Origin of the sequence: Kribbella sp. NPDC026596, from assembly GCF_040638415.1 — a bacterium.
Taxonomy (GTDB): Bacteria; Actinomycetota; Actinomycetes; order Propionibacteriales; family Kribbellaceae; genus Kribbella.
In genome coordinates, this window is record NZ_JBEZYF010000045.1 from 1 (window position 1) to 54,468 (window position 54,468).

64 protein-coding genes and 1 pseudogene (1 of these 65 only partly in view) are annotated in these 54,468 nt (G+C 68.2%); 33 read left to right on the forward strand and 32 right to left on the reverse strand.

The annotated features are described in order from the left end of the window. Positions 1-202 (forward strand): hypothetical protein (locus AB0E63_RS30295; RefSeq protein WP_360373810.1); only part of this gene is annotated, 202 nt, incomplete at its 5' end. Positions 203-215: 13 nt separating this feature from the next. Continuing rightward, positions 216-644, forward strand: a complete 429-nt coding sequence (locus tag AB0E63_RS30300) for a hypothetical protein (RefSeq protein ID WP_360373813.1) — start codon at positions 216-218, stop codon at positions 642-644. Between the two features lie 221 nt (positions 645-865). Here AB0E63_RS30300 and AB0E63_RS30305 read toward each other — a convergent pair whose 3' ends face one another. From AB0E63_RS30305 to AB0E63_RS30355, 11 genes are all read right to left on the reverse strand, one after another. Next, positions 866-1,633, reverse strand: a complete 768-nt coding sequence (locus AB0E63_RS30305; protein WP_360373816.1) for a PIG-L family deacetylase — start codon at positions 1,631-1,633, stop codon at positions 866-868. A gap of 10 nt (positions 1,634-1,643) precedes the next feature. After that, a complete protein-coding gene (locus AB0E63_RS30310) occupies positions 1,644-2,519 on the reverse strand; it encodes a carbohydrate ABC transporter permease (protein ID WP_360373819.1) in 876 nt (291 codons plus the stop codon). Continuing rightward, positions 2,516-3,454, reverse strand: coding sequence for a sugar ABC transporter permease (locus AB0E63_RS30315; protein ID WP_360373822.1), 939 nt, complete (start codon positions 3,452-3,454; stop codon positions 2,516-2,518). The genes AB0E63_RS30310 and AB0E63_RS30315 overlap by 4 nt, the downstream gene beginning before the upstream one ends. Beyond that, a complete protein-coding gene (locus AB0E63_RS30320) occupies positions 3,451-4,731 on the reverse strand; it encodes an extracellular solute-binding protein (RefSeq protein ID WP_360373825.1) in 1,281 nt (426 codons plus the stop codon). Before AB0E63_RS30320 ends, AB0E63_RS30315 begins: the two co-directional genes overlap by 4 nt. A gap of 1 nt (position 4,732) precedes the next feature. After that, positions 4,733-5,698 (reverse strand): GNAT family N-acetyltransferase, encoded by a 966-nt coding sequence (locus AB0E63_RS30325; RefSeq protein WP_360373828.1) that lies wholly within the window; start codon positions 5,696-5,698, stop codon positions 4,733-4,735. Further along, the gene (locus AB0E63_RS30330; protein WP_360373831.1) at positions 5,695-6,801 is read right to left on the reverse strand and encodes a DUF1343 domain-containing protein; all 1,107 of its coding nucleotides are present in this window, start codon (positions 6,799-6,801) and stop codon (positions 5,695-5,697) included. The genes AB0E63_RS30325 and AB0E63_RS30330 overlap by 4 nt, the downstream gene beginning before the upstream one ends. 99 nt (positions 6,802-6,900) lie before the next feature. Then, entirely contained in the window at positions 6,901-7,665 is a 765-nt protein-coding gene (locus AB0E63_RS30335) for an alpha/beta fold hydrolase (RefSeq protein ID WP_360373833.1), read from the reverse strand. A gap of 11 nt (positions 7,666-7,676) precedes the next feature. Then, a complete protein-coding gene (locus AB0E63_RS30340; RefSeq protein WP_360373836.1) occupies positions 7,677-7,970 on the reverse strand; it encodes a hypothetical protein in 294 nt (97 codons plus the stop codon). A gap of 30 nt (positions 7,971-8,000) precedes the next feature. Further along, entirely contained in the window at positions 8,001-8,720 is a 720-nt protein-coding gene (locus AB0E63_RS30345) for a M20/M25/M40 family metallo-hydrolase (protein ID WP_360373839.1), read from the reverse strand. Next, on the reverse strand, positions 8,602-9,195 hold the full coding sequence (locus tag AB0E63_RS30350) for a hypothetical protein (RefSeq protein WP_360373842.1): 594 nt from the start codon (positions 9,193-9,195) through the stop codon (positions 8,602-8,604). Before AB0E63_RS30350 ends, AB0E63_RS30345 begins: the two co-directional genes overlap by 119 nt. A gap of 75 nt (positions 9,196-9,270) precedes the next feature. Beyond that, complete coding sequence (locus AB0E63_RS30355) at positions 9,271-10,299, reverse strand: acyl-CoA desaturase (RefSeq protein ID WP_360373844.1); 1,029 nt, start codon at positions 10,297-10,299, stop codon at positions 9,271-9,273. A 189-nt stretch (positions 10,300-10,488) separates the two neighbouring features. Here AB0E63_RS30355 and AB0E63_RS30360 point away from each other — a divergent pair, with 189 nt between their 5' ends. Together AB0E63_RS30360 and AB0E63_RS30365 are read left to right on the forward strand one after the other, a co-directional pair. After that, positions 10,489-11,784 carry a sensor histidine kinase gene (locus tag AB0E63_RS30360; protein ID WP_360373847.1) on the forward strand — a complete coding sequence of 432 codons (1,296 nt, stop codon included), beginning with the start codon at positions 10,489-10,491 and terminating at the stop codon, positions 11,782-11,784. Next, entirely contained in the window at positions 11,736-12,383 is a 648-nt protein-coding gene (locus AB0E63_RS30365; RefSeq protein WP_360373850.1) for a response regulator transcription factor, read from the forward strand. The genes AB0E63_RS30360 and AB0E63_RS30365 overlap by 49 nt, the downstream gene beginning before the upstream one ends. Here the strand turns inward: AB0E63_RS30365 and AB0E63_RS30370 are convergent. Further along, positions 12,361-13,170 carry a helix-turn-helix domain-containing protein gene (locus AB0E63_RS30370; protein WP_360373853.1) on the reverse strand — a complete coding sequence of 270 codons (810 nt, stop codon included), beginning with the start codon at positions 13,168-13,170 and terminating at the stop codon, positions 12,361-12,363. The two genes, AB0E63_RS30365 and AB0E63_RS30370, sit on opposite strands and share 23 nt — an antisense overlap. 50 nt (positions 13,171-13,220) lie before the next feature. On the opposite strand from AB0E63_RS30370, the gene AB0E63_RS30375 reads away from it, so the two are divergent. The 4 genes and pseudogenes from AB0E63_RS30375 to AB0E63_RS30390 all read left to right on the forward strand — a co-directional run bounded on the left by AB0E63_RS30375 (position 13,221) and on the right by AB0E63_RS30390 (position 15,554). Continuing rightward, positions 13,221-14,009 (forward strand): phytanoyl-CoA dioxygenase family protein, encoded by a 789-nt coding sequence (locus AB0E63_RS30375; protein ID WP_360373856.1) that lies wholly within the window; start codon positions 13,221-13,223, stop codon positions 14,007-14,009. Between the two features lie 84 nt (positions 14,010-14,093). Further along, positions 14,094-14,342: pseudogene (locus AB0E63_RS30380) on the forward strand (FAD-dependent oxidoreductase); the annotation flags it as partial. Positions 14,343-14,422: 80 nt separating this feature from the next. Continuing rightward, positions 14,423-14,644 (forward strand): hypothetical protein, encoded by a 222-nt coding sequence (locus AB0E63_RS30385; protein WP_360374017.1) that lies wholly within the window; start codon positions 14,423-14,425, stop codon positions 14,642-14,644. A 13-nt stretch (positions 14,645-14,657) separates the two neighbouring features. Continuing rightward, complete coding sequence (locus AB0E63_RS30390) at positions 14,658-15,554, forward strand: RNA polymerase sigma-70 factor (protein WP_360374013.1); 897 nt, start codon at positions 14,658-14,660, stop codon at positions 15,552-15,554. Positions 15,555-15,562: 8 nt separating this feature from the next. Here the strand turns inward: AB0E63_RS30390 and AB0E63_RS30395 are convergent, their stop codons facing one another. From AB0E63_RS30395 to AB0E63_RS30410, 4 genes are all read right to left on the reverse strand, one after another. Beyond that, positions 15,563-17,341: a 3-hydroxybutyryl-CoA dehydrogenase gene (locus AB0E63_RS30395; RefSeq protein ID WP_360373859.1), complete on the reverse strand. Its 1,779-nt coding sequence runs from the start codon at positions 17,339-17,341 to the stop codon at positions 15,563-15,565. A gap of 92 nt (positions 17,342-17,433) precedes the next feature. Beyond that, complete coding sequence (locus AB0E63_RS30400) at positions 17,434-17,889, reverse strand: NUDIX domain-containing protein (RefSeq protein ID WP_360373862.1); 456 nt, start codon at positions 17,887-17,889, stop codon at positions 17,434-17,436. Beyond that, positions 17,886-18,767, reverse strand: a complete 882-nt coding sequence (locus tag AB0E63_RS30405; RefSeq protein ID WP_360373865.1) for a class I SAM-dependent methyltransferase — start codon at positions 18,765-18,767, stop codon at positions 17,886-17,888. Before AB0E63_RS30405 ends, AB0E63_RS30400 begins: the two co-directional genes overlap by 4 nt. Continuing rightward, positions 18,764-19,087 (reverse strand): hypothetical protein, encoded by a 324-nt coding sequence (locus tag AB0E63_RS30410; protein ID WP_360373868.1) that lies wholly within the window; start codon positions 19,085-19,087, stop codon positions 18,764-18,766. Before AB0E63_RS30410 ends, AB0E63_RS30405 begins: the two co-directional genes overlap by 4 nt. 74 nt (positions 19,088-19,161) lie before the next feature. On the opposite strand from AB0E63_RS30410, the gene nucS reads away from it, so the two are divergent. From nucS to AB0E63_RS30425, 3 genes are read left to right on the forward strand one after another with little or no spacing between them, the layout of a single operon-like run. After that, on the forward strand, positions 19,162-19,821 hold the full coding sequence (gene nucS / locus AB0E63_RS30415) for an endonuclease NucS (protein ID WP_360373871.1): 660 nt from the start codon (positions 19,162-19,164) through the stop codon (positions 19,819-19,821). 40 nt (positions 19,822-19,861) lie between these two features. Beyond that, positions 19,862-20,179 (forward strand): hypothetical protein, encoded by a 318-nt coding sequence (locus AB0E63_RS30420; protein WP_360373874.1) that lies wholly within the window; start codon positions 19,862-19,864, stop codon positions 20,177-20,179. Beyond that, the gene (locus AB0E63_RS30425; protein WP_360373877.1) at positions 20,176-20,490 is read left to right on the forward strand and encodes a metalloregulator ArsR/SmtB family transcription factor; all 315 of its coding nucleotides are present in this window, start codon (positions 20,176-20,178) and stop codon (positions 20,488-20,490) included. Before AB0E63_RS30420 ends, AB0E63_RS30425 begins: the two co-directional genes overlap by 4 nt. Here the strand turns inward: AB0E63_RS30425 and AB0E63_RS30430 are convergent. After that, positions 20,462-20,773, reverse strand: coding sequence for a hypothetical protein (locus AB0E63_RS30430; protein ID WP_360373880.1), 312 nt, complete (start codon positions 20,771-20,773; stop codon positions 20,462-20,464). The two genes, AB0E63_RS30425 and AB0E63_RS30430, sit on opposite strands and share 29 nt — an antisense overlap. A gap of 157 nt (positions 20,774-20,930) precedes the next feature. Between AB0E63_RS30430 and AB0E63_RS30435 the strand changes: the two genes are divergently transcribed. Both AB0E63_RS30435 and glmS read left to right on the forward strand, forming a co-directional pair. Continuing rightward, the gene (locus tag AB0E63_RS30435; RefSeq protein WP_360374015.1) at positions 20,931-21,209 is read left to right on the forward strand and encodes a hypothetical protein; all 279 of its coding nucleotides are present in this window, start codon (positions 20,931-20,933) and stop codon (positions 21,207-21,209) included. Between the two features lie 51 nt (positions 21,210-21,260). Next, a complete protein-coding gene (gene glmS, locus AB0E63_RS30440) occupies positions 21,261-23,081 on the forward strand; it encodes a glutamine--fructose-6-phosphate transaminase (isomerizing) (protein ID WP_360373883.1) in 1,821 nt (606 codons plus the stop codon). Positions 23,082-23,100: 19 nt separating this feature from the next. On the opposite strand, the gene glsA is transcribed toward glmS, so the two are convergent. Beyond that, the gene (glsA, locus tag AB0E63_RS30445; protein ID WP_360373886.1) at positions 23,101-24,453 is read right to left on the reverse strand and encodes a glutaminase A; all 1,353 of its coding nucleotides are present in this window, start codon (positions 24,451-24,453) and stop codon (positions 23,101-23,103) included. A 104-nt stretch (positions 24,454-24,557) separates the two neighbouring features. On the opposite strand from glsA, the gene AB0E63_RS30450 reads away from it, so the two are divergent. From AB0E63_RS30450 to mmuM, 8 genes are all read left to right on the forward strand, one after another. Then, a complete protein-coding gene (locus AB0E63_RS30450; RefSeq protein WP_360373888.1) occupies positions 24,558-25,679 on the forward strand; it encodes a mandelate racemase/muconate lactonizing enzyme family protein in 1,122 nt (373 codons plus the stop codon). Beyond that, positions 25,676-26,350 (forward strand): FadR/GntR family transcriptional regulator, encoded by a 675-nt coding sequence (locus AB0E63_RS30455; RefSeq protein ID WP_360373891.1) that lies wholly within the window; start codon positions 25,676-25,678, stop codon positions 26,348-26,350. The genes AB0E63_RS30450 and AB0E63_RS30455 overlap by 4 nt, the downstream gene beginning before the upstream one ends. Before the next feature lie 17 nt (positions 26,351-26,367). Beyond that, positions 26,368-27,249: a LysR family transcriptional regulator gene (locus AB0E63_RS30460; RefSeq protein WP_360373894.1), complete on the forward strand. Its 882-nt coding sequence runs from the start codon at positions 26,368-26,370 to the stop codon at positions 27,247-27,249. Positions 27,250-27,321: 72 nt separating this feature from the next. Beyond that, positions 27,322-28,236, forward strand: a complete 915-nt coding sequence (gene kdgD, locus AB0E63_RS30465; protein WP_360373897.1) for a 5-dehydro-4-deoxyglucarate dehydratase — start codon at positions 27,322-27,324, stop codon at positions 28,234-28,236. A 5-nt stretch (positions 28,237-28,241) separates the two neighbouring features. Next, positions 28,242-29,555: an enolase C-terminal domain-like protein gene (locus AB0E63_RS30470; RefSeq protein ID WP_360373900.1), complete on the forward strand. Its 1,314-nt coding sequence runs from the start codon at positions 28,242-28,244 to the stop codon at positions 29,553-29,555. 70 nt (positions 29,556-29,625) lie between these two features. Then, positions 29,626-29,910: an esterase-like activity of phytase family protein gene (locus AB0E63_RS30475; RefSeq protein ID WP_360373903.1), complete on the forward strand. Its 285-nt coding sequence runs from the start codon at positions 29,626-29,628 to the stop codon at positions 29,908-29,910. A gap of 89 nt (positions 29,911-29,999) precedes the next feature. Next, positions 30,000-30,926, forward strand: a complete 927-nt coding sequence (locus AB0E63_RS30480; protein ID WP_360373906.1) for an FAD-dependent oxidoreductase — start codon at positions 30,000-30,002, stop codon at positions 30,924-30,926. Then, positions 30,919-31,788 (forward strand): homocysteine S-methyltransferase, encoded by an 870-nt coding sequence (gene mmuM / locus AB0E63_RS30485; RefSeq protein WP_360373909.1) that lies wholly within the window; start codon positions 30,919-30,921, stop codon positions 31,786-31,788. The genes AB0E63_RS30480 and mmuM overlap by 8 nt, the downstream gene beginning before the upstream one ends. Here the strand turns inward: mmuM and AB0E63_RS30490 are convergent. Both AB0E63_RS30490 and AB0E63_RS30495 read right to left on the reverse strand, forming a co-directional pair. Further along, entirely contained in the window at positions 31,777-33,156 is a 1,380-nt protein-coding gene (locus AB0E63_RS30490) for a PLP-dependent aminotransferase family protein (RefSeq protein WP_360373911.1), read from the reverse strand. The genes mmuM and AB0E63_RS30490 overlap by 12 nt on opposite strands. 22 nt (positions 33,157-33,178) lie before the next feature. Continuing rightward, complete coding sequence (locus AB0E63_RS30495) at positions 33,179-34,150, reverse strand: NAD(P)-dependent alcohol dehydrogenase (protein ID WP_360373914.1); 972 nt, start codon at positions 34,148-34,150, stop codon at positions 33,179-33,181. A gap of 68 nt (positions 34,151-34,218) precedes the next feature. On the opposite strand from AB0E63_RS30495, the gene AB0E63_RS30500 reads away from it, so the two are divergent. Further along, positions 34,219-34,884 (forward strand): TetR/AcrR family transcriptional regulator C-terminal domain-containing protein, encoded by a 666-nt coding sequence (locus AB0E63_RS30500; protein ID WP_360373916.1) that lies wholly within the window; start codon positions 34,219-34,221, stop codon positions 34,882-34,884. A 38-nt stretch (positions 34,885-34,922) separates the two neighbouring features. Next, positions 34,923-35,720, forward strand: a complete 798-nt coding sequence (locus AB0E63_RS30505; protein ID WP_360373919.1) for a hypothetical protein — start codon at positions 34,923-34,925, stop codon at positions 35,718-35,720. Positions 35,721-35,839: 119 nt separating this feature from the next. On the opposite strand, the gene AB0E63_RS30510 is transcribed toward AB0E63_RS30505, so the two are convergent. After that, positions 35,840-36,646: an ABC transporter permease gene (locus AB0E63_RS30510; protein WP_360373922.1), complete on the reverse strand. Its 807-nt coding sequence runs from the start codon at positions 36,644-36,646 to the stop codon at positions 35,840-35,842. Beyond that, positions 36,643-37,542: an ABC transporter ATP-binding protein gene (locus tag AB0E63_RS30515; protein ID WP_360373925.1), complete on the reverse strand. Its 900-nt coding sequence runs from the start codon at positions 37,540-37,542 to the stop codon at positions 36,643-36,645. Before AB0E63_RS30515 ends, AB0E63_RS30510 begins: the two co-directional genes overlap by 4 nt. A gap of 151 nt (positions 37,543-37,693) precedes the next feature. Between AB0E63_RS30515 and AB0E63_RS30520 the strand changes: the two genes are divergently transcribed. Genes AB0E63_RS30520 through AB0E63_RS30530 form a run of 3 tightly spaced genes read left to right on the forward strand, consistent with a single transcriptional unit; the run spans position 37,694 to position 40,545 of the window. Beyond that, positions 37,694-38,860: a histidine kinase gene (locus AB0E63_RS30520; protein ID WP_360373928.1), complete on the forward strand. Its 1,167-nt coding sequence runs from the start codon at positions 37,694-37,696 to the stop codon at positions 38,858-38,860. Then, positions 38,857-39,531, forward strand: coding sequence for a response regulator transcription factor (locus AB0E63_RS30525; protein ID WP_360373930.1), 675 nt, complete (start codon positions 38,857-38,859; stop codon positions 39,529-39,531). The genes AB0E63_RS30520 and AB0E63_RS30525 overlap by 4 nt, the downstream gene beginning before the upstream one ends. A gap of 51 nt (positions 39,532-39,582) precedes the next feature. Next, on the forward strand, positions 39,583-40,545 hold the full coding sequence (locus AB0E63_RS30530; protein ID WP_360373933.1) for a GNAT family N-acetyltransferase: 963 nt from the start codon (positions 39,583-39,585) through the stop codon (positions 40,543-40,545). A 6-nt stretch (positions 40,546-40,551) separates the two neighbouring features. Here the strand turns inward: AB0E63_RS30530 and AB0E63_RS30535 are convergent, their stop codons facing one another. After that, entirely contained in the window at positions 40,552-40,956 is a 405-nt protein-coding gene (locus tag AB0E63_RS30535) for a hypothetical protein (protein ID WP_360373936.1), read from the reverse strand. Here AB0E63_RS30535 and AB0E63_RS30540 point away from each other — a divergent pair. Further along, complete coding sequence (locus AB0E63_RS30540) at positions 40,955-41,128, forward strand: hypothetical protein (protein WP_360373939.1); 174 nt, start codon at positions 40,955-40,957, stop codon at positions 41,126-41,128. The genes AB0E63_RS30535 and AB0E63_RS30540 overlap by 2 nt on opposite strands. Positions 41,129-41,200: 72 nt before the next feature. On the opposite strand, the gene AB0E63_RS30545 is transcribed toward AB0E63_RS30540, so the two are convergent. Further along, on the reverse strand, positions 41,201-41,620 hold the full coding sequence (locus AB0E63_RS30545; RefSeq protein WP_360373942.1) for a hypothetical protein: 420 nt from the start codon (positions 41,618-41,620) through the stop codon (positions 41,201-41,203). Between the two features lie 223 nt (positions 41,621-41,843). Between AB0E63_RS30545 and AB0E63_RS30550 the strand changes: the two genes are divergently transcribed. Both AB0E63_RS30550 and AB0E63_RS30555 read left to right on the forward strand, forming a co-directional pair. Further along, complete coding sequence (locus tag AB0E63_RS30550) at positions 41,844-42,311, forward strand: carboxymuconolactone decarboxylase family protein (protein ID WP_360373945.1); 468 nt, start codon at positions 41,844-41,846, stop codon at positions 42,309-42,311. A 7-nt stretch (positions 42,312-42,318) separates the two neighbouring features. After that, complete coding sequence (locus AB0E63_RS30555; protein WP_360373948.1) at positions 42,319-43,041, forward strand: isocitrate lyase/phosphoenolpyruvate mutase family protein; 723 nt, start codon at positions 42,319-42,321, stop codon at positions 43,039-43,041. A gap of 12 nt (positions 43,042-43,053) precedes the next feature. Here AB0E63_RS30555 and AB0E63_RS30560 read toward each other — a convergent pair whose 3' ends face one another. Then, positions 43,054-44,928, reverse strand: coding sequence for a hypothetical protein (locus AB0E63_RS30560; RefSeq protein ID WP_360373951.1), 1,875 nt, complete (start codon positions 44,926-44,928; stop codon positions 43,054-43,056). A gap of 85 nt (positions 44,929-45,013) precedes the next feature. Here AB0E63_RS30560 and AB0E63_RS30565 point away from each other — a divergent pair, with 85 nt between their 5' ends. Continuing rightward, entirely contained in the window at positions 45,014-45,502 is a 489-nt protein-coding gene (locus tag AB0E63_RS30565; RefSeq protein ID WP_360373954.1) for a pyridoxamine 5'-phosphate oxidase family protein, read from the forward strand. Here the strand turns inward: AB0E63_RS30565 and AB0E63_RS30570 are convergent. Continuing rightward, a complete protein-coding gene (locus AB0E63_RS30570; protein WP_360373957.1) occupies positions 45,480-46,829 on the reverse strand; it encodes a cation:proton antiporter in 1,350 nt (449 codons plus the stop codon). The genes AB0E63_RS30565 and AB0E63_RS30570 overlap by 23 nt on opposite strands. 171 nt (positions 46,830-47,000) lie before the next feature. On the opposite strand from AB0E63_RS30570, the gene AB0E63_RS30575 reads away from it, so the two are divergent. Further along, entirely contained in the window at positions 47,001-47,714 is a 714-nt protein-coding gene (locus AB0E63_RS30575; protein WP_360373960.1) for a hypothetical protein, read from the forward strand. A gap of 16 nt (positions 47,715-47,730) precedes the next feature. Here AB0E63_RS30575 and AB0E63_RS30580 read toward each other — a convergent pair whose 3' ends face one another. The 6 genes from AB0E63_RS30580 to AB0E63_RS30605 form a co-directional block, all read right to left on the reverse strand. Further along, on the reverse strand, positions 47,731-48,168 hold the full coding sequence (locus AB0E63_RS30580; protein ID WP_360373963.1) for a hypothetical protein: 438 nt from the start codon (positions 48,166-48,168) through the stop codon (positions 47,731-47,733). 128 nt (positions 48,169-48,296) lie between these two features. Beyond that, the gene (locus AB0E63_RS30585; RefSeq protein WP_360373966.1) at positions 48,297-48,947 is read right to left on the reverse strand and encodes a hypothetical protein; all 651 of its coding nucleotides are present in this window, start codon (positions 48,945-48,947) and stop codon (positions 48,297-48,299) included. Next, positions 48,931-49,755, reverse strand: coding sequence for a hypothetical protein (locus AB0E63_RS30590; protein WP_360373969.1), 825 nt, complete (start codon positions 49,753-49,755; stop codon positions 48,931-48,933). Before AB0E63_RS30590 ends, AB0E63_RS30585 begins: the two co-directional genes overlap by 17 nt. A gap of 123 nt (positions 49,756-49,878) precedes the next feature. Further along, positions 49,879-50,652, reverse strand: coding sequence for an aldo/keto reductase (locus tag AB0E63_RS30595; protein ID WP_360373972.1), 774 nt, complete (start codon positions 50,650-50,652; stop codon positions 49,879-49,881). Then, positions 50,606-51,619 carry a hypothetical protein gene (locus AB0E63_RS30600; RefSeq protein WP_360373975.1) on the reverse strand — a complete coding sequence of 338 codons (1,014 nt, stop codon included), beginning with the start codon at positions 51,617-51,619 and terminating at the stop codon, positions 50,606-50,608. Before AB0E63_RS30600 ends, AB0E63_RS30595 begins: the two co-directional genes overlap by 47 nt. Positions 51,620-51,675: 56 nt before the next feature. Next, positions 51,676-52,314: a GntR family transcriptional regulator gene (locus AB0E63_RS30605; RefSeq protein WP_360373978.1), complete on the reverse strand. Its 639-nt coding sequence runs from the start codon at positions 52,312-52,314 to the stop codon at positions 51,676-51,678. A 96-nt stretch (positions 52,315-52,410) separates the two neighbouring features. On the opposite strand from AB0E63_RS30605, the gene AB0E63_RS30610 reads away from it, so the two are divergent. Both AB0E63_RS30610 and AB0E63_RS30615 read left to right on the forward strand, forming a co-directional pair. Further along, positions 52,411-53,598, forward strand: a complete 1,188-nt coding sequence (locus AB0E63_RS30610) for an amidohydrolase (RefSeq protein WP_360373981.1) — start codon at positions 52,411-52,413, stop codon at positions 53,596-53,598. Further along, a protein-coding gene (locus AB0E63_RS30615; protein WP_360373983.1) for an MFS transporter crosses the window boundary here: on the forward strand, positions 53,595-54,468 show its 5' portion. Its footprint extends 422 nt past the window's final position; the window shows 874 of its 1,296 coding nt (coding positions 1-874); the start codon lies at positions 53,595-53,597; its stop codon lies beyond the right edge, outside the window. The genes AB0E63_RS30610 and AB0E63_RS30615 overlap by 4 nt, the downstream gene beginning before the upstream one ends.

The following is a 54,468-nucleotide window of genomic DNA, read 5'->3' on the forward strand; positions in this document are numbered from 1 at the left end:
CCACGGCTGGAACGTACGCCGCCTCGACCACAAGACCCTGGAATGGACCACACCCCACGGCTTCACCTTCCACGTCAACCCCACCGGCACCCACCAAAGTCGACCCCCCTCACCCCGAATGCCCGACCTGATGGTCGACTCAGACCTCATAACCGACCGGACTGAGACGACGCTGGAGGTGTACCTGAATCTGGCGGTGTAGTTACGCTCGGCGGATGGCGAACACCGCGGCGTTGCAAGATGCGATTGAGTGGGTTCGGGGAGAACTCGCGCGGGAGTACTCGGTGCCGTTCGGTAAGAGCACGGTGCGCCTCCGCACGGGCGGGAAGAGATCGTTCAATGCGGTCTCCTCCGACGGCCGCATCATCGCCACGGTGCTGAACAGCTCTGGAGCAACGTCAGGCGGCAAGAAGCCATCCGGCAAGATCCGCTATGCAATCGCGGAGTTGTACTTCCTCTCGCTCGCGGATGCACCTCAGCGCTTGCTCGTTGCGACCAATGCGGAGTTCCTTAAGTACCTCGAGAATGAGACTGCCGGTGCGCTGGTCGAGGGGGTCCGGCTCGCACACATCCCGCTACCGGCGGACCTCGCGGCCCGAGTGGCGGAGGTGACGACAGCAGCCAGCAGAGAAATGGGACGGTAACCCGGACTCTTTCGTCACACCTGCTCGTGGACGCTGACCAAACGAGTGTGGGGGCGGCGCCACAGAAAACAAGCCTCACTCCCTCGAACGGATCGCGGATCGGCGGGATCGCGGAGTTGTTGGTACGGGGCGATAGCACGCGCGCATTGGTGGGTAAGCGGTGCGCAGCACGCGATGGAGGAGCGGCGTAGTACCGGGAGGGATGGACTTCCCCAAGGTTTCTATGGGCCGGCGAGTTTGGTTATTTCGGGGGTCGGGTTGGAGTGGAAGGCGGTGGCTCGGGGGTAGCCGGCCAGGCAGCCTCGGGTGGTCATGAGGGCTGTGTAGTAGTCGATGTAGCGGAAGCCGTAGGTTTCGCCGCGGGCGAAGGCTTGGTGGCGGATGGCGGAGATCCAGCGGTAGAAGGCTTCGTCGGGGATCGGGACGTATTGGGTGGGGTGGAAGCCTTCCATGTCTTCCCAGTTCTCGGCGTGCAGGAAGCTGCGGACGCCGTGGCGGGGCAGGGCGGCGAGCTTGCGAACCAGCTCAGGGTGCTGCGAGGGATCCTGCGAGGAGTGCTGGGAAGGGTCCGGCGAAGTGGAGGGGTCCATTGGGAGGCCGGCGAGGAAGCGGGCGCGTTCGGACAGGCTCGCGGCGTGTTCGTGGTCGCGGTGGATGGAGTGTTTCCAGTGGGTGATGATCGTGTCGGGTTGCTTCTCGCGGATCACCCTGGCCAGTTCGAGGGCGACGTCGTCGGTGTCGGGGAGGAAGCCGTCGCTCTGGTCGAAGACCATGAAATCGGCACCGATCGCCTCAGCGAACGCCGAGCCCTCGGCGATCTTCTGCTTCTTGTACTCGGCGGGCGTCAGCCGGGGGTGACCGCGCTCCCCCGGCGTCAGCGCGACGATCGTCACTCCAGCCCCCTCCAGAGCCAGCTTGGCCAAGGTGGGACCCGCGGTCAGGTCCATGTCGCCGATGTGCGCCCCGATGGCGAGCACTGTTCTGGTCACAAGGGTCTCCTCATTTCAGGCCACTCAGTACGACGCCGCGGACGTAGTACTTCTGGAACAGCAGGAACACGATCAGCACCGGCAGCGTGCTGATCACCAGGCCGGCCATCACGATCGGCATGGTGCGGTCGGGGTCGAGGAAGCTCTGCAGCAACTGGATGCCGACCGGGAGGGTTTGCAGAGACGGGTCGGAGGACGAGATGAGCAACGTCCAGATGTACTCGTTCCAGGTGCCGATGAACGTGATCAGGCCGAGCGTGATCGCCACCGGCTTGGTCTGCGGGAGCACGATCAGGCGCCAGGTCTGCCACTGGTTGGCACCGTCGATCTTGGCCGCCTCGAGCATCTCGTCCGGCAGCGACACCATGAACTGCCGCATCAGGAAGATCCCGAAACCTGAAACAGCGAACGGCAGGATCAGCGCGACCAGGCTCGTCGTCAGCCCACCGTCACCACCACGCCCGAGGATGTCGTTGCCGCCGGCCAACGGCCAGTTCAGCATGATCAGGAACGTCGGGATCAGCAGCAGGAACGGCGGCAGCATCATTGTCGCCAGAATGAACCGGAAGATCACCGCCCGCCCGCGGAACCGCAGCTTGGCGAGCGCGTAGCCGGCCATCGACGACGTGATCAGCACCGACACGGTCACGCTGATCGTGACGATCACACTGTTGCGGAACAACCGGAGCAGCTCCAGCTGGGAGAACGCCTCCCGGTAGTTCGACAAATCAAAAGAAGAAGGCAGGAGCTTGTACGGGATGACGCCGTACTCCCCTGGTCCCTTGAACGAGCTCATCACCATGTCGAGGAACGGCATCACCATCGCGACACCACCGACGATGACGACCAGGTACGCGAACCAGGGGAAACCACCACGACGTTTCACGACGTCTCCTCTCCCCGCCGACGGGCGATCCACAGCTGCAGCAGGGTGATCACGAGGATGATCACGAACAGCACCGTCGCCATCGCGCTCGCGGTCCCCCAGGCGCCGAACTTGAACGCCCGCTGGTACATCTCGAACGCCGCCACGTTGGTCGCGTTGACCGGTCCACCGTCACCGGTCATGACGATGATCAGCGCGAACGACTGCAGTCCGCCGATGAACTGGGTGATCAGCACGAACAGCAACGCCGGCCGCAGCAACGGCAACGTGATCGACCAGAACCGGTGCCACGACCCGGCCCCGTCCACCTCGGCGGCCTCGTAGTACATCTCCGGGATCGCCTTGAGACCGGCGGTCAGGATCAGTACGGCGCCGCCGATCGAAGCCCAGGCGTGGACGACGGTCACCGACGGGAGCGCGTACGACGCGTCCGACAGGAAGCCTACGCTGTTGACGCCGAACTTGTTCAGCACACCGTTGATCAACCCGGCCGGCTGGTACATCATCTTCCACACGTTGCCGATGGCCACCACCGTGGCGACCACCGGGAGGAAGTACAGCACCCGCCAGAAGCCCTGGAACGACAGCCGGTCGATGCAGTAGGCAACCAGCACCGAGCCGAACGTTGCCAGCAGCACCGACCCGAACGCGAACAGCAGTGTGTTCACCAGGATCGGCTTCACGAAGGTCCCGTTGAAGCTCAGGACATCACGGAAGTTCGAGACCCCGGTCCACCGCAGAGTGCCCAGGTCGAACCCGCCCCAGTCCGAGAACGCGAGCACGATCGCGAAGATGAACGGCAGGATCAGGAACACGCAGAAGAACAGCAGGACCGGCGCGAGGAACAGGTAGGCCGCCCGACCCTCACGATGCAGCCGGCCGACCCGCTGGGCCGGCGCCGCGACGGCGCCGACCCTGCTGACCGCGGTCGTCATTGCGGCTTGACGGCCTTGGCCGCTTGCGCCAGCGCGTCGTCAGGACTCTTGCCATCAGCAAGCACAGTCATGATCGCGTTGTGCAGCGCGGTCTTCGCCTCGTACGCACCCGGCTGGTTCGGCTCGGCCATCGCGTACGTCGCCGCGTCGTAGATCGGGGCCAGGTTGGGATCCGAGAGCGACTTCTTGTACGTCGCCTGGTCCGCGGTCCGCGGCGGGATCAGGCCCTGGTCGGCCAGCCACTTGCCGACCTCGGTGACACCACCATCGGTCTGGTGCTCGTTGAGCCAGGTGAGGAACTTCCAGGCCTCATCCGCGTGCTTGCTGCGCTGGTTCACTCCCATGAAGAACCCGTACGCCAGCGAGCCCTTGTCGCCCGCGTTCGGTCCGGGGATGGCCGCGACGCCGACATCGGAGTACTTGTCCTTCATCTGCGTCCGCAGGCTTCCGATCCACCAGCCGGCCTGGATCGCCATCGCGACACCGCCGCTGCGGAACTGCTTGGTCGGCGAGATCGACGGGTTCGTCGCCTTGGCCGCGGCGAGGTCGGCCTCGAGCTTCAGCGCGGCCTTGCCCTGCTCGTTGTCGAACTGCGCCGTCCCGTCGGTACCGAGGAACTTTCCGCCCGCGGAGTCGAGCAGCGACAGGAACGGGTGTACCGACTTGTTGTCGCCGTCCTGGATCAGGCTCAGACCCTCGACCTGGATGTTGCCCTTGCCGTCCCGCTTGACGGTCTTCTTCGCCGCGTCCTCGAGCTCGGCCCAGGTGCTCGGCGGCTTGGTGATACCGGCCGCGGCGAGGATCTTCTTGTTGTAGAACAGCACGTAGGTGTTCAGCTCGGTCGGGTACCCGAGCAGCGTGTCACCGGTGGTGACCGCGCCGAGCGCCGCCGGGCTGTACTCGGCCTTGATCTTCGAGGCGATGTCGTCCGGCACCTTGGCCACCACGTTCGCCTTCTGCAGCTGCCCGCCCCACAGGCCGTACGCGCTGACGATGTCGGCGCCGCGGCCGCCGGTCTGCCGGACCGTCATGGTGGTCAGCAGATCGTCGAACTTGACGACCTCCGCCTTCACCTGGATGTTCGGGTTGTCCTTGTTCCACTGCGCGATCATCTTGTCCAGCCCGTCCTTCGACGGGCCGTCGCTGTAGTGGCTCAGCAGCGTGAGCTGGACCTTGCCGTCGCTGCCGCCCGAGCCGCTGCCGCCGCCACAGGCCGCGCCGGTGGCCAGCAGTCCCATGACCACCGCCAGCCGGAGTCCCTTGGAGAACCTTCGCATGTCAGTCAGTCCCTTCGGCCGGGGCCAGCGGCGCCCGGAGGATGGTGAACGTGCGGGTGATGCTGAACCCCGTCTTCAGGTAGAGCTGCCCGGCCGGCGACTTCTCGCCGGTCCACAGGAACCAGGCGCTGTGCGCGCCGAGGGCAACCATCCGCTCGAGCGTCAGATGCAGCAGCACCTTGCCGAGGCCGGTCCCCCGCGACGCCGGCAGTACGCCGAACGGCCCGAAGCGATCGATCACGCCTTCGTAGGTACCGTGCATCGCCCAGCCGAGGATTCCGCGGCCCGGGTCACGGGCCACCACGATGCGATCCAGGGGCATCCCGGCGACGACGGCCTCGCGGATCGCGCGGGCCCAGTCCGGGTTGAAGTCGTCACCGGCGATGGTGATCAGCGACGTCAGCTCGTCGCCCGTCGGTATGCCGAAGGTGTACCCCTCGGTCTTCAGTGTCTCGAGCTGTTTCCCGACCTCGGCCGGGATCTCGTACCCGACCAGGCTCCGGTCCATCGCGACAGCGTCGTACTGGCGCTCGAAGCCCAGGCTCGACAGCAGCCGGGCCGCGGCCGGGTAGCGCGCGGTGTCCAGGCCCGGGAGGAAGTAGTTCGGCGTGTACGACGAGAAGAAGACCTCGGAGCGCCCGACATCGCGGAGCCAGTCCGTTGCCGCGGTCAACAACTCCCGGCCGAGGCCGCGACCACGAAACGAGGGGTGCACGAAGAAGAACGGGATCCACCCACTCGACGGCTCGAGGTCATCACCGGAGGCCGCGATCAGACGGCGTACGGCGTAGGCCGCGCCGACAATCTGATTGTCGACAACGGCGACCATGAGGCCGGCGGCGTCGAAGTTGCGGTCGAGCAGGAAGAGGTCACGCAAGCGTGGGTAGCCGATCGGGTCGGCCGGGGCCGCCGCGGTCCAGGCTTCCGCGAGCGCCGAGCCATCTCCGACCTCGAACGAGCGAATCATCCGGCCGTCCCTTCGTAGAGCAGTACGCCGGGCTTCGCCCAGCCGGCCGGCGTGGTTGCCGCAGGCAAGAGCTCCAGCGGGTCGTCGCCCGCCTCGAGCGCCTTGCGGAGCGAGTCCGATCCCCACAGCCTGTCCAGCGACGGCAGCAGGCTGAAGTCGTCCGGATAGAGCTCGTTCAGCACCCGGAGCATCACCAGCGCGGTCCGCACCGGCTCGTACGCCGACCGGTCGACCACATGCAGCTGTACGCCGGACACCGCCTGGCCGGCGTACTTGCTGAAAACCGGCTCGAACCAGGTACGGCGGAAGATCACTCCAGGCAACTCGCACGCCTGCAACGCCGGGACGAACCGATCATCCAGATAGGGCGCACCGATCGTCTCGAACGGTCGCGTCGTACCTCGGCCCTCACTGAGATTGGTGCCCTCGAAGAGACCGGTGCCGGGATAGACGAGCGCGGTGTCAGGCGTCGGCATGTTCGGCGACGGCGGCACCCACGGCAGGCCGGTCTCCACAGAGCTCCGCGTCCAGCCCTCCATCGCGACGACCGTTGCCTCACCCAACTGAAGGGCGAGCTCGCCGACGGTCAGGCCGTGCCGGAGCGGGATCGGGGCACGGCCCACGAAGCTCTCGAAGCCCGGCTGCAGCAGCGGACCTTCGACCCGGACGCCGCCGAGCGGGTTCGGCCGGTCGAGCACGATGAACGGCTTGCCGAGCCGCGCGGCGGCCTGCTGGCAGTCGTACATCGTCCAGACGTAGGTGTAGAACCGCGTCCCGATGTCCTGGATGTCGAACAGCAGCGCATCCATGCCGGAGAACAGATCATCGAGTGCGCGACCCTGCCGGAGGTAGGTGTCGAAGACCGGCAACCCTGTATCTGGGTCGACACCCTCGGATTCGCTTGCTCCGGCTTGCGCCGTACCGCGTAGGCCGTGCTCTGGCCCGAACAGAGCGGTCAGGTGCATGCCGGCGTCCAGCAACGCCACCGAGGTCGGACGCAGGTCCGGCAGAACGCCGGTGAAGTTAGTGATCAGTCCGAGGCGCCCGTCAACCACCAGCCCCGGCTCTCCGGTCAGACGCTCCGCGCCGGTCCGGACTGCCATCGCCACCACCCCAGATCGTGGATCGTGCAGGAACTGGGTTGAAAACTTACCGATGAATTCAGGCGAAGGTCAATGGATTACCGGCGAACGTTTACCAGATCAGGGCAGGAACGGCGTGAGGGCCGCGAGGAAGTCGTCGAGGCGCTCGGCGTGGACCCAGTGACCGGCCTCGGGGACCTCGGCGTACTGGACGTGCGGGAAGTACGACGCGATGGTGGCGCGATGGTCCTGCTCGACGTAGTCGGACTTGCCGCCGTAGATGAAGAGCGTCGGGCCGTCGTACGACAGGCCCTCGACAGCAGGCCAGCCGGAGATGGCCGGCAGGGCGGCCTCGATGACCGGGAGGTTCGGGCGCCACCGAGCGCCGTCGGAGTCGAGGATGAGGTTCTGCAGCAGGAAGGCGCGGGTCCCGGCAGTGGGGACGGCGGCGACCAGTTGGGCGTCGACCTCGGCGCGACGGGTGATCGAGGACAGGTCGGCGTTGCGCATCGCCTGGGCGTACTCGACGAAGGCGGGCGGGTACGCGACAGGGGCCGCGTCGACCACGACCAGGCGTTCGACGACCTGCGGGTACTGGAGCGCGGTGAGCATCGCCGTCTTGCCGCCCATCGAGTGGCCGACGAGCGCGACCGGTCCGACCCCGAGCGACTCGATCGTCTCGCGGACGTCTTCGGCCATCTCCGGGTAGCTCATCGTGTCGGTGTGCGGCGACGTCCCGTGGTTGCGCAGGTCGAACGCGAACACCCGATGCCGATCGGCGAGCCGCCGGGCCGCGGTCATCCAGTTCCGGCCGGACCCGAACAGTCCGTGCATCACGACCACGGGCGTGCCCGACGAGCCGTATGACGTGACCGGGAGCTTCATCCACACACCTTTCAGCGCCGGCGTTGCCAGCAGGCCGAGTGCCAGTGGCGTCGCTCGTCGAGGGACTGGGCGCCACCGATCGCGGCGAGCAGGCTGGGGTTCTCCGGCCAGACCACGACGTGTGGCGTGGCCGGCGGGATCTGCTGGTCGCAGCCGGGGCAGCGGTAAGACTTCGCCGACGCGGAGCCGGACACGCGGCGGACGATCCACTCGCCGTCGGACCGCGCCTCGCGAGCCTGGGTACCACCGAGCAGCGGCCGGTCGCCGACCGGCCGCTGCCACTTGGAAGGCCTTCTGCGCGACATAGCCCTTCAAGGCTAGCCGTATGAGCTAGGTCACCCCCGGGCGACCGCGTACGCCGCGGTGCCGATCAGCTCCATCGACACCTGGAGGCGCTCCAGGCTGACGTTCTTCGCGATGGTGTCCTCGGGCGAGTGGTACGGCGGCTCGAGGAACGCCGGCGAGATCTCACCACGCCAGGAGAAGTTGGCCGCCGCGATCCCGGCCTCCTGGAACGACTGGTGGTCCGACGCACCACGCAGTACCGGACCGACCAGTTGCGGGTCGTACCCGAGCCGCTGACCGGCCGCCCGAACCGCGTCGGTCGCCGTGTTGGCCAGCCCGGTGAAGGACAACAGCCAGTACGTGATCGCCGGGTCCCAGCTGGTGGCGACCATGTCGTTCTGGAAGACCGCGAGGTGCCGGTCGCGCTGATCCTGCGCCAACTGCGCGACGTGGTACCGCGACCCGATCAGGCCCTGTTCCTCCGAACCCCAGAGCGCGAACCGCAGTGTCGCGTTGGTGGGGAGGCGGCTGAACACCCGGGCCAGTTCCAGCGTCAGCACGGTGCCCGAGCCGTCGTCGTTTGCTCCCGGTGCGCCGATCACCGAGTCGTAGTGGCCGCTGATCACCACGATCGGTCCGTTGGCGCCGGACTTACCCCGCCGCTCGCCGATCACGTTGTTCGACATCAGTCCGCGGTGCGCCGCCGTACTGATCCGCAAGGGCAGTGAGTTCACCACTGCGAGGGCCTCGCGGATCAGACGCTTCTGCACCTGGGCAACGCCGATCACTGGGATCGGTGCGTCGGTCAGGCCGCTCGGCGAGAATGCCGACGCCCGGCGTGGAAACACCAGGTCGGCCGGCAGCAGGACGACTCCGACAGCACCCCGCGCCGCGGCCTCCGCGACTAAGGAACTTGTCTGCCACCGGGAACGGCTCCAGCCGGGTCCCGTAGCCGAACTTGTCGAGCTGGCCGGCGATGTAGTCGGCCGCTCGCTTCTCACTCGTGGTCCCGCCGATCCGCGGGCCGATCGTCTCGGACAGCACCTGCAGGTGGCGCAGCGCGCGGTCCGAGGACAGACCGGACACGATCTGGCGGTCGTACTTGTCCAACTTCGGGCGATTCACCGCACCGGGCCGCTGGTCGTCGACGCCCCAGGCAGGGGCGGCGGGAAGAGCAGTGGCGGCGGTGACCCCGGCAACAGCGCCGAGCAGGCCTCGGCGACTCAAACCGGATCTTTCGGTCATCAGGTCTCCTCAAAGGTGGGCGGCCCCGAGACCTGAGAACCTAACCGACCTGCGACTGAGTCGCCTAGAGGTGAACTAGCGGTGATCGCGAAGTTCGGCGCCGACCTCGTGCATGTGGCGCAGACCCATTCGGTACGCATCGATCAGGGTGGTGCTGAGGTACGGCATGCCGATGCGTTCGCAGTACGACTGCACGATCGGCTGGGCGAAGCGGAGGTTGGCTCGCGGCATGCTCGGGAAGAGGTGGTGCTCGATCTGGTAGTTGAGGCCGCCCATCATCCAGTCGGTCACCAGACCGCCGTTGACGTTGCGCGACGTGAGCACCTGCTTCTCCAGGTGACCCCAGCAGGTCTGGTCGTCGGGCATCTCCATGCCCTTGTGGTTGGGAGCGAAGACGCTGCCCAGATGCAGACCGAAGACCATGTGGTGGATCAAGGCGAACAGCACCGCCTGCCCCGGCGACAGGATCACGAACAGCGCACCGAGGTAGAGCCCGAGGTGAGCGGCCATCAGGCCGAGCTCGAGGCGGGCCTCGCGGCGCGGGCGGCCGAGCAGGAAGCGGATGCTGGAGACCTTGAGGTTGAAGCCCTCGAGCGTCAGCAGCGGGAAGAAGATGCGGGCCTGGTTGCGGCTCAGCCAGCCGTTCAGGCCCTCGCGGCCCTCGGCCTGCTCCATCGTCCAGACCAGAATGCCCTCGCCGACGTCCGGGTCCTTGTCGGTGTGGTTCGGGTTCGCGTGGTGGCGGTTGTGCTTGTCGTTCCACCAGCCGTAGCTCATCCCGCACAGCAGGTTCCCGTGCAGGATTCCGACCCAGTCGTGCAGCTTGCGGGAGCCGGCGATCTGCTGGTGGCCCGCGTCGTGCCCGAAGAACGCGGCCCGAGTGGTGAGGATCCCCAGCGGGATCGCGAGCAGCAGCGCCCACCACGAGGCGCCGATCACGGCGATCCCGGCCCAGGTCATCGCCATCAGGGCGACGTTGATGCCGATCGCCATCGCGTAGGCCGCCGTACGCCGTTCCAGCAGGCCGGCGGCCTTGATCTCGCGCAGCAACGGCGAGAAATCAGAGCCGCGGGTAGCAGCAGGGGATACCACAGGCTGGGCCATCAGGTCCTCGTCTCATGAGCGGTGAAGGCCTGGGCTTACAGCCGCGGCCAGAGTACGGCATCAACCCTGGTCGGCCTAACGACCGCAAACATGAGTGCTACTACCCGAATCGATGGGGAGACAGTGCCCACGAACAGAGTGGACCTAACACCACTGAGTCAGGTCTCACGCTGCGTCATGATGGAGGACATGACCACGATTGCCACCCAGGCGCCGCCGATGCGGTACCCCAAACTCGCCCAGCCGTGGATCGCGCTGTTCCTGGCCGTCCTCGCCGAGCTCGGGATCGCCTTCTTCGTGCTCAACGTGGTGGCCGTTCCGCTGATCGCGGTCTGGGTCGGGATCCCGATGCTGCTGGTGTTCGTCCCGGCCACCCGCTGGTTCGCGAACTGCCACCGGACCATGCTGGCCGGCTTCACCGGCGAGGCGATCCCGCGCCCGTACAAGAAGCCGCCGATGCCCGGCGTACTGATGTGGCTGCGGACGACGCTGACCGACCCGGCTACCTGGCGTGACATCATCTGGCTGCTGGTGAACGCCGTCCTCGGCTTCACCCTGTGCCTGCTGAGCGCCGTACTGTTCCTGGCCTCGCTGTTCTACCTGGTCTACCCGCTGCTCGTCGGCGTCACCCCGGAGGGTGTCTTCACCGAGCCGTTCGGCGGGCTGTTCACGGTCAACTTCTGGACCAGCTTCCTGGTGATGCCGGTCGCGCTGATCGCGTTCATGATCTGGATGGCGGCCGGCGAGCGGCTGCTGAAGGCGAACGCCTTCATGGCCCGCTCGCTGCTCGGCCCGACCGAGAGCGCCAAGCTGGCGATGCGGGTCCGTGAGCTGGCCGAGTCCCGCGCCGAGACCGTCGACACCCAGGCGGCCGAGCTGCGCCGGATCGAGCGGGACCTGCACGACGGCGCCCAGGCCCGGCTGGCCGCTCTGAGCATGAACCTGGGCATGGCCGAGGAGATGGTCGCCCGCGACCCGGCCCAGGCGGCGGCCCTGCTCACCGAGGCACGCCTGTCGGCCAGTACGGCGCTGTCCGAGCTGCGCGACCTGGTCCGCGGCATCCACCCGCCGGTGCTCGCCGACCGCGGTCTCGAAGGTGCGGTCAAGGCGCTCGCGCTGTCCTGCCCGTTCAAGGTCGACGTCACCTTCGACGTCCCCGGCCGTCCGGCCGCGCCGGTCGAGTCGGCGGCGTACTTCGCGGTGGCCGAATGCCTGGCCAACGCGGTCAAGTACTCGGCGGCCACGAACGCCTGGATCCAGATCACCCACGAGCAAGAGAAACTGCACATGATCGTCGGCGACGACGGCGTGGGCGGTGCGGTGATCCGGCCCGGCGGCGGTCTGTACGGTATCGAGCGGCGGCTGGCCGCCTTCGACGGTACGTTGACCGTGGTGAGCCCGAGCGCCGGGCCGACCACCGTGATCATGGAGCTGCCTTGCGAGTCCTCATCGCTGAAGACCACGCCCTCCTCCGGGACGGACTGATCCGCCTTCTGGAGGCGCACGACTTCGAGGTCGTCGAGGCAGTCGACAACGGTCCCCGGCTGGTGCCCGCCCTGGTGGAACACCGGCCGGATGTCGCCGTCGTCGACGTTCGGCTGCCACCGACGTTCACCGACGAGGGCCTGAAGGCCGCGATCGAGGCCCGCCGCCAGGTTCCCGGCCTGCCGATCCTGGTGCTCTCGCAGTACGTCGAGCAGTTGTACGCGCGGGAGCTCCTCACCGGCGGTGGTGGCGCAGTCGGCTACCTGCTCAAGGACCGGGTCTCCAACGTGGCCGATTTCCTCGATTCGGTACGCCGGGTGGCCGCCGGAGGCACCGCGATGGACCCGGACGTGATCGGCCAACTATTGGCCCGCAACACCCGGGACGAACCGATCAGCCGGCTCACCCCGCGCGAGTCCGAGGTGCTCGGCCTGATGGCCGAAGGCCGCTCGAACGCCGCCATCGCCGGCGCCCTCTTCGTCACCGAGAAGGCCGTCAGCAAACACACCAACAACATCTTCGCCAAGCTCGACCTGCCGCCGTCCGAGGACGACAACCGCCGCGTGATGGCAGTCCTCACCTATCTGTCGTCCCGCTAGCCCGGTACGTCGTCGGGCTCAGGCCGGTGTGGAGGCGGAAGCGGGTGGAGAAGTACAGCGGGTCCGGGTAACCCACCTCGGCGGCGACCGAGGCGATCGGACGGGTGGTGAGCTCGAGCAGCCGGCAGGCCGCGTCGAGGCGGCGGCGTTCGACGAACTGCTGCGGGCTGACCCCGAGCTGCTCGCGGAACAGATGGGCGAACCTCGACACCGAGAGGTTGACCGCACGGGATAGCCCAGCCAGGTCGAGCCGGGCCTTCAGGTCCTGGTCGATCAGCTCGATCACCCGGAGCAGGCGATCGTCGATCCGGACCGCCTTCGGGTTCTGGGTGTCGCACCACAGCAGCGCGGCCTCGAGGGCGTTCGCGCTGAGCTGCTCGCCTTGGGTGAGCACGCTGCGCTGGTGCCGGACGGCGTCGTGGAGATGGGCCGCGATGCGTTCCGCCGCACCGGCGGCCGGCCGGAGCTGAAGGATGCCGGGGGCAACCTCCGGCCAGTCGAGCAGCGGGAGCCAGTCGGACTTGGGGTGCATGTGCGCGTAGAGGAAATGCCAGCGGTGCCCGACGGTGCCGTAGTCGTGCCTGGTTCGGGGCCGGACCAGGACGACCGTGCCGGGATCAGCGGAGATGTCGCCGAACCTGCCGGCGCCGTCGAGGGTCTGCACCAGCAGCCAGTCGGTGGTCCCGCGGCGGCGATAGGTCGCGTACTCCGGTCCCTCGTCGAACTCACCGGTCTCCAGCCGGCGGACCTCCGGGTGCGGAGACTCAGCAGGATCTCGAAGGTTCACAGCTCGATAGGCTATCGCCCGTCCAACCCGGGGGCACGGATCCTGGAACCATGACGATCACAGTCGCCGATATCTACCGGCGGGACGGCATCGTGCAGGTTCCGCAGCTGCTCGACGTCGCCGAAGTCGAGCAGCTCAGGTCGGTCTTCATGGAGCAGGTGGCCGTGGACCACTCGCTGGCCATCGACGACGGCGTACCCGAGGACGACCCGCTGGCGCGGTTCCCGCGGTTCGTGCACCCACATCGGCGTACCGATGTGGCAGCCGGCCGGCTCGCGCTGGAGCTGATGCTGGACAGCCGGATCCTCGATGTCGTCACCGCATTGATCGGCCCGGGCCTCGGTGCCCAGTCGATGTTCTACTTCAAGCCTCCCGGCGCCCGCGGCCAGGCGCTGCACCAGGACAACACGTTCCTGCGCGCGGATCCCGAGACCTGCCTGGCCGCCTGGATCGCGGTCGACGATGTGGACGCGGACAACGGTGGCCTGGCGGTCGTCCCCGGCTCGCACCAGACCGAGCTCGTCTGCCCGGAGCCGGCCGACCTGACCGAGTCCTTCACGAACGCCGAGGTCCCGGTGCCAAACGGGCTGCACAGGGTTCAGACGAAGATGCGGGCCGGCGACGTGCTGTTCTTCCACGGCAGCGTCGTACACGGATCGCGACCCAACACCACCGCCGACCGCTTCCGCCGTTCGCTGATCTTCCACTACATCCCGGAGGACAGCGTCGAGATCGCCGCCTTCTACAACCCGCTCGTCCGGCCGGACCGCCGTACGGCGATCCTCCCCGAGGCGATCGGTGGCGGCCCCTGCGGCGATTACGCCGACGCCGAGCCCTGAGTTCGGCAAGTGATCTGAACCACTGCTGTCACAAACCACCGGGCATCCGGTGTCTTTAAGGCCACCTCAGACGAAGGAGTGGCCATGACCGAGAAAACCGATGTCATCGTGGTCGGCGGCGGATATGCCGGCGTGATGGCTGCGAACCGCTTGACGCGGCGTGCCGACGTGAACGTCACCCTGATCAACCCGCGTCCGGCCTTTGTCGAACGGATCCGCCTGCACCAGCTCGTCGGCGGGTCGGACGACGCGCTGGTGGACTACCAGAGCATTCTGGCGGGCGGCGTCGAACTCGTGGTCGACGCTGTCGTCCGGATCGACGCGGCCGGACGTCGCGTGATCCTGGCGAGCGGCCTGCCAACTTCGATGTCGGGTTCTTCGGTGAGTGCATCAGCCTGGGACGCCGCGCCGGAGTGGTCCAGTACGCGAAGCGGGATGACACACCGACCGGGGTGTTCTACCTGGGCAGCCGCTCGATGGCGATGCTCAAGGAAGGCGTGTGCAAGAGCACCGTCTGGCAAATGCGGCAGGAGGCGCGCAGACCCGGCATGCTCGATCTCTGGTTCAAGGATCGCCAACGCCGGAAGATGCTGGACACCAAGGCCGGCAAGGCGACCGTTGGCCGGCCGGCTTGAGGAGAGGGGCGAGATGAGCGACGAGTCCAGTGACCCGGCGACCGAGAGCTTCGTCGCGCATCGGAACCTGCTGTTCACCGTTGCCTACGAGATCCTCGGATCGGCGGTCGACGCGGAGGATGTGCTGCAGGAGACCTGGCTGCGGTGGAGCAAGGTCGATCTGGATCAGGTCCGCGACCAGCGCGCGTACCTGATCCGGATCACCACCCGCCAATCGCTCAACCGCCTGCGCACCCTGCAGCGGCGCCGGGAGGCGTACGTCGGTCCCTGGCTGCCCGAACCGCTGCTCACCACACCGGACATGGCCGAGGACGTCGAGCTGGCCGAGAGCGTGTCGATGGCGATGATGCTCGTCCTCGAGACGCTCACCCCGACCGAGCGGGCGGTCTTCGTGCTGCGCGAGGCGTTCGGGATCAGCTACGACGACATCGCCGCGGCCGTCGACAAGAACCCGGCGGCCGTCCGCCAGATCGCGCACCGCGCCCGGCAGCACGTCGACGCCCGCCGCCCCCGCACGGTGGTCTCCGCCGGCGAGGGACGGGCGGCCTTCGAGGCCTTCCAGCGCGCGGTCGAGGCCAGCGACCTGAAGGCCCTGCTCGACGTGCTCGCGCCGGACGTGGTCCTGGTCAGCGACGGCGGCGGCCTCAGACTCACCGCACTGCGTCCGATCGTCGGCGCGGAGAAGGCGATCCGGATGTTCGTCGGCAGCATGCAGAAGGTCGGCGGCACGCTCACCACCGAGCCGACCGTGATCAACGGCAACCCGGCATTGCTGTTCCGCTTCGACGGGGAGCTCGACGGCGTCGTCGCGCTGCGGATCGAGGACGACCACGTCACCGGCATCTACTACGTCCGCAACCCGGAGAAGCTGTCCCGCGTCGAGTCAGAAACCGCACTCACCCTGCGCTGAGGGCGACCTCAGCTGCTGTAGTCGCGGAAGCCTCGGCCGGTCTTGCGACCGAGGTACCCGGCGGTGACGAGGTGCTCGAGCAGCGGGGCCGGCGCGAAGCCGGGCTCGCGGAACTCCAAGTAGAGGGTGCGCTGGACCGCGAGCGACACGTCCAGGCCGACCACGTCGAGCAGCTCGAACGGGCCCATCGGGAGGCGGCAGCCGAGCTTCATGGCGGCGTCGATGTCGTCGACGTTGGAGTAGTGCGCCTCGAGCATCCGGACCGCGTCGTTCAGGTACGGGAACAGCAGCGCGTTGACGATGAAGCCGGCCCGGTCACCGCACCGGACCGGGTGCTTGCCGGCGGCAACGGCCAGGGCCGCGACCGAGTCGGTGACCTCGGGGGCCGTGCTCACTGTGCTGACTACTTCGACCAGCTTCATCACCGGCGCCGGGTTGAAGAAGTGCAGCCCGACCACGTCGGCCGGCCGCTTGGTCGCCATCGCCAGGTCGATCACCGGGAGGCTGCTGGTCGTCGTGGCCAGGATCGCGCCCGGCTTGCAGATCTCGTCGAAGGTCTCGAACAGGGCCTGCTTGACACTCAGCTCCTCGACCACGGCCTCGACCACCAGGTCGACCTTCGCCAGATCGTCGAGCTTCGCCGTACCGGTGATCCGGCGCAGGGCCGCGTCGCGCTCGTCCGACGACAGCTTGCCGCGCTGGACGCCCTTCTCCAGCGAGCGTTCCAGGCCGGCGCGGACCCGGTCCACCTTCTCGGTGCCGCGGGCGACGTAGAGAACGTCGTACCCGGCCTTGGCGCAGACCTCGATGATGCCGACGGCCATCGTGCCGGAGCCGACCACGCCGACCTGCTTGATCGGGCGGACCGCGGTCTGGTCGCCGTTCGGCCGCGGGGTGTGCTCGTCATCCACGACGACCGGCGAGTCCGGGGCCTCGTAGGTGTAGAAGCCGCGGCCGGTCTTGCGGCCGAGCAGGCCGGCGGTGACCATCTGCTTCAGGATCGGGGCCGGCGCGTGCAGCCGGTTGCGGCCCTGCTTGTACATCGTGTCGAGGATCTCGTACGCCGTGTCGAGGCCGATCAGGTCGAGCAGCGCCAGCGGGCCCATCGGGTAACCGCAACCGAGCCGCATCGCCGCATCCACGTCCTCACGGGTGGCGTAGCGGGACTCGACCATCGAGACAGCGTGGTTCAGGTAGCCGAACAGCAGGGCGTTCGCGATGAAGCCGGCCCGGTCGGCCGCGACCACCGGAACCTTGTCGAGGCGGCGGGCCAGCGCGAGCACGTCCTCGACGACATCCGGCTCGGTGACGACGGTCTTGATCACCTCGACGAACTCCTGCACCGGCGCCGGGTTGAAGAAGTGCATGCCGACGACGCGGCGCGGACGCTGGGTGGCGACCGAAATCTCGGTCACCGACAGACTCGAGGTGTTCGTCGCGAGGATGGCGTCCTCACGGACGACCTTGTCCAGCTCGGCGAAAATCTCCCGCTTCAGCTCGAGCCGCTCGATCACCGCCTCGATCACCAGGTCGCAGTCGGCGAGCGCGTCCATCGAGGTGGCGAACGTAACCCGGTCGAACAGCGCCTGCTGCTCCTCGACCGAGAGCTTGCCACGCTTCACCGCCCGGTCGGTCGAGTGCTGGATGTGCCCGCGGCCGCGCTCGGCGGCCTGCTCGTCGCGCTCGACGCCGACCACCGTCAGCCCGTTGCGCGCGAACACCTCGGCGATCCCGGCGCCCATCGTGCCGAGACCCACCACACCCACTGTCATCAGTTCCCGAGCCATGGAGCGAACTATGCCAGTCCGGCTACTGGTCCGCCCATGAGCTGAGTCACCCGCGAGGTTGCTCACATTGGGACAGCTCATCGCGTCCGAGCTCACACGCCCTCGTCGAACGCCGTCGGCGTCTCCAGCCATCCGTCCATCAACCACTCCGGATCCGGCGCCGCCTCCAGCGCGGCCGCGATCGGCTCCGGCTTCAGTCGTCGTACGACGAGGTCGCGCACAGGCAGCCACACCGCGCGATAACTGCCTTGCTCGGATTCCGCCGGGCTCTCCATCTCCGGCCCGGCCCCGGTCCCGAACTCGCCGCCGATCAGCTCGGCCAAGAAGTAGTGCTGGGTGCTGTTGCCGAAATGCACGACCGCAACGGGTCCGCGGATCTTGACCAGCACACCCAGCTCCTCGTGTGCCTCCCGCCGCGCAGCCTCCGCCAAGCTCTCGCCATCCTCGACCTGTCCACCGGGCAACACGTGGTAGGTCAAGCCGTCCCGGACGCGCTCGATCGCCGCGACACCCTCACGGGACAGCAGCACGATCCCGGCCCGGATCATGCGCGCGCCGCCAGGACGGAGAACCAGCCGCCGCCCTTGAGCTGGACCCGGCGCAGGTCCTGGATCGCCCAGCCGGTGCTGGTGAGGAGCTCACGCAGCGGATCTTCCTGCCAGAGAACGAAATGCCGGGGCAGATCGAGATGCCGGTTCGACCACTCCTCGCACTTGCCTTCCTTCGTGCTGAAGGCCAGCACCTTCGACGCGCGGGCCGCCTTCCGCAGGACGTCGGCGAGCTGGGCCCGATCGAAGTGCAGGAACACGGCGTCGGCGAAGACCGCGTCATACGGTCCGCCGAAGTCGTCGTGGAGGGCGTCGAGCCGGTCGGCGGCGTACCCGTCGGCTCGCATCATGTCGATGAACGCCTGCGTCGCGTCGGTCCGGCGTACGACGAAGCCGCGACGCTCGAGCTCGACCGCGTCCCGGCCGGTCCCGCTGCCGAGCTCCAGCACGCGCGCGCCTGGCGCGATCCGCTCGGCGAGCTGGCCGATCAGGTCGGTGTTGGGTTCCGTGGGGATCGACTCGCGGAACTTGTCCGCCGCCTGCTCGTACGTCGCCAGCGTGACCTCGTTGTCGCTGGGCACCCGGGACCACCCGTCCCCCGTGTGCTCGACGATCGCGGGGAGCCTGAGTCCGAGATCCAGCCCGAGGACGACCACGGTCTCCCCTCGATGCGAGTCCGCGATCGTCTGCAGTTCGTCGTCGGGACGGCGTACCAGCTCCGGTACGACGGTCAGCCGCACGCCGAGGTGATCCGCCAGCCGGGCCCCGGCCGCGGCCTCGAACGGGCCGGCGTACACCTGGGCGATCCGCTCCGCGACCGCCGGATCCTGCACATCCCCAGGCAACAGCAGAATCCGCGCCGGACACATGAGATTCATCCGCGGACGTACTCCAGCGCCTCCGCGGCGTAGTCCGGCCAGACCGCCGACTGGGCCAGCGGGATCACCACCCACTCCTTCATCGGACGGCCCATGCCGGGGTCGAACGGCTCGACGCCGGGCAGCGCGAGCGCCTTCTCCCGGGGCTCGGGCGGGAGCTTGAACGTCATCGCGTCGCCGAACATCCCGGCGAGCACCTTCTTGCCGACCTTGAGACAGGGCATGCCGAACATGCTGCCCCGAATCACCCCGGCCGACTCCAGTCCGGCGGCGACCGCGTCGTACGCGGCGACCGCCTGGTCACTGACCTTCGGCATCATGCACACCACCCTCCCACTCCGACCCGGCCAGGCGACATAGGTTCCGGGCCGGTTGTGGACTACGGTGCTTTCTCGTGCGCTTGGTGATTGCAACGTGTTCTGTGGATTACTCCGGCCGGCTCACGGCTCATCTGCCGATGGCCCCGCGGTTGCTGATGGTGAAGGCGGACGGCTCGGTGCTGATCCACGCCGACGGCGGGTCGTACAAACCGCTCAACTGGATGTCGCCGCCGTGCAAGCTGACCGAGGACGACGGCGTCTGGAGCGTCACGAACAAGGCCGGCGAGGAGCTGCGGATCACCCTCGAGGAGGTGCACAGCGACACCGCCTACGAGCTCGGCACGGACCCCGGCCTGATCAAGGACGGCGTCGAGGCGCACCTGCAGGAACTGCTGGCCGAGCACGTCCACACGTTCGGCGACGGCTGGACCCTGGTCCGCCGCGAGTACCCGACCGCGATCGGCCCGGTCGACCTGCTCTGCCGCGACGCCGACGGCAAGCACGTCGCGGTCGAGATCAAGCGCCGCGGCGAGATCGACGGCGTCGAGCAGCTCACCCGCTACGTCGAACTCCTGAACCGCGACCCCCTGCTCGCCCCGGTCCGCGGCATCTTCGCCGCCCAGCTCATCAAGCCCCAGGCCCAGTTCCTGGCCACCGACCGTGGCCTGGAATGCATCACCGTCGACTACGACGCCCTCCGGGGCATGGAATCCGACGTCCTCCGCCTGTTCTGACCTCTTGACCCGGCGCGGCGCCGGAGAGTTACTTAGCAACATGGCTAAGGAAACGGTGATCTGCACCTACCGCGTCCGGGTGGACGCGGAGAACCAGTTCCGCGAATTGCTGGCGGAGCACTGGTCGACGCTCCGGGAGCTCGGCTTCGTCACCGAGGAGCGGTCTGTGGTGTTGCGGGACGTCGACGAGACGACGTACGTCGAGATCTTCACCTGGGTCGACGGTGGATTCACCCGGGCGCACGAACACCCGGATGTGCTGACGTTGTGGGAGCGGATGGATCCGCTGCTCGAGGAGCGGGACGGACGGCCGAAGTGGGAGTTTCCGCACTATCTGCCGCAGGATCTGTCGGCTTGACCGCTCGCGGCGGGCGGGAGCTGGATGAGCTCGACCGGGTGTTCACCGCGCTCGCGCACCACTCCCGCCGGACGATCCTGCTGGTCCTGCACCTGCGCGGCGGCGAGATGACCTCAGGCGAGATCGCCGCCCGGTTCGACCACTCCTGGCCGACCATCACCCGGCATCTCGGCATCCTCGAACAGGCCGGGCTGGTGCACGTCAGCACCCGCGGTCGCGAGCGGGTATACCAATTGGACTCCGACCCCCTGTTCGGAGTCGGAGTCCAATGGCTCAATAGGTTCAGCAGGCGACCACCGCATCCACGGTGAAGCCCTGGGCCGTCACGGCGGGATCGGTCAGGAGGCGGTCCGAGCCGGTCGGCGTGGTGATGCACGGCGAGGTGGCACCGTTGCGGTCGGTGCCTGTGTAGCGGGCGAGTTCGTTCCCGTTGCCGTCGGACACGATCACGAAGTCGAAGTTCTTCTCCGTGTCGAGCAGGCTGAAGTGGAACGCGGACCCGCCGCTGCCGTTGTCGTACACCCCCGTGCAGTCGCCGTTGTTGCCGTACGGGTGCGGTGAGCCGAACGGGATCGTCGCATTCGGGTCGCTCACGCACGGCGGAGGCGGCGGGGTGGCCGGCGTACGCTCGCTCGCGTGGCCCAGCAAGATCGGGACGCAGGTCACCTGAGCCTGACCAGGAAACCATATTTGCCCGATTTCGGGCAAAACGTTGGCTTTGACCCGCCAGACACTGCAGAGTTGACGGGTGATCAGTGAGGCGACGGTGGGACCGGTGGACGAGCTGGCCGAGCAGGTCAGCCGGACGACGGGACTGTCCGCGGACGACGCGCGGCGCGTAGTCGCCGACGTACTGGCCTATTTCACCGAGACGACCGAGGAGTACGTCCGGCGCCGGCACCGGGAACTGCAGACCTACGGTGCCCGCAACGACGAGATCTTCGCCCGGCTCGGCACCGAGCTCCGGCAGTGGCCGGTCCGCTCACCCGAACTCTCCGCCCGGCAGCTGCGACGGATCGTCTACGGCTGACCGGCACCCCTTGTCCGAATTTCTGGCCAAACCTTCGAAAGGCACCACTACATGTGCGGAATCGTCGGGTACGTCGGCACCAAGCCGGCCGCGCCCATCCTGGTGGACGGACTGGCTCGACTCGAGTACCGCGGCTACGACTCGGCTGGTGTCGCCGTCCTCGGCTCGAGTGAGCTGAAGGTGCACAAGGACGCCGGCCGGGTGCGTGAGCTGGAGGCGTCGCTGCCCAAGCGGTTCGGCGGCAAGCTGGGCATCGGCCACACCCGGTGGGCGACCCACGGCGGCCCGAGCAAGGACAACGCCCACCCGCACGCCAGTGCCAACGAGCGGATCGCCGTCGTCCACAACGGTATCTTCGACAACGCCGGCGTGCTGCGCGCCCAGCTCGAGGACGCGGGCGTCAAGCTCCGCTCGGAGACCGACACCGAGGTTCTCGCGCACCTGATCGAGCAGTCCGAAGGCGCCACCCTCGAGGAGAAGGTGATGGCCGCCCTGCGACGGATCGAGGGCACCTACGGCATCGCCGTGATCGACCTGGACTTCCCCGACCGGATCGTGGTCGCCCGCAACGGCAGCCCGCTGATCCTCGGCATCGGCGACGGCGAGATGCACGTCGCCTCCGACGCGGCCGCGCTGATCCGCTACACCCGCCAGGTCGTGTACCTGGACGACGGCGAGATGGCCACCGTCCGCGCCGACGGCTACCGCACCTTCACCCAGGACGCCGCGCCCACCACCAAGACCGCCAAGACGGTCGAGTGGGAGGCCGACGAGTACGAGCGCGGCCTGCACGAGCACTTCATGATGAAGGAGATCCACGAGCAGCCGGACGCGGTCGGCCGGGCCATCCGCGGCCGCCTCGACGAGCGCTTCCACACCGTCCACCTCGGCGGCCTGAACATGGACGCCCGCGAGGCCCGGGAGATCAAGCGGGTCAAGATCCTCGGCTGCGGTTCGGCGTACTACGCCGGCCAGATGGGCGCCCAGTTCATCGAGGAGGTCGCCCGGATCCCCGCCGACGCCGAGCCGGCCTCGGAGTTCCGCTACCGCAACCCGGTGGTCGAGCGGGACACGCTGTACATCGCCGTCAGCCAGTCCGGCGAAACCCTCGACACCCTGGTCGCGGTGCAGGAGCTCAAGCGCAAGGGCGGCCGGGTGATCGGCCTGGTCAACGCGGTCGGTTCGAGCATCGCCCGTGAGGTCGACGGCGGCGTCTACCTGCACGCCGGTCCGGAGGTCTCGGTGGCCTCGACCAAGGCGCTGACCAACATGGCGGTCGCGTTCGCGATGCTCGGCATCCACCTGGGCCGGATTCGCGACGTCTCCCCCGCCGATGGCCGCCGGCTGATCGAGGGCCTGAAGAAGCTCCCCGAGCACATCCAGTCGATCGTCGCGCAGGAGGAGGAGCTGGCCAAGATCGCCGGCCGCCTCGCCCAGCACGAGAGCCTGTTCTTCGTCGGCCGGACCCGCGGCTACCCGGTGGCCCGCGAGGGTGCGCAGAAGCTGAAGGAGATCTCCTACCGGCACGCCGAGGCGTACCAGACCTCCGAGCTCAAGCACGGCCCGCTGGCGCTGATCTCGCCGGACGTGCCGAGTGTCGCGATCGTCCCCGACGACGAGCTGCTCGATCGCAACATCGGCGCGCTGCACGAGATCGGCGCCCGTTCCGGTCCGCTGTACGTCGTCACGCACCCGGGCGTCGACGTCCCGGACGGTGTCGCGGCGAAGATCGTCGTACCGAAGAACGAGCCGGAGCTGGACCCGATCCTGCTCACGATCCCGCTGCAGATCATCGCGTACTACGCGGCCGTTGCCCTCGGCCACGACGTCGACAAGCCGCGGAACCTGGCCAAGTCCGTCACGGTCGAGTAGGACCCGGACCGCCAGGCCATCACATCTGCAGTCCGCCGGCCCTCGTCACGCTCGTCGTGGCGGGGGCCGCGGCTTTGTGATGGCCTGCAGGTCCGCCCACCCTCGCCACTCCCCCCAACGCCAGCCGTGCCACTTCACGGTCGGCACCCAGCCCCTTGTACGGATGCAGGCCGTACTCGTTGACCAGCCGCTTGCACACCTCGACGCCGCGGACCGAGTTCCCCGCCGCATCCAGCCGCGGTGAGAACACCACGACGGCCAGGCGCTTCTCGGGAACGACCATCATGACGTTGCCGGAGACGCCGGACTTGGCCGGCAACCCGACCTGGTCGGCGAACTGGCCGGAGTCGTTGTACATCCCGCTGTGCCCCATCACGGCCAGCACGCGCCCGGCGGTCTCCTGGGAGAACACCCGCTCACCCGAGTACGGCGCTACGCCGCCGTTCGCCAGCGTCGCACCGGCTGCCGCGAGACGCTGGGCATCCAGCTCGAGCGAGCAGACGGCGAAGTAGAACTCGGCCGCCTTCCGCGGACCGTCCGGGTCCTTCGGGTCCACGTTCAGCATGTCCTGGGCTGCCATCAGGCTGGCCAGACCCCGGTTGCCGTGGCCGGTGTCGCGTTCGGCCAGGAAGGTCCGGTGATCGAAGCCGGGAGGTGTGCCCATCATCTTGGCCCAGGTCTGCTCGACCTTGGCGAACCGCTCGGACACGTCCTGGTCGGACTCGACCAACGCGAGGGTCGCCATCGCGCCGGCGTTGATCATCGGGTTCTGTGGCTTGCCGCCCGCGTCCAGCGACAGCCGCGGGTCGTTGAACGTCCCGCCGCTCTGCTCCTGGCCGACCCACTGATGGACGTCGGCCGCGCCCCGCTCTTCGAGTGCCATCGCGTAGCTGAACGGCTTCGACGTCGACTGCACACTGAAACCGACATTCGCGTCGCCGATCTGGAACACCTGGCCGTCGGCAGTGCAGACCGCGATGCCGAACCGGTCCGGGTCCGCGTTGCGCAACGTCGGGATGTACTGCGCGACCTCACCGGACCGCTCGTCCTGGAGGTCGGCGTAGATCCGCTCGATGCCCTGCGTGAACTCGGCGAACTCACTCGGCGGCATCGACAACTGCCCTTGCAGCGCCCGCCAGATCACCGGCTCCCGGACGACTGAGCGGAACTGCTCGAGGTCGAGCCATTCGGGCTGGCCGGGTTCGAAGGGAGCACTCGACTTCACCGACCAGTCCACCGCACGCTCTACGCGCGGGTCGTCGGCCCGCAGCCCGGCCTGCTTCAGCTCCTCGAGCAGCTTCCACTTCCAGACCACGTTCGCCCGGTCGGTGTCGAGCGAGCGGAACAGAGTCTCCACGTCGAATTCGGCCATGCGGGCGAGCCTGTCCGGTCCCTGTTTCCGGGCCGGTTCTCCGGTGTTACGACAGCGTCAAACAGCCACTCGTCGTACAAGTTGACGACTTGTATGATCACTGGATGGATCGCATCCGGCACGTCAGGCTCTCGTCCGTCGTCCTTCCGCTCGACCAGCCGATCAGTGACGCCAAGGTGCTGACCGGCCGGCAGCGGCCGATGACCGAGATCGTGTTCCTGTTCGCGGAGATCGCGACCGAGCAGGATCAGCACGGGATCGGGTTCAGCTACTCGAAACGGGCCGGCGGGCCGGCGCAGTACGCGCATGCCAAGGAGGTCGCGGCAGGGCTGATCGGCGAGGATCCGTCGGACATCGCGAAGGTGTACGACAAGCTGCTGTGGGCGGGCGCGTCGGTCGGGCGGTCCGGAGTAGCGACGCAGGCGATCGCTGCGATCGACATCGCGCTGTGGGATCTGAAGGCGAAGCGGGCGTCGCTGCCGCTGGCCAAGCTGCTCGGGGCGCACCGGGACTCGGTGCGGGCGTACAACACGTCCGGCGGGTTCCTGCACGCGCCGATCGAGGACGTGAAGGAGCGCGCGTCGAAGTCGCTGGCGGACGGGATCGGCGGGATCAAGATCAAGGTCGGGCAGCCGGACACGCGGGTCGACCTCGACCGGGTCCGTGCGGTGCGCGAGCACCTCGGCGACGGCGTACCCCTGATGGTGGATGCGAACCAGCAGTGGGACCGGCCGACGGCACTGCGGCTCGGGCGGGTGCTGGAGCAGTTCGACCTGGTGTGGATCGAGGAGCCGCTCGACGCGTACGACGCTCTCGGGCACGCGGAACTCGCGGCTGCGCTGGACACCCCGATCGCGACCGGGGAGATGCTGTCGAGTGTCGGCGAACACGTCCGGCTGATCGAGGCCCGGGCCGCCGACATCATTCAGCCGGACGCGCCGCGGATCGGTGGGATCACGCCGTTCCTTCGTCTCGCTACTCTCGCCGACCACGCGGGGCTTCAGTTGGCGCCGCACTTCGCGATGGAGATCCACCTGCATCTGGCCGCCGCGTATCCGCGCGAGCCGTGGGTGGAGCATTTCGAGTGGCTGAATCCCTTGTTCAACGAGCGTCTGGAGACGCTGGACGGCCGCATGCTCGTTCCCGACCGCCCGGGACTTGGCTTCACCACGAGCGAGCAGTGCGCGGCTTGGACGGTCGACACCTGCGAGTTCGGCACCCGATGAACGGACGCGGGTTGGCGTACGACCTGGTCGAGGAACTGAAGCAGCGAATTCTCAGCGGACAGATCTCACCCGGGGACAAGCTGCCGGCCGAGAACAGCCTGGTCGAGGAGTTCGGGGTCAGTCGGACGGTGGTACGGGAGGCTGTTTCGCGACTGCAGGCCGCCGGGCTGGTGGAGACATTCCAGGGGCGTGGGTCTTTTGTGTTGCAGGTACCTGAGCGGACCTCCGGGCTGCGGGAGGTGCGGTCGCATCAGGACGTGCTGGAGTTGATGGACTTCCGGATCGGAGTGGAGAGCGAGGCCGCGGGATTGGCGGCTGGGCGGCGGAGTGCGCATCAGTTGAAGGGGATCGAGCGGGCGCTGGACGAGTTCCGGCGGATCGGGGACGACCCGAGCCGATCCGTGGAGGCGGACTTCGCGTTCCACCTCAAGGTTGCGGTTGCCTCGGGCAACCGGTTCTACTCCGACCTGATCGCCTCGCTCGGGCCGATGATGATCATGCTGCCGCGGACCCGGCTCGATCCGGCGTACGAGATGTCCGACCCGGACCACCTCACCCGCGTCGTGCACGAGCACGAGAACATCTACACCGCGGTCGCCCGTTCCGACCCCGAGGCGGCCCGGGCTGCGGCGCGGGTGCACCTGGCGAACACGCGCGAACGGCTCTCGTGATGTTCTCACTCGATCAGTTGAGCGCCTTCGTGGCCGTCGCCGAGGAACTTCACTTCGGCCGTGCCGCCGAGCGACTGAACATGACCCAGCCGCCGTTGAGCCGGCAGGTGCAGAAGCTCGAACGCGCCGTGGGCGTCCAGTTGCTCGAGCGGGACAACCGCCGGGTGGCGCTCACCGAAGCGGGCCAGGCGTTCCTGACCGAGGCGCGCCGCCTGCTCGCGCTGGTCGAGACCGCGGGCGATCTGGCCCGCCGGGTCGACCAGGGCGCGGCCGGGACGCTGCGCCTGGGTTTCACCGCCACCTCGGCGATCCGTACTCTCGGGCCCTTGCTCCGGCGGATGTCCGAGGAGTTGCCCGGTGTCGACGTGATCCTGCATGAACGGGTGACGCCCGGACAGATCGACGGTCTGCTCCGCGGTGAGCTGGATCTCGGGCTGGGCCGGCCGCCGTTCGATACCCGGGTGCTCGACTCGCGCATCGTGTTCCGCGAGCCGCTGTGTGCCGTTGTCCCGGGCAACCATCGGCTCGCGCTGCTCGGCCGGCCGCTCACCCCGGCCGACTTCGCCGGCGAACAGGTGATCAGCTACTCCCCGACCCAGGCGCGCTACTTCCACGAACTGACGGTCCGGTTCCTGGCCGACGCCCATCCCCGGATCGAGCAGCGGGTCCAGCAGATCCTCACCGTGATCCTGCTGGTCGCGGCCGGTCGCGGGGTCGCCCTCGTCCCCGCCTCGGCGCGCAGCCTCGGCGTTGAGGGAGTGACGTACTGCGACGTCGGCGTACCGGGTGAGCCCGTAGAACTCCACGCAATCTGGAACCGCGACACCACCAACCCAGTCGTGCACCGGGTGCTCGCGATGCTCCCGCCCCTTCCCCCGCCGGAGGCGGGTGATGTTTGATGCTCTCCGAGCATCACTAGATCCAAAAATGCTCTTGGACAGGTATCCACAATGGTTCCTACGCTGCTGCACGTGACCCACTACTCCCCCGCCGAACTGGCCGCTCAGCTCAAGACCGGACTGCTGTCCTTCCCGGTCACGCACTTCAACCCTGACCTGAGCTTCCACGAGGCCGGCTACCGCGAGCACCTGTCCTGGCTGAGCCAGTACGACGTCGCCGGCCTGTTCGCCGCGGGTGGCACCGGCGAGGGCTTCTCACTCACCTCGGCGGAGATCGACACCGTCGTGCGGACGGCGGTGTCCGAGGTGAACGGCAAGGTTCCGGTGATCGCGCCCGCCACCGGCGGTACGGCGACCGCGATCGCCCAGGCCCAGGCCGCGGAGTCAGCCGGCGCGGACGGTGTGCTCCTGTTGCCGCCGTACCTGACCGAGGCGGGTCAGCGTGGTTTGATCGAGCACGTGTCGGCCGTCTGCCGCAGTACCAGCCTCGGAGTCACCGTCTACAGTCGCGCGAACGCGATCCTGACCGACGTCACCGTCGCCGCGCTCGCCGACCGCAACCCGAACCTGGTCTGCCTGAAGGACGGCGTCGGCAACATCGAGATGATGACCCGCACGTACGCGCGGGTCGGCGATCGGCTCACGTACATCGGCGGCCTGCCGACGGCCGAGACGTTCGCGCTGCCGTTGCTGCAGCTCGGCGTGAGCACGTACTCGTCGGCGATCTTCAACTTCGTGCCGGAGTTCGCGCTCGGCTTCTACGCCGACGTGCTCACCCAGGACCGTGACGCCGTCTACCGCAAGCTGAACGAGTTCGTCCTGCCCTACCTGGACATCCGCGACCGGACGAAGGGGTACGCCGTCTCGATCGTGAAGGCCGGCGTGACCGCGATCGGCCGCTCCGCCGGTCCGGTCCGTCCGCCACTCCAGGACCTGAGCACGGAAGAGCTGGCTCAGCTGACCGACCTGATCGGCAAGATCAAGTGACCCCGATGATCGCGTCCGTCGAGGTCGTGCCCGTCGCCGGGTACGACAGCATGCTGCTCAACCTGAGCGGCGCGCACGGACCGTTCTTCACCCGCAACGTGGTGATCGTGACCGACAACTCCGGCAACACCGGTCTCGGCGAGGTCCCTGGCGGCGAGAAGATCGCGTCCACCATCCGCGAGGCCGCAGCGCACCTGCAAGGCCAGGAGATCGCCCGCCATCGCCAACTGCTGCGGCAGGTCAGTCAGGACTTTGCGGACCGCGACTCCGGTGGCCGGGGCCTACAGACCTTCGACTTGCGTACGACGGTTCACGCGGTGACCGGGCTTGAGTCGGCACTCCTCGACCTGTTGGGCCAACACCTCGGCGTACCGGTCGCTGAGCTGTTGGGCGAGGGACAGCAGCGCTCGGCCGTGCCGGTGCTCGGTTACCTCTTCTACGTCGGCGATCCGGCGCGCACCGACCTGCCGTATCCGACGGACGACAACGGTCCGGATCGGTGGTCGCAGTTGCGGCGGCAGCCGGCGTTGACCCCCGACGCGGTCGTCGCGCTCGCGGAGGCGGCTCAGGAGCGGTACGGGTTCGCGGACTTCAAGCTGAAGGGCGGCGTCTTCGACGCTCACGTCGAGATCGACGCCGTACGCGCGCTGTCCAGACGGTTCCCATCCGCACGGATCACCGTTGATCCGAACGGCGCCTGGCTGGTCCGCGAGGCGATCGCGGTGTGCTCGGGGCTGGACGACGTACTCGCGTACGTCGAGGATCCGTGCGGCGCCGAGCCCGGATTCTCCGGTCGGGAGACGATGGCCGAGTTCAAGCGGGCGACCGGGCTGCGGACGGCGACGAACATGATCGCGACCGACTGGCGCGAACTGGCGCACGCCATCCGGATCGACGCGGTCGACATCCCGCTGGCGGATCCGCACTTCTGGACGATGGCCGGATCGGTCCGGGTCGCGCAGTTGTGCAACGACTTCGGGCTGACCTGGGGTTCGCACTCGAACAATCACTTCGACATCTCGCTCGCGATGTTCACCCAGGTCGGCGCGGCCGCGCCCGGCGACATCACCGCCCTCGACACGCACTGGATCTGGCAGGACGGCCAGGCGCTGACCAAGGAGCCACTGCAGATCGTCGGCGGCGAGATCGCCGTACCCACTCGTCCGGGTCTCGGCGTCGAACTGAACCACGAAGCTCTGGCCGCAGCCCACGAGCTCTATCTACGCCACGGCCTCGGGGCCCGCGACGACGCGATCGCCATGCAATACCTGATCGACGGCTGGAGTTTCGACCCGAAACGGCCCTGTTTGGTGCGTTGATGTTCACCTGGCGTTGCGCGGGATAGGTTTCGATCGGGTTGTCGTCTCGATCTAGGAGTCCGGAACACCGGTGGCTGGACTGTCCGCGATCAACGTGACCGGTCGGCACAGTGCGGTCGCGCTGGTGGACAACGTCGCGACCACGCCGGCCCGGGTGTTCGATCTCAAGATCAACAGCAAGCCGACGTCGGTGAGTGTCGACGGGATGACGATCCTGCGCCGACCGGACGGTACGCCGTACAACGGTGCCGACTTCGACGGTGAAGGGCTGGTCGTCGAGCGAGGCGACCGGACCATCCTCGCGACTTCCGAGCGGGTGGACTGCTTCCGGGTGGGCGGCGGCAGCTGTATCTGATGTCGGACGACAACAACGGCGCGACCCAGATCACCCGGTTCTACTCGCTGGCGGTCGACCTGCACTGACCGACGCGTCACAATGTGTGAATGCGCGTGATCGTGGTGGGTGCCGGCGTGATCGGGCTCAGTTGTGCGGTCCGGCTCGCCGAGGGTGGGTACGAGGTGGCGGTGTTCGCGCGCGATCTGCCGCTGGAGACGACGTCGGCGGTGGCGGCCGCGCTGTGGTACCCGTACCTGTCGGCGCCCGAGGACCGCGTCACCGCCTGGTCCAGGACGACGTACGAGGAGTTCGCGAAGCTGGCGGAGCTCGAGCCGTCGGTGCGGATGCAGCACGGGCGCGAGTTCCTGGTCGAACGGACGCCGGATCCGCGCTGGGCCGAGGTACTGCCTGATCTGGCCCGGGTGCCGTCGCCGCCCACCGGGTTCGCCGACGGGTGGTCGTTCACCTCGCCGGTGGTCGATATGCCGGTCTACCTGCAGGCGCTGGTCAAGCGGCTCGAGTCGGCCGGCGGGACGCTGACCCGCTCGGCGCTGTCCGCCCTGCCGACCGCGGCCGACCTCGTGATCAACTGCACCGGCCTCGGCGCCCGGCTGACCGCCGGCGACCCGACCGTGACGCCGGTCCGCGGCCAGGTGATGACGGTCGAGCAGTGCGGTCTGAGCGAGTGGCTGATCGCGGACCGCGCCCCGCACGAACTGACGTACGTCGTCCCGCGCGAGAAGGACGTCGTCGTCGGAGGCACGAGCCAGCCCGGCGACTGGAATCTGGCCGTCGACCCCGAGATCAGCGACCAGATCCTCACGCGCGCCGCCGAGCTCGTTCCCCAACTCCGTAAGGCGAAGATCCTGCACCAGCGCGTCGGCCTTCGTCCCGCGCGTCCCACGATCCGCTGCGAACTCGTCCGTACTCGCGCCGGCGAACCCATCATCCATTGCTACGGCCACGGCGGCTCCGGCGTCACCCTGTCGTGGGGCTGCGCAGATGAGGTCTTCGAGCTTGTCCAAGGTGTCTGACCGGCCGATCATCCTCGACGGCGGTCTGTCGAACGCCCTCGAGGATCGGGGGCACGACCTCTCGGATGCGTTGTGGTCGGCGCGGTTGCTGAGGGACGCACCGGCGGAGATTGCAGCGGTGCATCGCGCGTACTACGAGGCCGGGGCGATGGTGGCTACGACGGCCAGCTATCAGGCGAGTGTGGTCGGCTTCGAGCGCGCCGGGGTGTCGCGGGCTGAGGCGGAACGGCTGATCGGTGACAGCGTGCGGATCGCGCGCGGGGTGCGCGACGAGTTCGGCGGCGACAGGCTGGTGGCCGCTTCGGTGGGACCGTACGGCGCGATGCTCGCGGACGGGTCGGAGTATCGCGGCCGGTACGGCGTGAGCCCTGCTGTGCTGCGTGATTTCCACGGACCGCGACTGGAGTTGCTGATCGACGCCGGCCCCGATCTGCTCGCGATCGAGACAATCCCTGATGTGGACGAAGCCGAAGTGCTGGTCGAGCTTGTGCGCGAGTTGAACTTCCCGGCGTGGTTCTCGTACTCGATCGCGGGCTCGCACACCCGAGCCGGACAACCCTTGCCCGACGCGTTCGCCACCGCCGCCATCTCTCAAGTGGTTGCTGTAGGCATCAACTGCTGCACCCCGGACGACGTCCAGGCCGCCGTCGAGACGGCCGTCGCGGTCACCGGCAAACCCGCGATCGCCTACCCCAACAGCGGGGAGTCGTGGGATGCGGGCGGGCGCCGCTGGACGGGCGACCCCGCCGACCCCACGACTCTCGCATCCGGGTGGCTCGCGGCGGGAGCGACGTACGTCGGCGGCTGCTGCCGGGTCGGCCCGGCCGACATCCGCGCCCTGGCGAACGCGCTAGACGCCTAGGACCTGGCAGAGGAGATCGAGGGCGCCGGGGTAGGCGTGGTCGGGCGGGGTGCCGTAGCCGACGATGACTGCCTGGCGGGTGGATCGGGTGGGGTTGACGTGGTAGTTGCTGAGGGTGGCGAGGCCGAGGCCCTGGCGGGCGGCGCGGGTGACGATGTCGTCGGCGTCGGCGGGTACGTCGAGGAGGACGTGCAGGCCGGCCGAGATACCGGCGACCTTGACGTCGGGGGCCCGGACGGCGAGCAGTTCGACCAAACGATCGCGACGTCGGCGGTAGTGCAGGCGGGAGCGCCGTACGTGCCGGTCGTAGTGGCCGGAGGCAATGAATTCCGCGAGCGTCAGCTGGTCGAGCGTCGCGGTCTGGAAGTCCGCGGTCCGCTTGGCTGCGATCACCGGCTCGATCAGTCGCTGCGGCAACACCATCCAAGCGAGTCGGAGGCCCGGCGCGAGACTCTTGCTCGCCGTCCCCGTGTACACGACCCGCTCGGGGTCCAAGGCCTGCAGCGCACCCACCGCCTGCCGGTCGTACCGGAACTCACCGTCGTAGTCGTCCTCGATCAGCACCGCTCCCGCATCGCGAGCCCATTCGACTGCCGCCGTACGACGCTCTGGCGCGAGCGGCACGCCCGTCGGCATCTGGTGGGCCGGTGTGAGCAAGACACCTTGACCTGTGAGCTGTGATGGCTGTGCACCCAGCTCATCGACCGGCACGGCGGCGACCTCCAAGCCACGCGCCTGGATCACGTCCCGGTGCAGGCTGTAGCCGAACTCCTCCACCGCTATCGTCGTACCGCCGAGCGCCTTGACCACTTCACTCAGCAGACTCACTGCCTGCACGTACCCGGAGCAGATCAGGATCCGCTCGGGATCGGCCCGGACCCCCCGCGCCCGGGCGAGGTAGTCGGCAAGCATCCGCCGCAGCTCGATCCGGCCGCGCGGATCCCCCAGCCCGAATGCCTCGTTGGGCGCAACGGTCAACGCCCTCCGCGCCGCGGTCAGCCACTCCCCGCGCGGAAAGGTCGCCACATCCGGTGAGCCGGGCGTCAGGTCGTAGCGGAAGTTCTTTGCCTGCGGCAACGACATGATCGGCGCCGGTGGGGTGCTGGCGCGGTTGGCGACGACGGTGCCGGACCCTTGGCGGGCGGTGAGCCAGCCCTCGGCGACAAGCTGTCCGTACGCGTCGGCCACCGTGTTGCGGGCGATGCCGAGATCCTTGGCCAGCGACCGCGACGACGGCAGCCGGGTCCCGGCGGGCAGGCGTCCGGTCCGGATCGACTCGTGCAACGCCCGGACCAGCTCGTTGCGTCCCCGGGCCGCGGCCAGATCCAGGTGAAGGTCCGCCCCGGCGGCATCCCCCGAACTCTCCATGGCACGGGACTTTATCCCGGGGTCAGATCGCTATGGCGACCTTTCCCCGGACCTTGCCTTCGGCGAGGTGGCGGAGCGCGTCCGCGGCCTGGTCGAGTGGGTACGTACGGTCGACGCTCGGCGTCACCTTGCCGGCCTCGATCAGCTCCGTCAGCCGGACCAGGTCGCTGCCGCTCTCCTTGTTGACGAACATGGTGATCCGCTGCCGCACGAACAGCGACAGGATCAGGCCGCGCAACTGCCGGTTCATGCCACCGGTCAGGCCGCCGCCGTCCTCACCACCGGTGATGACGGCCGTCCCGGTGGCGGTGAGGGCGCGCCGCAGCCGGGACAGCGTCGGGTTGCCGGCGATGTCGATGATCAGGTCGTAGCGGTTGCCTGTCGCGGCGAAGTCATCCTGGGTGTAGTCGATGACATGATCGGCGCCGAGCGATCGCACCAGGTCCAGCTTCTGCGTGCTGGCCACGCCGGTGACCTCCGCACCGAAGGCCTTCGCCAGTTGGACGGCGTAGCTGCCGACGCCGCCGGATGCCCCGGTGATCAGTACGTGCTGACCGGCCTTGATCCGGCCGATGGTGAGTGCGTCCAGGGCGGTGAGCGCTGAGATCGGGACCACGGCGGCCTGTTCGAAGGAGAGGTTGGCCGGCTTCCGGGCGAGCTTGTCCTCGCGGGCGACGGCGTACTCGGCGAAGGAGCCGGGCGCGACGCCGTACACCTCGTCGCCGGCCTTGAACGCGGTCACTGTCGGGCCGACGGCCTCGACCACGCCGGCGACATCCCGGCCCAGGACCGGGTTCCTCGGTCCGCGCAGTCCGAACGCGAGGCGGAGGAGGTACGGCGTACCCGTCATCAGGTGCCAGGTCCCGCGGTCGACACCGGCCGCGTGCACCCGGACGAGGACCTCGTTGCCGGTGATCCGCGGAATGGCGATCTGGTCCTGGCGCAGGACGCCGGCATCGCCGTACCGGTCCTGGACGATCGCTCGCATGGTCATGACCCTCCCCTTTCGTACTTAGTACGGCAACTGTACCGTACTTTGTACGAAACTGCTATGGTCCGGGGATGGAATCGCCTGACAAGCCACGGGAACGGCTCCGGCTCAGCCGGGAGCGGGTGCTGCGGGCCGCCGTCGAGGTCGCCGACGCGGGCGGGATCGGGGCGCTCACGATCCGCTCGCTGGCCCTCGAGCTCGGCGCCAAGCCGATGTCGGTCTACTACCACGTGGCCAACAAGGAGGAGATCCTCGACGGCATCGTCGACGTGGTCTTCAGCGAGATCGAGCTCCCGGCGGCCGACGGCGACTGGCAGGCGGAGCTGCGCCGGCGCGCCGCGTCGGCCCGTCAGGTGCTGCGGCGGCATCGGTGGGCGATCGGGCTCCTGGAGTCCCGGACCACCCCCGGCCCGGCGACGCTGCGCCACCACGACGCGGTCATCGCCACCCTGCGCGCGGCGGGCTTCTCACTGGAGATGACCGCGCACGCGTACGCCCTGATCGACAGCTACACGTACGGCTTCGCACTCCAGGAGGCCGGCCTGCCGTTCGAGGGCCCCGACACCGTGGCCCCCGTCGCCGACTCGATCATGAAGCACTTCACCGCCGGCGACTATCCGCACCTCGTCGAAATGGCCACCGGCTATTACTTCAAGACCACCTACGACTTCGCCGACGAATTCGACTTCGGCCTCACCCTCATCCTCGAAGGCCTGGCCAAGTCACTCCCCCACTGACTATCCGGCGGTGGTGGATTCGGGCGTATTGTCGGTGGATGGAGTGGCTTTTGCTTGTGGCCCTGGGTGGGGTAATTGCGGTTGGCGGGCGCCGCCTGTGGGACCGGCGGGCGGCGCGGCGGGCGGATGCGGCCGATGTGCTGCAGATCAGGAAAGTCGCCGAAGAGGACATCACCCTGCTCGGCGAGGAATTGTCGCGGCTGGGGGTGGATGTCGAAGGGCATGAACTCGACGCTGCGACGCGACGTGATTACCAAACGGCGCTGGATGCCTACGAATCCGCGCAATCGGCCGTCAAGGAACTGAAGACGGCCGATGCGATCAGCACGATTACCGACACGCTGGCCACCGGGCGTTACGCCATGACATGTGTTCGTGCCCGGGTGGCCGGCGTCGACGTACCCGAGCGACGAGTTCCGTGTTTCTTCAATCCGCAGCACGGGCCGTCGACCACCGATGTCGTGTGGACGCAACCGCGGCGCGGGACTCGCACGGTGCCGGCGTGTGCGCAGGACGCGGCTCGTGTGGGCGCCGGTGCGCAACCTGAGATCCGCTACGTGAAACTCGACTCCCGCCAGGTCCCGTACTGGGAGGCCGGCCGGGCGTTCGCGCCGTACGGCCTGGGCTACTTCGCCGGAGCGGGAGGAGGCGCGACGTACATCGCCTTGGCGGGCTTCGCCGGCCCAACCGACGCCCACAGCGGCTGGGGCGAGAGCTGGGGCGGGGGCGGCGGGCACGGCATGGGCGGGCACGACGGCGGCGGTCACGGCGGTCACGACGGAGGTGCTCACGACGGCGGCTTCGACGGGGGCGGATACGGCGGCGGCGACAATTAGCGTGCCGTTTGACAGCAGCGGCGCTCCAGAGGATGGTGACCAGCCTGGGGCGCATGCGGCGCGCCCCGCCCACTGGAGGGGAGTGCGCGGGGCGGACCCGCAACCAGGGGCGTCCGGGTTCAGGCGGATTTCACCTCGCGGTGGAGTAGCCGTAGGAGACCGAGGGCGAGGGGCAGGAGCACCCAGATCGTCCCGGCGACCGCGAGGTGCGCCCAGTCGTCACCGTGGAACGTCTGCTGTTCGAAGGCCGGTGCCATGGCGGTGTTGAGGTCGAGCCAGGGCGCGGCGTTCTCGAGAGCGCCCACCATCGAGAAGAGCACACTCCACGCGATCGGGATCACGTAGTACAACACGATGGCGGCCGCGGTGTTCATCAGCAGCATTCCGAAGGCGAAGCCCTGCAGGATGCCGATCAGCTGCACGGCGAAGAAGTCGCGGACGTTGGCTGCTCCGACGTTCCAGGTGCCCGCGCCGTCCATGAACGCCATGCCGGCCAGGTTGCTGAGGGCTGCGACGCCGAGTGCCACAACCACGGCGAGCAGACCGACCAGGGTCACGGCGACCAGTTTGGCGACGGCGACGCGGATCCTGCTCGGCTCGAGGGTGAAGGTGACCAGGCCGGTGCGCTGGCTCCACTCCGCGGTGACCGCGAGGATGCCGAGCACCGGGAGCAGGATGCTCTGCGGGGTTGCCGTCGCGCCGATGAAGTTCAGGAACGTCAGTTGGTCCGGATCGGCGACGAACAGGAACACGACGATGACGGCGACCGTGATGAGACCGATGGCGGTGAGCAGCCAGAAGCCGGCCCGGGTGTCGACGAGCTTGCGCAGTTCGACGCGCAGCAGACGGCTGAAGGGTACGGGCGTGACGCCGGGATCTGGTGACACTTCGAGGTGGAACGGTGCTGGGTGGGTCGCGGTACTCATGCGGTGACCTTCTCTCGTGCGTCGTCAGCGGTGAGCTGCAGGAACATGTCCTCGAGTCCGGCGCCGTCCGCGCCACGCAACTCGGTGACGACGACGCCGTGGTGTGCGGTGGCCGTGGCGATCTGCTCGCGGGTGGCCTCCACGACGTACGCGCCGTCCGGGGTGGTTCGGTAGGTGTAACCGGCGATGTCGAGGCAGCGTGCCAAGGCGTCCGGTTCCAGGCCGCGGACAAGGGTGCCAGCGGCGTTCAAGAGTTCCGCCTTGCTGCCATCGGCGACGATGACACCGCGACCGATGACGACGAGGTGGTCGGCGATGACCTCGATCTCGTGCAGGAGGTGCGAGGACAGCAGGACCGTTCCGCCTCGGTCGGCGAAACTCTTGAGCAGCCCGCGCATCCAGTGGATGCCGGCCGGGTCGAGTCCGTTGGCGGGCTCGTCGAGGATCAGCACCTGCGGGTCGCCGAGCAGGGCGTGTGCGATGCCGAGCCGTTGGCGCATGCCGAGGGAGTAGTTGCCGACCCGGCGGTCGCCCTCGTCGCCGGACAGGCCGACGAGTCCGAGCATCTCGTCCACCCGTTGGCGGCGAAGGCCCATGACGGTGGCGCCGAGGCGAAGGATCTCGCGCCCGGTCCGCCCGGTGTGCTGCGCGGAGGCGTCGAGGAGGACCCCGACGTGCCTGCCCGGGTTGGGGAGGTCGGCGTACGGGACGCCGAGGATGGTGCTGCGACCGGCGGACGGCGGGGTCAGGCCGGTCATCATGCGCATCGTGGTCGACTTGCCGGCCCCGTTGGGACCGAGGAAGCCGGTCACGGATCCGGGCCGCGCCCGGAAGGACACGCGGTCGACGGATTGGTGTGCGCCGTAGCGCTTGCTGAGTTCTTCGACTGTGATCATGAGGTCGAGCCTGGGCCTGAGCACCGGACCGGCACATCGGCCGCAGTGCCATGACCGCAAACCACGGGATAGACCTGTGCAGTCCGCGGTAGGGGTCGGGCCGGACCGCGGTCCCTGCCCTGAACCACGCACCTCCCGTACCGTGGGCCAGGTGGACGCCATCCAAGCCGCGCCACCACCTCCGCTGAGCCGCTGGCAGTCGACGTGGCGCTACAGCTTCGCCATCATCACCGGCGCCGGCTTCTGGATCGCGAGCTACTACACCACGTACGTCGGGGAGGTCCGTGCGCTCTGGGCCATCGATCTGCTGCTCGGAGCCGTCAGCGTGGTTCTGATGCGCTGGAGACGGCGCAGTCCGCTGATCGTTGCCCTGATCGTCAATGTCTTCGGCTCCTTCTCCACGGCCGCGTCGGGGGCGGTGGTCGTCACCACGGTGTCCTTGGCCACTCGCCGGCGGTGGCGCGAGATCGTACCGGTCGCCGTGGTGGGGTTCATCGCCTCGATCGTCTTCTTCGAGACCCATCCCGGTGCCGACGATTCGCTGCTCTTCTCGCTCTTGTTCACGGTCGTCTTCGTGAGCGCCGTGATCGCTCCCGGCATGTACATCGGCGCCCGTCGCGACCTGCTGGCCACCCTGCGGGAACGCGCCGACCGCGCGGAACGGGAGCAGAGCCTGCGGGTCGCGCAGGCGCAGGCCACCGAGCGGGCCCGGATCGCCCGTGAAATGCACGACGCACTGGCCCATCGACTGTCGCTCGTGGCGTTGCACGCGGGCGCGCTGGAGTACTGCCGAGGGCTGAGCGAAGCCGAGGTGGCCCGAGCGGCCGCCATCACTCGCAAGAGCGCCCACCTCGCTCTGCAGGACCTGCACGCGATCCTCGGAGTTCTGCGTACGCTCGAAACCGATCCATCACCCGAACGTCCGCAACCGACGCTGGCCGACCTTCCGGCGCTGGTCCAGGAGGCCATCGGATCCGGCACGAGAGTCCGGTTGCACAACCAGGTCGGCAACCTGGCGGAGACGCCCGACGCGCTCGGGCGCGGCGCGTACCGGATGATCCAGGAGAGCTTGACGAATGCTCGCAAGCACGCACCGGACACCGCGGTCGACGTGACGCTCAGCGGTCGAGCGGGTGGGCAGCTGATGCTCGAGGTACGCAACCCGCTGCGGCTCGGCTCCACAGTGAGCGCGACGCCCGGCTCTGGTCTCGGCCTGCTCGGACTGACCGAGCGCGCCGAGCTGATCGGTGGCCGCCTCGAGCACCTGAGCTCCGACGGAGTCTTCGTGGTCCGCGCCTGGCTGCCGTGGCCGGCATGACGAATCCTGCCGGTGAGTCGGTCCGGGTCGTGATCATCGACGACGACGCGTTGGTGCGCACCGCACTTGCGATGATTCTGCGTGACGACGCCACGATCGAACTGGCCGGCGAAGCAGACGACGGCGAGTCCGGGCTCGAACTCGTCGCGCGGGTGGCGCCAGACGTCGTACTGATGGACATCCGGATGCCACGACTCGACGGCCTCGAAGCCCTCGCCCGGCTGATGGGTCGACCGGCACCGCCCAAAGTGATCGTGCTGACGACGTTCGACGCCGACGACTACGTACTGCGGGCACTCCGCGGCGGAGCCAGCGGGTTCTTGCTCAAACACACGCCACCCGCGGAGATCGTCGAGGCGGTGCACAAGGTCGCCGCGGGCGACCACACGCTCTCCCCCAGCGTGACCGCACAGCTGATCGCCCGGCTGGGTGACGATGAGCCGGACACCCAGCAGGTCATCCGAGCACGGTCGTTGGCCGATACCCTCACCGACCGCGAACGCGAGGTGGCCATCGCGGTCGGCGAAGGCAAGGTCAACGCGCAGATCGCCGAAGAGCTCTACCTGAGCATGGCCACCGTCAAGGCGCACGTCTCGCGCATCATGGTGAAGCTCGAAGCCACCAACCGCGTGCAGATCGCCAACCGCATCCACGACGCCGATCTGCTCTGATCAGCTCTGCCGAGCACTGGATTATGTAGTGGGACTAGACCACTGTGAGGTGTGGATACAACTGCTGTACTGCCGCACGGCTACACCGTGCGGGCACCTGAGCCGACCGACGCCGAGGCATTGTTCGACATGCTTGCGGCCTACAACACGCGCTTGATCGGATTCGCGGACGGGACGGTGGAGGAAGTCGCCGACCGTATCGTCGAGCCGGGTTTCGAGCGCGGCACCGACGGCTTCCTGGTGCTCGCCGGCGACAGTCTGCCGGTGGGATACGGCACCACGTTCGGCAAGGGCGACCGGCAGGTCGTCGGGATCCAGGTGTGGTCGCAGCAGCCGGCGGTCGCCGATTGGCTGTTCGAGCGGACGATGCACCGCGCTCGGGAGATGGGGCGCGAGAGCGGCCATACCGAGATCACCGTCGACACCGACATCTATCGCGCCGACGAAGCACAGCGGGCACTGCTGTCCGATCACGATTTCACTGCGAGTGCGACGTACCACCGGATGCGGATCGATCACACCGACCCGGTCGCCGCCCCGGCGGTGCCGGCCGGGGTGGTGGTCCGGCGCGGAGCCTTCGACGATGTCACTCGCCGGACCGCGCACGAGGTCATCATCGAGTGCCTTCGCGGCCAGTTCGGCTACGTCGTCCGCCCGCACGAGGAGTGGGTCGAGTACCTCGATGCCACGTCCACGTTCGACTGGTCCCAGGTCACCCTGCTCGAGATCGACGGGCGCGCGGTCGCGATCCGCCTGTGCGACGACGACCACGTCGAGACCGAGAACTGCGGGTACATCCGCGTTCTCGGCGTACTCGAGGAGTTCCGCGGGCGAGGTCTGGCGAAGTTCCTGCTCCGGGACGCCTTCGCCGCCGACGCGGACGAAGGCCGCGCCGGCACCATCCTCAACGTCGACACCAACAACCCGACCCCGGCCCTCGGCCTCTACCTGTCCGTCGGCATGACCCCCACCCTCGTGAGCGAAGGCTGGCGCCGCGTGCTCCCGGTCAACTAGGTGTCTCTACCAGGTGTGCGCGACGTCGACGACGATCCGGCTGCCGGAGCCCGGGCCGGCGAGGGTGAAGACGCGGAACGGCAGCCGGGCGCGGACTCCGAGCCCGACCCAGGCCGCACCCTCGGTGCTCCCGGCGTACTCGATCTGCCGGAAGGTCCGGTAGCCGGTCACGTCGGTCTCGCGCGGCTCGAAAGCCCAGTGGCCGGCTGCGTCCATCTCCTGCACGCCGAGCATGATCTCGAGCTTGGCGCCCCCACGGAGCGGGACGAGGTGACCGGCTCCGGCGCGGAAGACGTTCGAGGTGTAGTGCACGCTGTACGCCGTCGGCTTCCCCGAGAGATCGAAGACGACACGGTCGAAACAGGCGTGCCGGCCCGTCCGCATCGCCTTCAACGTGGAGGTGCTCACCATGCTCTTTGCCTCCGGCAACGACCCCCAGTCGGTCGAGCAGTTGACCCTCGCCGGCGCCGTCGTACTGGCGATCGCCGGAACAGCGACCGCTCCCGCCGGTACTGCGGCGACCGCGAGCACTGCGAGCGCGGTGCGGATCGGTCGGCGAATGTGGACAGAACGCTTACTGTGAAGAGATTTCACGATGCCCCCCTTGGACACCTGGTGAGACGCCCCGTGGGGGATCGAAGTTGGTTGATCGGCTCTACCAGTTGTGAGCGACATCCACTACGACGCGGTTGGTCAGGGTGAAGACGCGGAAGGGGAGGTGGGCGCGGACGCCGACGCCGATCGTGGTCTGCCCCTCGAAACTGCCGGCGTTCGCGACCTGCCGGAAGGTTCGGTAGGCGAGCACGAGAGTCAGTTCGTCGTGGTCGGCGGGGTTGTAGGTGCTGCGGCCGGCAGCGTCGTGGGAAGGGACCGAGAGGACGATCTCCAGCTTGGCGTCGCCGCGGAGTGGCACGAAGTCACCTCGCCCCAGGGTGACGATGTTCTTCACGTAGTGCACGAGGCGCCAGGACGGCCGGCCTGTGACGTCGAACACGATGCGGTCGAAGGAGGTGTGCCGGCCGGTCCGGACGTTCGTCAGCAGTCCGGAACCGCCGTACTCGCTTGCCTCAGGCAATAATCCCCATTCGGTACGGCCCGTGCTCACAGCTGTTGTCGTCTTCATCGTGGAGTCCCCCTCAGACACCTGCTAGATGCGGTTCTCGCGCCTGAAGTTCAGCTGGCGGCCCGGTGATTTCCCGTGCCTGAACGCCCACCGACCGCGACCAGCCGGATTGGCCCCTGGATCCTGGTGGGAAGTGGACCACGTGGCTGGGCCGGTTCGGTCATAGCGTGGGGGTATGAGTACATCGACGACGCGGCGGGTGAAGCTCGCCAATCTGGTTCCCGATTTCTACAAGGCGATGATCGACCTGGATGCGGTCTCCGACCGGGGGCTGGATCCGAAGCTGGCGCATCTGGTGCGGGTTCGGGCCTCGCAGATCAACGGGTGTGCGTACTGCACCGACATGCACTCGCTCGACCTGCTGCAGTTCGGTGAGGACCAGCAGCAGCGGATCACTCTGCTGCCGGTGTGGCGGGAGGCGAAGAAGTTCTACACCGAGCAGGAGCAGGCGGCGCTGGTACTGACCGAGGCGATCACGCTGGTGAGCATCGACCACGTGCCGGACGAGGCGTACGACGGTGCCGCGGCGGTCTTCGACGAGAAGGACCTGGCCCAGTTGATCGCGCTGATCATCACCATCAACATGTGGACCCGGGTCGGCGTCACCGGCCGGATGGAGCCCGGCCACTACAAGCCGAGCTGAGCCCGCGATGACAGCATCAGCCGAAGAATTCCGCGCCCTCCATCACGGAGGCACTCCCCTGATCCTTCCGAACGCGTGGGATCCGGTCAGCGCCAGGATCGTCGCCGACGCAGGCTTCGCCGCTGTTGCCACCAGCAGCGGGGCGGTCGCCCGCGTCCTCGGGTACGACGACGGACAACTGACGCCGGCCACCGAGATGTTCACGGCGGTCGCGCGGATCGCCCGTGCAGTCGACGTACCGGTCACCGCGGACATGGAGGCCGGGTACGGCTTGCCGGCCAAGGAGTTCGTCGACCGTCTCCTCGAGGCCGGCGCGGTCGGCTGCAACCTTGAAGACTCGGTCGACGGTCAGTTGGTGGACCCGGCCCAGCAAGCCGACTACCTCGCCGAAGTCCGCGCCGCCGCCGGAGCCGACCTGGTGATCAACGCTCGTATCGACACCTTCGTCCGCCCCGGCGCTGACGGAGCCGGGGCGGTCGCGGAGGCGGTACGGCGGGGCCGGGAGTATCGCCGGGCCGGAGCCGACTGCACCTACCCGATCGCAGCTCCGACCGAGGTGCTGCCCGAACTGGTGAGCGGTATCGGCGGACCGCTCAATGCCCACGCAGCGCCCGGCGGCCCGACGGCTGCCGAGCTGATCACTGCGGGAGCCACCCGGATCTCGTACGGCACCAGCCTGCACAGGTATCTGATGGACAACCTGCGGGACCTGCTCCCAAAGCTGGCGTAGAAGTGCCTTGGTCTATGCATGACCTCTCAGCGCATAGACCAAGGCCCAGTCCTGGTCGTTGGCGAGCGGATCCGCCACGTGGGCAGGCTGTCCGTTCACGCAGCTGGGGTAGACGAACGCGCAGGTCGCCGAGCCGTCCGCCTCGAAGCTGACCAGATTCGCTCGAAGGATCGACTCGGTCGCCGCGTCCAGCCAGGCCGCTTGTTCCGGGTCCACGAGCTCGCGCGGCCAAGCGCCGTACACGAGCGCACTCAGCGCGGACCAGTAGTGCGGGAAGACATCGCCCCACAACCGCAGCCGCCCGAACCAGTACCCGTCCCAGTGCCGGATCGCTACGTGTCGCAGGCGTACGTCGGGCTGGTCGGCGGCGAACGCGGTCAGCCAGGGCAGGCGGCGGCTCAGCTCGGCGCCGTCGATCTCGCCGGGTGCAATCCGGTACGCCGACACCAGCAACTCGAGCAACGGCGCGACCATCGACTGCTCGTAGTTGACCTCGTGCGGCGGCAGCTCATCGCCGTACTCGATGAAGGTCCGAGCATGGCGGATGAGGTGCTCGTGCAGCCCGAGTTCGCTCAGCAGTGGACCGAGGTCGAAGGCGAGAAAGTGGTCTCCCCCGAGTTCGTAGTACCGATTAAGGATGCGTGCCGCGCCGGTTCGATCGCCCTGGCCGAGCAGGAACCGCGCGAACCACGGAAAGTTGTAGAGCCGCACATCGGTCTGGTGGATGCTGTCGTCGTGGACCGTGCCGTCCGCATCGACCACGTGCTCGCGAACGAACTGCTCGTACCCGGCGAGCGCCTCGTCCAACTCCGCCCGGTCACCCCAGCCGCGAGCGCGGACCTCTTGCAGGAGCAGAGCCATCCCGATCCGTTCGCGCGCGTCGGACCAGTCTCGCCACGCACCGGACAGCACAGTGAGCCCACTGTCGTTGTCGTAGGGCACGAACGCGTATTTGCGACTGTCCGCCAACTCCGGTCGTCGCTGCTTGGCGAGGATGAACCGGACCCGCCGCTCCGCGATCTCCTGCAGGGGTTGATGAAACAGCACGGCGATCCGCGCGGTCCGCTTGCCGTCGGTCGCCTCGACGTACCTGAGTCCTGGCTCCTCGCCAGTGATCTCACTCGCGCCTCTGAGCTGGATCGTCTCGCCGACCTCGGCAGCGAGTCGGTCGGCCTCGAGCAGCGGTTGACGATCCGCGTGGAAGGCGGGCAGGTCGTCATACCAGGCCAGCTGCCAGGTCCAGCGGTAGGACTGGTTGGGAGCCAGTGACACGGCCGGCTGACCGCCCATCGCGTGCGGTGCACGGGCGTGATCGGTGACGTGGAGGTAGATGTGACCGCGGACGTTGCTGCTCGTCCCGGGCTCGCGTGACTCGATCGAGTACGCCCAGAGCTCGCCCTCTTTCACTTGGAGGCCGAGGCCGGGACCACTGCCGTCCATCGGGACCGCCCACACCCAGGCGTCCGCCCCACCGGTCCAGACATGCGCGTGGACAGCGCCGGTGAGACTCTCCCGGCTCGACGTGTAGACATCTTGGTACGGCGTACTGATTGCGAGGGAACCGACCTCCACTTGCTCCGCCGTGGTGTTGCGGAGCTCGTAGGTCTCGGTCCACTGCTCCCCGAACCGGCGACCGACCCGCAACTCCAGTCCGCCCAACTGATAGAGCAAGTCGATCCCGGTCTGCCGCCACCGAACCAGTGCCGGGCTGTCGAACCGATGACTCCCACGATCGGTGACGACAAACCCCTTGCCCCACGCATGCAGGCTGTCGTGCACCTTTCCGGCGTCGAGCAGCACCCGCCGGCCGTCCGGATGAACGACCTGCTCAACCGCCCCGTCGTCACCGACCTGGACAGTCCCCGGACCGAATCTGAAAATCTCCACGATTCGTCAACCTATCGATGTCGAGGACCGGGTGGCGGCTTCGTCCCCCTGATGAGAACACCCTCCGAGTGGAAGGATCAGCAGCATGACCAGGGAAGAGATCGCGGAGATTCTGGCCAAGCCCTACGCGCAGCAGTTGCTGACCGGCCCCGAGCCGGCCCGCTTCGCGTACGACGGCCTGGACGGCGACCCGCGGGTGATCCCGATCGGCTTCTGGGTCGAGGGCGAGCAGATCGTGATCGCCACCGTGCCGAAGTCGGCCAAGGTGGCGGCGCTGCGGAAGAACCCGAAGGTCGCGCTCACCATCGACACCGGCGCGTTCCCGCCGAAGGTGCTCCTGCTCCGCGGCACCGCCGAGGTCGAGCTGGTCCAGGGCATCCCGGAGGGCTATCTCCAGGCCGGCCACAAGGTCATGACCGACGAGCAGTACCCGGAGTGGGAAGCCGGCGTGAAGGCCCTTTACACCGAGATGGTCGTCATCACGGTGACCCTCACCTGGGCCAAGCTCCTCGACTTCGAAACCACCATCCCCAAGGCGGTCGAAGACCTCATCAAGGAGAAGTCGGCCGGCTAGCAGTCCGCGGAGAGCCGTGGGCGAGGCGGCGTGATCGCGGGCCGGCCCCCGGAGCTTCGCCGGCCTGCTCGAGGTGGACGTACCGGCCTCCGAGAGGACCGGCGGTGACACCGTGGAGCACCACACTGAGCAGCACAGTGAGCGCCACGACGGCGACGGCCCGCTCGACCAGCGGGGTTGTGCCGAGCTCCTCGACGGCCAGCAGTGCGAACACGACCGATGCCAGGCCGCGCGGCCCGAACCAGCCCACGAACAAGACGGTCCTGCGGTCCAGCCCCGCTCCGAGCAGGGACACCGCGACCGGCGCCATCCGGACCACGGTCAGACTCAGTACGGCGTACGCGAGAAGCGCGAGGTCGAGGTTGTGAACGGCGATCGGCACCAGCGCGGCTCCGAAGAGGAACCAGACGGCGAGTGCCAGGACCTCACCGAGAAGCTCCGGTAACTCGACGGTGTCGTCCGCGTCGACAGTCGCCTCGTCGAGTGCTGCGCTGAACGCGATGCCGGCCACGAACGCCGCGATGAATCCGTTGCCGCTGAACGCCACGGCGAGGCCGAAGCTGCTCAGTGCGGCCGCCAGGGTTCCGAGCCGCCGCGCGCCCGTACCCATCCAGCGCCGTCGAGAGCCGACCGTCATCAGCCGGGCGCTCGCTGTCCCCACCGCCAGGCCGACGAGGAGACCGACCGCGAGTGCGAGCAGCGCGCCGCCTCCGTGATCGGGGGTACCGTCGTCACCTTCGATCCCGAGTTGGCCGGCGGCGACGGCCAAGGTGAACGTAACGACCGGTGTGACGATGCCGTCGTTGAGCCCACTCTCCACATTGAGTGCGCGGCGCAGACGCATGGGGATCCGGCTGTCGTTGATCACCTGTGCGCTGAGAGCGGCGTCGGTCGGAGCCAGCGTGGCGCCCACGAAGCCCGCGAGTGCCCAGGTGAAATCGTCGAAGAACCAGGCGGCCAGGAGAGAGCCCAGGATCACGGACAGGGGAAGGCCGATCGCCAGCAGCCGGCCGGGCAGGCGAATGTCTCGTCTCAGCCTCGAGAGGTTGACCCTGGCCGCGTCCGAGAACAACAGGAGCGCCAGCGTCAGCTCCGCGATCCGATGGACGGACGGGGCCTCGACGTCCACCGAGAGCGGGCCCCAGTCGGGGTTTCCCAGTGCGTAGCCGGCGACGGCGAACACGAGCGGACCGGTGATGTTCAGGCGGGCCAGGAGGTCCGAGGTCACTGCCCACGCGAGAACCAGGAGCGCCAGCACCGCGAACGTGGCCTCTGTCACCGCCCCGCCTCCGCCCTTGCGCACCGCGTACAGCTCGGACTGGCTCATCCGACTCTGACCGTCGCCGCCCGGCGGCCGCCTCATCCACCTGGGAGGGTTTGGCGCCCGGTTTCACCCCGGACGGAGGACGCGAAACCCACCGGAGCGGGGCATGCTGACGGTCTGACTCAGCTCGGTGGCGGAACGCGAGATCGGGCAACGGGGCAAAGGACAGAGAACGTGAGCGAGACGACGCGGTCATCCGGAAGCGATGGGCCTGATCCCGGCACCTCCCGCGGCAAGAGCCGAGGAGTCCGGGCATGGTGCCTCTACCTGGCCACCACTATCGGCCTTCTCTGCCTGATGGGCCGCTGGGGACTGGGTGGGGCGGTCACCGGTGTGGTCGTTGCCCTGACCGCGGGCGCTGTCACCGCCTTGGCCATCTGGGGAGTCGAAGGGCGGCGTGAGGTGCGAAGGATCGCTCGGGTCACGCTCGCCACCGGGCTGATGGCGCCGGCCGCCGTGGGCCTGATCGGAGTCTTCAATGTGGCCGGCGTCCTGGTCGTCCTGGCACTCGCGGCGACCACGCCGGCTCTGACCTCGAGAATCCCGCGACGGCAGGCAGAGGGGGGTTCCCCCGTTGATCAGCCAGAGCCGGCGGCACCTTGGGTCCCCGCGACCTCGCTCGCCGACGGTCCTGCGGGCGGACCGGCGAGCGAGCTCAGTTCCCTCGGCAACGAGGCATTGTGCCTGGCCTGGCGCCGGAGCTTCCGGCTGCTGGAGGCTGCCGCGTCGGCGGCGGAACGCTTGGCCGTCGTCGAACAGCGGCAGCAGTACCTCGACGAGTTCCAGCGGCGATCCCCGGAGGGACTCGCCGCCTGGCTCGCCTCCGGCGCACGGGCGTCCAGCAACCCGCTTCCGTTCCTAGGGGACGCCCGGCGCCAGGCAGACTGAATCGGGGCAGACCGAATCAGGCTTCTTTGACGTCCCGACCGTGCGCGGCCAGCGCCCAGATGACGAAGATGTCGATGGCGATGACGGTCAGCGCCCAGAACGGGTAGTACGGGATGAAGGTGAAGTTGGCCAGTGCGCTCAGCACAGCCAGGATGATGCCGACCACCCTCGCCCAGGTCTGGCCCGCGATGACCGCGAAGCCGGCCAGTAGCACCAGCAGGCCACCGATCAGGTGGATCCAGCCCCACGCGGTGGCGTCGAACTGGAACAGGTAGTTGCGGGTGGCCACGTAGAACTCGTTCTCGAAGAGTGCCACGAGACCGGAGAACATCTGGAAGCCTCCGGCCATGATCATCATGAGGCCGGCGAACAGTACGAACCCGACGGCCCAACTGCTGACCTCGTGTTCCTCGCCCGCCGCGTCGTACTGCGATGCTGCTGCGCCTTGTGCCACTGTCGTTCACTCCCCTGTGCTCTCCCCGATGGCTCTCCGTGATCGGATCGCTCCACGGACGATGACACCAGGCTGACCAACCACCTCGGGTCCGGCATCATCCCCAGGGGACGACTGTGACCCTGCGCTCACACCTGGAGGCTGATCGGGAAGGTCGCGATCCAGGCGATGGCGGCGACCAGCACGAGGCAGCCCGCCCCGGCCAGGATCAATCGCGGCCGGCGGCCGGTGATCTTGGTGCTCATTCCGGCGAAGAACAGGACCACGGCGTACAGGACGACGGTGAGCACATAGTCGCCGGAAATCTTGATGTCTCGGAGCACCTCGGCCGCGGAGGTCGCGGCGGCCGCGTCGAGCCGTTCGGCCTCCTGCCGCGCCGCGAGCTGGTACTGCGGCATCGCGAACGGCGTCGGCGGCGCCTCCGGATTCGTGGCCGGGCGGGTCGCCGTCCAGGCGTCGAACGCGGGCCGGAACTCCGCGCGGAAGCGCTTGGCGTAGAAGGCGGCGAGGTCGGCATCACCCTGGCGGTCCGCGTCCGCCCAGGCGATGAACGTGGCGACGTCCACCTGGCTCTGGAACTGGGCCTGGCCTTGGGCCCGGGCAGCGTCGATCCTGATCGCGTTCGTCCGGCCGGCCGCCTTGGCCTGCTCGCCGTTCCACCGGGTGGCCTGGTAACTGCTCCACGACGTCCCGAGGGCGGCGATCACCAGCAGGACGGTGACGAGCACCTCCTGCCACATCCGGCCCTGGCCGTGCTGCTCCTCAGCGGCGGTTGCCATGCTCGTCACACGGTGGTGTCACGTCGACCCCGACGAGCTTGGCCTGGGTTTCGATCAGGCCGATGGTTCGCTCCATCGCGGTCGGCTTGAGCCTGCCCACTCCCTGTCCATGGGGATGGTCGAAGAACACGAGCAGGAACAGCAGCAGGGTGATGACCACGGTCACGCTGCCCATCAGCAGGCCTTGCGTCACCGGGCCCTCGGACGAGTCGGCGAAGAACAGCATGTACACGAAGATCACCACGGAGATCGCGCCCAGGACCATCCACAAGGGCGTCGGGATGATGCCTTCCGCCCCGTGCACCCGGTCGATGCGCGCCTGCTCCCGGTCGGCGGTCTGGTCCATCCAGCGGTCGTACGCCGACTGCTCGACCGACGTCCGCGGGTTGACGGCCGAGATCGTCCGGTACATCTCCACTCCCCACGGATTGACGGAGTTCCCGAGCGTGCCGGTATCGAGGGCATCCCACTCGACCCCGGCCACGGACCGGGCGTAACACGTCAGTTCGCCGGTGAGCTCCGCCGCGGTCTGCCGGGGCAGGAACTGGGCCGTCTGAACCTGCTGCGCCACGATCGTCGCCTCGGACTCGGCGCCGGACCGCGACTGGTCGTACGACGTGAACGACAAGAAGATGATGAAACCGAGCAGCACGGAGAACCCGGTGGCGAGCACACCGAAGACGCCCGAGGCACGGTCACCGTTGCTGAAGTAGCCGCCGTCGGGCGCCCGCCTGCGCACGAGGAGCATCGCCGTGACGGTGACCGCGGTCACGAAGACCGTGACCAGAGCCGCCCAGACGATGTTCACCTGTGCCTCCCGCCGCGGCTGTCACAAGCCGACTACTTCGCGGTTCCGGCTGCACGTCGGCGGATCGATCGTCTCTGCCGCGGGCGAAGCGAACCTCACCCCGCGCGGATGAACCTCCGGCGGTCAGGACCACCATTTCTGACGCTGTGCCAGCGCGTCAGCTGTCTGATGGGTGGTGTCGAGCGAGTCCAAGGCGGAGATGGACTGCTCGTCGAGTTCGAAGTCGAAGACGTCGAAGTTCGCTTCGATGCGTTCGCGGTGGGTCGACTTGGGGATGACCGAGAGACCCTTCTGGATCGCCCACCGGATCAGGACCTGAGCCGGCGTACGTCCAGCGGCGGACGCGATCCGCTCGACGGCCGGATCCCCGAGGTGCCGCCCGGTTCCCAGCGGGCTGTACGCCTGGGAGACCACGCCCGCGTCCGCACCCGCTTCGACCAAAGCCCGGCGGTAGTCGAACGGGCTGAACAGGATCTGGTTGACCGCCGGCTGGATCTGGCTCACCTTCAGGAGCTCCTGGAGCTCCGCGGCGCCGAAGTTCGAGATCCCGACGCCCTTGGTCAGCCCGGCTTCACTCGCCGCCTCCATCCCGGCCCAGGCCCACGTCGGTCCGCCCTGCGGCCAGTGGATGAGATAGAGATCGAGGTAGTCGGTGCCGAGCCGCGCCAGGCTCTTCTCCGCCTCGACCCGCGGGTCCTTGCCTCCCGGGTAGAACTTCGTCGTGAGGAAGATGTCCTCGCGCGGTACGCCGCTGTTCCGGATCGCCCGTCCCACACTCGACTCGTTCCCATACGCCTGGGCGGTGTCGATCAGCCGGTAGCCCAGCTCGAGCGCCCAGGCGACCGCCCGCTCACACTCCCGTCCGTCCCGGACCTGCCAGACCCCCAGGCCCAGCACAGGAATCTCCGTACCATTCGAGAGCGTTCGGGTCAGCTGAGGGCTCATGCACCCCTTGTATCAGCCGGCTCAGCGATCCGGCCAGATCGAGTCGAGGGTGTGAAGGGTCGTGGTGACCTGGACGGGTGCGGTGGCGTGAGGACGATTCCCCGGTCGGTGGGCAGGTAGCAGCGCGAGAGCGAGACTTCGCCGTCGTTGGCGAAGAGCTCCAGCGAGGTTCCGGTCGACGAGGAGCTGGACGGCTACTCGGCTTCTTGTGGACTGGTGGTGAGAACTTGGTCGCCACCGGGCTTGACCGTGCCGGACCAGTGGCTGGTGCCCGATCGCAGGCTCGCGAGCTCACGGATCGGATGACGGAAGAGGTGCGGCGTCCGTCGACCGTCCGCAGGGTGAGTTCACACGCGAACGTGACCTGCTGGTTGAACGGCATGTCGGGATAGCCGCCGTCCCGCATCCACGCGGCCTGGATCCGGCGGCCGTCGCCGGTCTCGGTGTTGTTCCAGGTCTGGGTGGCGTAGAAGCTCAGGCCGGCGTCGGACAGCACCTGCTCGGACTCCTCGGTGAAGCTCGTCCCGTCGAAGTCACCCACCGAATACTTCCCGTCGGGGCACTGGCCCAGGTTGTCGTTGCGCGACCAGAAGGCGACCATCGGTGGGGTGGCCGGGTCGTCCGACAGCCCGGAGGTGTTGCCGTAGTCGATCACCACCGATCCGGACTGCACGCCGGCGTCGAGTGACTCCTCGAAGAATGCGGGCAGCAGTTCGGTCCAGTGGACCAGGTCGTTGCTGACGGCATGGATCCAGCACTTGTTCCATCGCTGGGCGAACAGGTGGTACTCCCCCTCGTAGTACACCAGTCCGTTCAGGTCGTTCAGCCAGCCTTCCTGGCGCATCCCCGGGTTGAGCCGGTCCATCACGAACTGCCGCGCCGTGAAGTGGTATTGCGGCCGCCATGTCTCGCCGTACAACGGCTGCGTCGAGACAGGCGGTACCTCGGGATGGTCGGTCTGCTCCTTGTCCTCGGTCAGCTCTGGCCACGGAGGTCGCGGATGAGGGCCTGCGACTGGGCGAGGTGGTCGGCCGCGAGCCGCTCGGCCTCGGCGACGTCGCGATTCTCGATCGCGGTGTACAGCTCCAGGTGCTGGCCCGCGACCGCGATCAGATCGTCGTGCTGCGCCATCAGCCAGCGCATGCGGCTGCGCAGCGGACGTTCGATCTCGACCAGGAGCTCGTTGGAGGCCAACTCCGTCACGATCTCGTGGAAGTCGGCAGCCTTCCGCCGGGCGACGACCGCGTTGCCGGCGCGCGCCGCGGCGAGCTGCTGGTCCAGGGTCTGCCGGAGCCGGTCGAGCCCTTCGCGGGTGCGGCGTTCCGCCGCGAGCCGGAACGTGAGTGGCTCGAACGCGACCCGGACCTCGTTGAGATCGGCGATGTCGGAGTCGGTGAACTCGCGAACGACGGCCCAGGACCGGGGCCGCAAGGTCACCAGCCCGTCGGCGACCAGCGCCTTCAGCGCCTCCCGGACCGGCACCCGGCTCACGTCCAGTGCCCCCGCCAGCTCCCGCTCGACAAGCCTGTCCCCCGGCTTGCGCACGCCATCGAGGATCTCGCCGCGCAGGAGCCGCGTCACCCGCTCCGTCTCGGACTCGTGGCTCTCGCTCATCGAACTCCCCAGGTTGGTATACCGCCACCCAAGCATGCCCGACCGACCGTGTCTCGATGTTCAAGGCAGGCAAAATTTTTGGTATACCATTCTGTCATGACCTCCTTGCTGCTTGCTGACGTGCGCCCTTGGGGTGGCGACCCGGTCAACCTGGTGATTGCCGACGGCGTGATCACGGACATCACCACGGCGGGCACGGCCACCGACCAGGAGGCGCGCGTCGACGGACGTGGACTGCTTGCGCTTCCGGGATTCGTGAACGCGCACGCGCACGTCGACAAGAGCTGGTGGGGTCAGCCGTGGGTCTCGTACGGCGGTCAGCCAACGACCCAAGGGCGGATCGCTCACGAGCGCGCCGAGCGGGACAAGTACGGGATCCCGAGCATCGCCGGCGCGACAGCAGTTCTGCGCGAGTTCCTCAGGCACGGCACGACCGCGACCCGCACGCACATCGATGTGGACCTCGGCGTCGGACTGCGCGGGATCGCCAATGTCCGCGAGGCAGCCGCCGCGCTCGGCGGCGCGGTCGACGTGGAGATCGTCGCGTTTCCGCAGGACGGCGTGCTCCGGCGGCCCGGCGTACTCGAACTGCTGGACCAAGCCGCGGCGGAGGGCGCCACGAGCATCGGCGGGCTCGACCCGGCCTCGATCGACCGCGATCCGGTAGGCCAACTCGACGCGCTCTTCGAGATCGCCGTACGGCGTGGTGCTGGGATCGACATCCACCTGCATGACGGCGGTGAGCTCGGCGCGTTCCAGTACGAACTGATCATCGAGCGCACCCGGCAGTCCGGTCTCGCCGGAAAGGTCAACGTCTCGCACGGGTTCGCCCTCGGCCAGCTGTCCCCGACGCGGCAGAGCGAACTCGTCGAGGAGCTCGGCGCGGCCGGGATCTCGTGGACGACGGTCGCACCCGTCGGTTCGGCGCCACTGCCCTGGCGCGAGCTGCGGACGGCGGGAGTCGCGGTCGGCCTCGGCACCGACGGCATCCGCGACCTGTGGTCGCCATACGGCGACGGCGACCTCTTGCAGGTCGCCCGCAGTTTCGCCCGGCTGCACGGGCTGCGTGCGGACGAGGACCTCACCTACGCCGTCGAGCTCGCGACGACTGCCGCCGCGCCGTTCGTCCATCGTGAGAACCACGCGCTCGCCCCGGGAGCCCGTGCGGACGTCGTCCTGATCGACGCCGAGAACGTGCCGGACGTACTGGTCCGCGCACCGCGTCGTGAGGTTGTCATCGCCGGCGGACAGGTCGTCGTGCACAACGGCGAACTCCAGGTGTGAGCGCCCGTACGCCCGCGGTCCTCGGGCGGACTCTGGGTTCGCTGCGCGAGAACCGGCCGTTCCAGCTGCTCTGGATCTCCAACCTCTTCTTCTTCGGCGGTGTGTGGACGCAGACCCTTGTCCTGGGCTGGCTTGCCTGGGAGGCCACGCACTCCGACTTCCTGGTCGCTGTGTTCGGCGCAGTGCGGCTGGCGCCGTTGCTGCTCGGTCCGTTCGCCGGTGCGTTCGCGGACCGGCACAACCGGGTCCGGCTGCTCGTCATCGCGTGCTCGTGGGCGCTGACGGCAGTCAGTGTCGTGGCCACGCTCGCGTCGCTCGGCAGAGCGTCGTACGGCGTGCTGCTCGTCGGCGGCCTCGCACTCGGGCTCGCTCAGTCACCCTCGCAGCCGGCCCGCGCCTCGCTGGTGCTCGACCTGGTCGGCCGCCAGAACCTCAGCAACGCGAACGCGCTCAATTCGATGGCGCTCAACATGACTCAGGTGATCGGCCCCGCGGCCGGCGGTCTGCTGATCAACGGTCTGGGCGCACCGGCCGCGCTCTGGGTCTCGACGATTTGGTACGCCATTTCGCTCGTCCTCCTGCTGCCGTTGCGCGGACTCGGCCAGGTGGTTCACGAGCACACCGACTCATCGCTGCGCATGGTCGCCAGCGGGATCCGTGCGATCGCCCGGAACCGCCTGGCCGCAACGGTCCTGCTCGTCACGCTGGCCGCGAACATCCTGGTCTGGCCGATCGCTCAGTCGTTCATGCCGGTGTTCGCGGAAGAGTCGCTGGGGCTGGACGCTGCCGGCCTGGGCTGGCTTCTCACCTGCGGCGGCGTCGGCGGCCTGGCCGGCTCCCTGGTCATCGCCTGGCTCGGCGACTTCCGCT

Excerpts from the sequence above, each read along its gene's own strand:
- AB0E63_RS30505 (WP_360373919.1), top strand. The coding sequence starts at position 34,923 with ATGGAGTGGCTTTTGCTTGTGGCCCTGGGTGGGGTAATTGCGGTTGGC.
- AB0E63_RS30390 (WP_360374013.1), top strand. The coding sequence starts at position 14,658 with ATGAGCGACGAGTCCAGTGACCCGGCGACCGAGAGCTTCGTCGCGCAT.
- AB0E63_RS30470 (WP_360373900.1), top strand. The coding sequence starts at position 28,242 with ATGATCGCGTCCGTCGAGGTCGTGCCCGTCGCCGGGTACGACAGCATG.
- AB0E63_RS30375 (WP_360373856.1), top strand. The coding sequence starts at position 13,221 with ATGACGATCACAGTCGCCGATATCTACCGGCGGGACGGCATCGTGCAG.
- AB0E63_RS30395 (WP_360373859.1), bottom strand. The coding sequence starts at position 17,341 with ATGGCTCGGGAACTGATGACAGTGGGTGTGGTGGGTCTCGGCACGATG.
- AB0E63_RS30610 (WP_360373981.1), top strand. The coding sequence starts at position 52,411 with ATGACCTCCTTGCTGCTTGCTGACGTGCGCCCTTGGGGTGGCGACCCG.
- AB0E63_RS30330 (WP_360373831.1), bottom strand. The coding sequence starts at position 6,801 with ATGGCAGTCCGGACCGGCGCGGAGCGTCTGACCGGAGAGCCGGGGCTG.
- AB0E63_RS30325 (WP_360373828.1), bottom strand. The coding sequence starts at position 5,698 with ATGATTCGCTCGTTCGAGGTCGGAGATGGCTCGGCGCTCGCGGAAGCC.
- glmS (WP_360373883.1), top strand. The coding sequence starts at position 21,261 with ATGTGCGGAATCGTCGGGTACGTCGGCACCAAGCCGGCCGCGCCCATC.
- AB0E63_RS30405 (WP_360373865.1), bottom strand. The coding sequence starts at position 18,767 with ATGAATCTCATGTGTCCGGCGCGGATTCTGCTGTTGCCTGGGGATGTG.
- AB0E63_RS30500 (WP_360373916.1), top strand. The coding sequence starts at position 34,219 with ATGGAATCGCCTGACAAGCCACGGGAACGGCTCCGGCTCAGCCGGGAG.
- AB0E63_RS30350 (WP_360373842.1), bottom strand. The coding sequence starts at position 9,195 with ATGACCGAAAGATCCGGTTTGAGTCGCCGAGGCCTGCTCGGCGCTGTT.
- AB0E63_RS30540 (WP_360373939.1), top strand. The coding sequence starts at position 40,955 with ATGCTCTTTGCCTCCGGCAACGACCCCCAGTCGGTCGAGCAGTTGACC.
- AB0E63_RS30315 (WP_360373822.1), bottom strand. The coding sequence starts at position 3,454 with ATGACGACCGCGGTCAGCAGGGTCGGCGCCGTCGCGGCGCCGGCCCAG.
- AB0E63_RS30525 (WP_360373930.1), top strand. The coding sequence starts at position 38,857 with ATGACGAATCCTGCCGGTGAGTCGGTCCGGGTCGTGATCATCGACGAC.
- AB0E63_RS30455 (WP_360373891.1), top strand. The coding sequence starts at position 25,676 with ATGAACGGACGCGGGTTGGCGTACGACCTGGTCGAGGAACTGAAGCAG.
- AB0E63_RS30400 (WP_360373862.1), bottom strand. The coding sequence starts at position 17,889 with ATGATCCGGGCCGGGATCGTGCTGCTGTCCCGTGAGGGTGTCGCGGCG.
- AB0E63_RS30480 (WP_360373906.1), top strand. The coding sequence starts at position 30,000 with ATGCGCGTGATCGTGGTGGGTGCCGGCGTGATCGGGCTCAGTTGTGCG.
- AB0E63_RS30605 (WP_360373978.1), bottom strand. The coding sequence starts at position 52,314 with ATGAGCGAGAGCCACGAGTCCGAGACGGAGCGGGTGACGCGGCTCCTG.
- AB0E63_RS30410 (WP_360373868.1), bottom strand. The coding sequence starts at position 19,087 with ATGATGCCGAAGGTCAGTGACCAGGCGGTCGCCGCGTACGACGCGGTC.
- AB0E63_RS30535 (WP_360373936.1), bottom strand. The coding sequence starts at position 40,956 with ATGGTGAGCACCTCCACGTTGAAGGCGATGCGGACGGGCCGGCACGCC.
- AB0E63_RS30550 (WP_360373945.1), top strand. The coding sequence starts at position 41,844 with ATGAGTACATCGACGACGCGGCGGGTGAAGCTCGCCAATCTGGTTCCC.
- AB0E63_RS30335 (WP_360373833.1), bottom strand. The coding sequence starts at position 7,665 with ATGAAGCTCCCGGTCACGTCATACGGCTCGTCGGGCACGCCCGTGGTC.
- AB0E63_RS30570 (WP_360373957.1), bottom strand. The coding sequence starts at position 46,829 with ATGAGCCAGTCCGAGCTGTACGCGGTGCGCAAGGGCGGAGGCGGGGCG.
- AB0E63_RS30355 (WP_360373844.1), bottom strand. The coding sequence starts at position 10,299 with ATGGCCCAGCCTGTGGTATCCCCTGCTGCTACCCGCGGCTCTGATTTC.
- AB0E63_RS30300 (WP_360373813.1), top strand. The coding sequence starts at position 216 with ATGGCGAACACCGCGGCGTTGCAAGATGCGATTGAGTGGGTTCGGGGA.
- AB0E63_RS30555 (WP_360373948.1), top strand. The coding sequence starts at position 42,319 with ATGACAGCATCAGCCGAAGAATTCCGCGCCCTCCATCACGGAGGCACT.
- AB0E63_RS30510 (WP_360373922.1), bottom strand. The coding sequence starts at position 36,646 with ATGAGTACCGCGACCCACCCAGCACCGTTCCACCTCGAAGTGTCACCA.
- AB0E63_RS30420 (WP_360373874.1), top strand. The coding sequence starts at position 19,862 with ATGGCTAAGGAAACGGTGATCTGCACCTACCGCGTCCGGGTGGACGCG.
- AB0E63_RS30490 (WP_360373911.1), bottom strand. The coding sequence starts at position 33,156 with ATGGAGAGTTCGGGGGATGCCGCCGGGGCGGACCTTCACCTGGATCTG.
- AB0E63_RS30360 (WP_360373847.1), top strand. The coding sequence starts at position 10,489 with ATGACCACGATTGCCACCCAGGCGCCGCCGATGCGGTACCCCAAACTC.
- AB0E63_RS30565 (WP_360373954.1), top strand. The coding sequence starts at position 45,014 with ATGACCAGGGAAGAGATCGCGGAGATTCTGGCCAAGCCCTACGCGCAG.
- AB0E63_RS30320 (WP_360373825.1), bottom strand. The coding sequence starts at position 4,731 with ATGCGAAGGTTCTCCAAGGGACTCCGGCTGGCGGTGGTCATGGGACTG.
- AB0E63_RS30495 (WP_360373914.1), bottom strand. The coding sequence starts at position 34,150 with ATGACCATGCGAGCGATCGTCCAGGACCGGTACGGCGATGCCGGCGTC.
- AB0E63_RS30585 (WP_360373966.1), bottom strand. The coding sequence starts at position 48,947 with ATGGCAACCGCCGCTGAGGAGCAGCACGGCCAGGGCCGGATGTGGCAG.
- AB0E63_RS30340 (WP_360373836.1), bottom strand. The coding sequence starts at position 7,970 with ATGTCGCGCAGAAGGCCTTCCAAGTGGCAGCGGCCGGTCGGCGACCGG.
- glsA (WP_360373886.1), bottom strand. The coding sequence starts at position 24,453 with ATGGCCGAATTCGACGTGGAGACTCTGTTCCGCTCGCTCGACACCGAC.
- AB0E63_RS30450 (WP_360373888.1), top strand. The coding sequence starts at position 24,558 with ATGGATCGCATCCGGCACGTCAGGCTCTCGTCCGTCGTCCTTCCGCTC.
- AB0E63_RS30515 (WP_360373925.1), bottom strand. The coding sequence starts at position 37,542 with ATGATCACAGTCGAAGAACTCAGCAAGCGCTACGGCGCACACCAATCC.